We start from the raw sequence: 55,722 nt of genomic DNA on the forward strand, positions 1-55,722 counted from the left end.
GGGCATCGCGGGCATGGCGGGTGTCGCGCTCTCGCAGATCGACAACGTCTCGCCGAACCTCGGCCAGAGCTACATTATCGACAGTTTCATGGTCGTGGTGTTCGGCGGTGTGGGCAATCTCTGGGGGACGCTCGTCGGGGCCTTCTCGCTCGGCATCCTCAACAAGTTCCTCGAGCCCTATGCGGGGGCGGTGCTCGGCAAGATCCTCGTCCTCGTTCTCATCATCCTCTTTATTCAGAAACGTCCGCGCGGGCTCTTCGCCCTCAAGGGAAGGGCGGTGGAAGCATGATCACGGCCTTTCTTCTTCGCTCGCTCGACCGCCGTATCAGCATCGCGATCGCGATCCTGCTTGCCGTCGCCGTGCTCGTGCCGCTGTCGAACCTGCTGTTGCCCGAAACGAGCGCACTACATGTGCCGACCTATCTGATGTCGTTGTTCGGCAAATATCTGACCTATGCACTGCTCGCCTTGGCGCTCGATCTGGTGTGGGGTTATTGCGGCATTCTCTCGCTCGGCCATGGCGCCTTCTTCGCGCTCGGCGGCTATGCGATGGGCATGTATCTGATGCGGCAGATCGGTTCGCGCGGCACCTACGGCAATCCGATCCTGCCCGACTTCATGGTCTTCCTGAATTGGAAGGAGCTGCCGTGGTTCTGGTATGGCTTCGATCAGTTCTGGTTCGCCATGCTGATGGTCCTCGTCGCGCCCGGCTTGCTTGCCTTCGTCTTCGGCTGGTTTGCCTTCCGCTCGCGCGTCAACGGCGTCTATCTGTCGATCATTACGCAGGCGATGACCTATGCGCTGCTGCTTGCCTTCTTCCGCAACGACATGGGCTTCGGCGGCAATAATGGTCTGACCGATTTCAAGGATATTATCGGCTTCAACATCCAGGCCGATGGCACGCGTGCCGTGCTGTTCGCCATCACGGCCGTGTTCCTGGCGCTGGCATTGATGCTGTCTTCGGCCATCGTCCGCTCGAAGTTCGGTAAGGTGCTTGTGGGCGTGCGCGACGCCGAAAGCCGCACGCGCTTTCTCGGCTATCGCGTCGAGCATATGAAGCTCTTCGTTTTCGTCGTATCGGCCATGATGGCCGGTATTGCCGGCGCGCTCTACGTGCCGCAGATCGGCATCATCAATCCCGGCGAGTTTGCGCCGGCCAATTCGATCGAAGTCGTCATCTGGACGGCCGTCGGCGGGAGAGCGACCCTGATCGGCCCGATCATCGGCGCCGTGCTGGTCAATGGCGGCAAGACCATCTTTACCGGGCTGTTTCCCGAGTTCTGGCTGTTTGCGCTTGGCGGCCTGTTCGTCGCGGTGACGTTGTTCCTGCCAAAGGGCATCGTCGGCACCATCGCGCAGTATCTCGGAAGGAAACATACGCCGGCAAGCCCACCGCCCAAGGCTGCGAAGGATGAAGCCCAACAGTCCGTGCAGGCTGCGGAGTAGGACCATGATCCCCGATATCAAACCCAACAGTATGCTCTATCTCAACAACGTCTCCGTTTCCTTCGATGGCTTCAAGGCTTTGAACTCGCTGTCGATCGTCATCGAGCCTGGCGAACTTCGCGCCATCATCGGACCGAACGGTGCCGGCAAGACGACGATGATGGACATCATCACCGGCAAGACGCGACCGGACGAGGGAGAAGTATTCTTCAATGGCCAGATCGACCTGACGAAGAAGGACGAGGCCGATATTGCCCAGCTCGGCATCGGCCGGAAATTCCAGAAGCCGACCGTCTTCGAAAGCCATACCGTCTGGGACAATCTCGAACTGGCACTCAACCGCAATCGCGGCGTCTTCGCGACGCTGTTCTACCGGCTGACGCCCGCCGATCGCGAGCGTATCGAGGAAATCCTGGAGACGGTGCGGCTTTCGCATCGGCGCGACGAGCTGGCGGCCAACCTTTCGCATGGCCAGAAGCAGTGGCTGGAGATCGGCATGCTGCTGGCGCAGGAGCCGAAGCTCCTGCTGGTCGACGAACCGGTGGCGGGAATGACGGATGCCGAGACGGCGGAAACCGCTGTGCTTTTGAAGGAAATCGCCAAGACGCGTTCGGTCGTCGTGGTCGAGCACGACATGGGCTTCATCCGCGATCTCGGCGTCAAGGTCACGTGTCTCGCCGAAGGATCTGTTCTGGCGGAAGGATCGATCGATTTCGTCAGCAGTGATCCGAGGGTAATCGAGAACTATCTGGGGCGGTAGGTGGTTTTGGGATGAGGGGGCGTGAGGGAAAAGGAAGAGAATTGAGATGCTGACAGTCGAAAACGCAAATCTGCATTATGGTGCCGCTCAGGCGCTGCGCGGCATCTCCATCAAGGCCGAGATGGGCAAGATCACCTGCGTCCTTGGGCGCAATGGCGTCGGCAAAAGCTCGCTCTTGCGTGCGGTCACCGGACAGCATGCCTTGTCGGCCGGCACGGTTGCGTTCAATGGTGTGACACTGAACGGCATGGCACCATTCGCGCGCGCCAAGCAGGGGATCGGTTATGTGCCGCAAGGCCGCGAGATCTTTCCGCTGCTGACGGTGAAGGAAAATCTCGAGACCGGTTATGCGCCGCTTTCCCGACGCGACCGCAGCATTCCTGATGATATCTACAGCCTGTTCCCGGTGCTGAAGTCCATGCTCTCGCGCCGCGGCGGCGATCTCTCCGGCGGCCAGCAGCAGCAGCTGGCGATCGGCCGCGCGATGGTGACGCGGCCGAAGATCCTGGTGCTGGATGAGCCGACCGAGGGCATCCAGCCGTCGATCATCAAGGATATCGGCCGCGCGATCCGCTATCTCAGGGATTCCACCGGCATGGCGATCCTGCTCGTCGAGCAATATCTCGATTTCTGCCGCGAGCTCGCCGATTACGTCTACATCATGGATCGTGGCGAGATCGTGCATGAAGGCCTGGCGGAGACACTGGATACGCCGGAGGCCCGGCGTCATCTGACCGTCTGAGGCGATTGCCTTTCTTTTTGGCTTTTGATGAAAAATGTGGCTGACATGGCTGATAATGGGCCGATATCGCGTGGCATCGCATAAGGCACAGAAATTGCTTGCGTTTGTTCTTTGCCGGGTTTCAATGGCTGCAGGGCTGGGCGTCAATCATGACGCGCAAAGGTCGTTGTAGCACTTTTAATCTGCTGCATAATTTTACCCTTAAATCGATGCCGATTTAGGGAATTATGCAGGGGCTTTGGCATGATGTGATGTGTGGAGAGGCAGATGGCAATGACGGCGGCAGGCACGAGACCGCAGAGGGCGCGTGGTCGCGGCCATCTTGCGGCCAAGTCGCTTGGCGGCCGCACGCGCCTTGCCGAGCTCTTTCAGGAGGGTGCGGCAAAGATCAGACTGCCGGAAACCTTCGACCATTCCATGGAAGCCGTCATTATCAACACCGCCGGCGGCCTGACCGGCGGCGACCGGATGGATTGGAGCGTCGTCGCCGGGCCGGGTACGCGCATTGATGTGACGACGCAGGCCTGTGAGAAGATCTACAAGGCTTCGGCGGGTACGGCCGAGGTGCTGACATCCATAAAGATTGGCGCCGGTGCGCGGGTCGATTGGCTGCCGCAGGAGACCATCCTCTTCGATCGTGCTTCGCTTTCGCGCGCGTTGACTGTAGAGCTTGACGGCACGGCCGAATTCCTTGCCGTCGAGGCGATCCTGCTTGGGCGGAAAGCCATGGGCGAGGCCATGGAGCAGGGATTGTTTCGCGATCGCTGGCGCATCCGCCGCGGCGAACGGCTGGTTCATGCCGAGGAGCTGCGCCTGGACGGCGATGTAGCCGCATTAACGGCCAAGGCGGCTGTCCTGAGCGGCCAGGTTGCCTTCGCGACCCTGCTTTATGTCGGTCCGCAGGCGGAAGCCTATCTCGGCCGTATCCGGCCGCTCCTCGAAACGCATATGGGAGGCGCCAGCCACTGGGGCGAGAAGCTCGTCGTGCGCCTTGCCGCCGCCGATGGTTTCGCGCTCAGAAAAATCCTCATCCCGATCATTTCCACCTTGCGCAATGGAGCGCCTGTGCCGAAAGTCTGGAACCTGTAAATTGAGCAAACAGCAATCACATAGGTAGGCGATGAACCTCACTCCGAGAGAAAAAGACAAGCTGCTGATTTCGATGGCGGCGATGGTGGCGCGGCGGCGGCTGGAGCGCGGCGTCAAGCTCAATCATCCCGAAGCCATCGCGCTGATCACGGACTTCGTAGTGGAAGGCGCCCGCGACGGCCGCGCCGTCGCCGAGCTCATGGAGGCCGGCGCCCATGTCATTACCCGCGATCAGGTGATGGAAGGTGTCGCCGAGATGATCCATGACGTTCAGGTCGAAGCGACGTTCCCCGACGGCACCAAGCTCGTGACCGTCCACGAGCCTATCCGGTGAGGTTGAAATGCTGGAACTGAGACCCAACTGCGAATGCTGCGACAAGAATTTACCGCCGGACAGCGAGGAGGCAATGATCTGCACGTTCGAGTGCACCTTCTGCGCCGATTGTGTCAATGCGGTGCTGGACGGCGTCTGCCCGAACTGCGGCGGTGATTTCGCGCGGCGTCCCATCCGCCCGGTGGCGCTGCTTGCCAAATATCCCGCTTCGACCAAGCGTGTTCTAAAAGCTGAGGGATGTGCGCCCATCCAGGCCGCATGAGGAGAGAACCATGATCCCAGGTGAAATCATCGCCGCGAGCGGCGACATCGAACTCAATGCCGGAGCGCCGACCGTGACGCTTGAGGTTTCCAATACCGGCGATCGGCCGGTGCAGGTCGGAAGCCACTATCACTTTGCCGAGACCAATGCCGGGCTTTCCTTCGACCGCGACAAGGCGAAGGGCATGCGGCTCGATATTCCCGCCGGAACCGCCGTGCGCTTCGAACCGGGACAGACACGCTCGGTGACGCTGATCCCACTGTCGGGCAAGCGCGAAGTCTACGGTTTCCGCCAGCTGGTCATGGGCAAGCTTTAGGGTAGGAGAAGCTCCATGCCGATGAAATCGCTTGCACCGGTTGCGGCCCTTGTCGCAGTCCTGACCTGCGGCCCAGTCTCTGCACAGCAGACCATGCACGAACCGAAGGTCGATTGTGCCAAGGCAGAGACACAGACGGACTTGAACGTTTGTGCTGTGCTCGAATTCGGTGAGGCCGACAAGGCACTGAACGCACAATATAAGAAGACGCGCGCAGCTATGGTCGCCATCGATGCGGATCTCGACAATAACATGAAGGGTGCCGAAAAGGCGCTCATCAAAGCGCAGCGCGCCTGGGTGGATTATCGCGACGGCGAGTGCGAGGCGCAGGGATTTCAGGCGCGGGGCGGCTCCATGGAGCCCATGCTTGTTTCCGGTTGCAAAGCTGATTTGACCAAGAAGCGAACCAAGGAATTGAAGGATCTCGCCGCTGGGCCGGAGGGCAATCAGTGAGCCTGAGGCGCGCAGTGATGATCGTCGGTAATGGTGAGATCGCGGCAGGCGCGGCGGATGTCATCGATGCTGCAGATCTCGTGATCCGCTTCAACGATTGTCGCTCGATGGGAGCAGGCGGCAGCCGCACCGATGTCGTCGCGGTCTGCAATACGGGCCAGCCGGCACGCGCCATGCTCGGCTCGGCCGAGTGGCGCAGGAGCCCCGCCGTTGCCTCCTCGTCTGAAGTCTGGAGCGTGCGCGATCCAAGAAAATTCGCCGCACTGCGCGCACCGCTGGCAATTTCGCATCCGGAACTCGACGATTTCTGCGACGATTATACCGATCAGTTCGCTGCCTTTTGCCAGGCGACCGGCAAGCGGCATGTCGTGATCGATCAATCCGTTCACGAAGGCGTGGACGCGGCGCTGGCGGGTTACGATCCAGGCTCCTATGTGGTGCCGAGCAGCGGCATAATCGTGATTGCCGATGTGCTGTTGCGCCATCCCGACGATGATATCGCCATTACCGGTTTCAGCCACACGGGCTGGGAAGAACATCCCTTTGCCGCCGAAAAACGGCTGGCGGAGGCTTACATATCCCTCGGCCGCCTGCGGCGCCTTGCCGACACGAACCTCATCTCTGCCTCCCAAGGAGACTGACCCATGCCCTACAAGATTTCCCGCGCCGCCTATGCCAGCATGTTCGGACCGACCGTCGGCGACAAGGTTCGGCTGGCCGATACCGAATTGTTCATCGAGGTGGAGAAGGATTTCACCACCTATGGCGAGGAAGTGAAGTTCGGCGGCGGCAAGGTCATTCGCGATGGCATGGGCCAGAGCCAGGTGACGCGCGCCAACGGGGCCGTCGATACCGTCATCACCAATGCGCTGATCTTGGACCACTGGGGCATCGTGAAAGCGGATATCGGCTTGAAGGAGGGCCGCATCGTCGCGATCGGCAAGGCCGGTAATCCGGATATGCAGCCCGATGTCAACATCATCGTCGGACCGGGCACGGAAGCGATCGCGGGCGAGGGCAAGATCGTCACCGCCGGCGGCATGGACAGTCATATCCATTTCATCTGCCCGCAGCAGATCGATGAAGCCCTGATGTCTGGTATCACCACCATGCTCGGCGGCGGTACCGGCCCGGCCCATGGAACGCTGGCAACGACCTGCACGCCCGGCCCCTGGCATCTGGCGCGCATGATCGAAGCCTTCGACGCTTTCCCGATGAATATCGGCCTCTCGGCCAAGGGCAATGCGTCTTTGCCCGCCGCCTTGGAGGAGATGGTGCTCGGCGGCGCCTGCTCACTCAAATTGCATGAGGACTGGGGCACGACGCCGGCGGCGATCGACTGCTGCCTCAGCGTTGCCGATGAATACGACGTTCAGGTGATGATCCACACGGATACCTTGAACGAAAGCGGCTTCGTCGAGGATACGATCGGCGCCATCAAGGGTCGCACGATCCATGCATTCCATACCGAGGGCGCAGGCGGCGGGCACGCGCCCGATATCATCAAAATCTGCGGCCAGTCGAACGTCATCCCGTCTTCGACCAATCCGACGCGTCCCTATACGGTTAACACGATCGCCGAGCATCTGGACATGCTGATGGTCTGCCATCACCTGTCGCCGTCGATCCCGGAGGATATCGCCTTCGCCGAAAGCCGAATCCGCAAGGAGACGATCGCTGCGGAGGATATTCTCCACGATATCGGCGCCTTCTCGATCATTTCATCCGACAGCCAGGCCATGGGCCGTGTCGGCGAAGTGGCGATCCGCACCTGGCAGACCGCCGACAAGATGAAGCGCCAGCGCGGCCGTCTGGCGCAGGAGATTGGCGACAACGACAATTTCCGGGTGAAGCGCTACATCGCCAAATATACGATCAATCCGGCGATTGCGCATGGCGTCAGCCATGAGGTCGGTTCGATCGAAGTCGGCAAGCGCGCCGATCTGGTATTTTGGAATCCGGCCTTTTTCGGCGTGAAGCCGGAGATGGTGTTGCTCGGCGGGTCCATTGCCGCGGCGCCCATGGGTGATCCGAATGCCTCGATCCCGACGCCGCAGCCGATGCATTACCGGCCGATGTTCGGCGCGTATGGCAAGAATCGGACGAACTCCTCCGTGACCTTCGTTTCGCAGGCTGCTTTCGATGCCGGGCTTGCCGGCAAGCTCGGCATCGCCAAGGCGCTGCTGCCCGTCAGAAACACGCGCGGCGGCATCTCCAAGGCATCGATGATCCATAACAGCCTAACGCCGCATATCGAGGTGGATCCGGAAACCTATGAAGTGCGCGCCGATGGCAAGCTGCTGACCTGCGAGCCGGCGACGGTGCTGCCGATGGCGCAGCGCTATTTCCTGTTCTGAGGACATTTCCAAGCTTGATTGCCGGCGAGTGTGAGAAAGCCCCGGTTTCGGGGTTTTTCCGATGCTGCGCGCCGAATGCGGTTTTGCCGAAAGCGTGGTGTGGCGGTGCCGGCGCCTCGCATTTCCATCGGCAACCCTGATTTTGCAGATCAGCGCTCTTGGTTGTTCACAACTTGGGAAATGCAACGCATTTTAATCATTACATTAAAGACCTGGAAGCGCCTTCACCCCTATCTCACATGATCGAAACGGTAGGCTGAGGAAGGTGAATCGCATGAAACGATGGATTTCGCTGCAGGCCGAGCTCGGTAACTTTCAGCAGCGACGTGCGATTTTTATTTTCGCGCTTAAGATGAGTTTTGTCGCCGTCATCATGTCGCTTGCCATCATCCTGGCGATGCTTTTCCTGCTGCAATGGTTCGATCTTCTGCCGTTGCCGATTCTGGAGGCAATGCGCTTCGGCGTTCTTCTGGCATGGATTATCGGCGGCACAGTTTCCGGCGCTGTGGCAGTGCTGGCGGGCTTTTCGATTCACAGGCTTGCGGTCTCCCGCGCCGAGTTCGAACGGCTGAGCCGTACCGACATGCTGTCCGGCCTCCTCAACCGCCGCGCTTTCACCGAGGCGCTGGATACGGCTGCAGACGGCGCTTCGCTTGTTATCTTCGATCTCGACCGGTTCAAGGCAATCAACGATCGCTTCGGACACGCATCCGGCGACGCCGTAATCGTTGCGGTGTCGCAGATACTTTCCGACGCCTTTACGGGAGATGACGTGATCGCCCGGCTCGGCGGCGAAGAATTCGGCGCGATCATTTATGGTGGCGACACTGCCGCGCGCATTGCGCGCATCGAAGAAATCAAGGAACGGATTGCCGAACACCCAATCGTCGTCGACGGCGGCTCGGTGAAGATCACCATGTCCGCCGGGATTGCCGACATCACCAGGGATCGCAAGACGGAGACCGTCTATGCCGCGGCCGACAAGGCCCTTTATCTTGCCAAAACGCTCGGCCGCAATCGTGTCATGCACGAGCGCGAGCGACTGTCGCAGGTCTGGCATCGCTGCGCGACCGAGCACGAGCAGGAAGCGACGACCGATCCCCGGGAGCTGCAGCGCTACGTGCAGCGGATGTAGCACATAGGCGTGTCATTGATGCTTGCACAGCGGATGACTATTTTGCATGGTCTGACAAACTCATAATTTGGAACCGACATGCAACGCGTCACCTCCTATCTGCCGGCCGGCACTCCTTCTTCCAATCCGATCGATCGTGTCGTCCTGCCGCATGATCTCAGGCATCTTCGCCGCAAGCTGCTGCATCTCGAAAATGGCGACATGGTCATGCTCGACCTCAAGGAGCCGGTGCTGTTTGCGAGCGGCGATCTGCTGGTGCGCGAGGATGGCGAGCTGATCGAAATCGTCGCGGCGGACGAAAAGCTTTTCGAGATTCGCCCGCGCGACCGCAGGCATCTGATCGAGCTCGCCTGGCATCTCGGTAACCGGCATCTGTCCGCGCAGATCGAGGAAGAGCGCATCCTGATCCTGCGCGATCATGTGATCCGCTCCATGCTCGAAGGATTGGGCGCAGTTGTGACCGAGGTGAGCGAGCCTTTCCAGCCTGCCCGCGGCGCCTATCACTCCCATGGCGGCCATTCGCACGGGCACGGGCACAATCACGATCATGGGCATGATCATCATGATCACGCGCACGATTGAACGTCGATGGACATTGCGGTGACGGATGATCGCGACGATCTGCAGGCGCTCCTGCGGCTGATGGCCTGGCTATCGCCGGCGTTTCCGGTGGGGTCCTTCGCCTATTCCGGTGGTCTCGAGCGTGCCGTACACGACGGTCTGGTGGCAGACAGTGCCGGGCTCGGAGACTGGATTTCCACGCTCATGCAGAATGGTTCGGTGTGGAATGACGTGGTCCTGCTGGTCGAGGCGCATCGGGCGGGCGCGGATGCGCAGCGGCTCGCAGCAGTCGCGGAGCTGGCCGAAGCGCTGGCAGGCTCGAAGGAGCGGCACGATGAGACCCTGTTGCTTGGAAATGCCTTTCTTTCTGCCGCTGCCGCCTGGCCGCAGGAGATTTTTTCCATGCTTCCAGCAAGGATCGCTTACCCTGTTGCGGTCGGTGCAATCGCGGGTGCTCATGGCATCCCGGCAGAAAAGGCCGCCGCCGCTTTCCTGCATGCGCTGGCCTCGCAGATGGTGTCGGCCGGCATCCGGCTCGGTGTCGGCGGGCAGAAGGATGGCGTTGCCATCCTTGCGCGGCTGGAGGGTTTCTTTGCCGCTATGGCGCGACGGGTGGCGCAATCCAGCCTCGATGATCTCGGCTCAGCGAGCGTGCAGGCTGACATAGCGAGCTTGCGTCATGAAACCCAGGGCACGCGGCTCTTCCGTTCATGATGCGCTGTTGGGGAAATATCATGATCCTGGCGTCACTACGTCATTCGCCGCTGTGCGGCGGCCGAACGCTTCGTTATGCTAGAGCAATTCCAGGAAAAGTGCGCCGCGGTTTTCCGTCCGGAATTGCGAGAAAACATAGAAATAGAGCGGTTCACAGATTCCTTGAAAAGCTGAACCGCTCTAGCGCCTTATCGGAGTTGCGAGCATGAAATCGAGACATGGACCCTTGCGCGTCGGCATCGGCGGCCCCGTCGGATCCGGCAAGACGGCGCTGACCGAGAAGCTGTGCAAGGCGATGCGTGACGACTATTCCGTCGCCGTCGTGACAAACGACATCTATACGACGGAGGATGCCGAGGCGCTGGTGCGGATGCAGGCACTGACCTCGGACCGCATTGTCGGAGTCGAGACCGGTGGCTGTCCGCACACCGCGATCCGTGAGGACGCGACGATCAATCTGCAAGCCATTGCCGGCCTGAACGAGCGGCTTCCCGATCTCGACGTGGTCTTCATCGAATCCGGCGGCGACAATCTGGCGGCGACCTTCTCGCCCGACCTCGCCGACATTACCATCTATGTGATCTCGGTGTGCCAGGGTGAGGAAATCCCGCGCAAGGGTGGCCCCGGCATCACCAAATCGGACCTTCTCGTCATCAACAAGAAGGATCTGGCGCCTTTCGTCGACGTGGATCTCGAGGTGATGGATCGCGATGCCACCCGCATGCGCCAGGCTCGGCCCTTTGTGTTTTCCGACATGAAGCGGGGCGATGGCGTCAGCACGATCGTCAGCTTCCTCAAAGAACAGGGCGGTCTTTAATCCGCCCTGTCATTATCCACACATCTGCCGAGCCTGTTCTATTCAGCCGCGAAGGGCGGCAGTTTCAGCACATTCGTGCCCACCGACCTGTTTCTTCCATCCTTGTTTTCGATGGCCTCCAGCCGCTCTTCTAGATTGGTGAGCGACTGGCGGTTTTCGTTGACAGCGACGGCCAGACCTTCCTTGGTCACGACTTCGTCGTCCGCATCCTTGCTTCCGACAAGCCTGCCGAAGAGGTAGCCGAGCAGGCGCGACAGGTCGTCCATAATCAGGAAGAACGACGGCACGACCACCAGGCTGAGTACCGTCGACACGATGATGCCGCCGATCACCGCAATCGCCATTGGCGCGCGGAAGGAGCCGCCTTCGCCGACACCGAGGGCCGATGGCAGCATGCCGGCCGACATGGCGATCGAGGTCATGATGATCGGGCGGGCTCGCTTACGGCCGGCTTCGACGACGGCCTCCAGCCTCGGCATGCCCTGATGCATCATCTCGATGGCGAAATCGACCAGCAGGATGGCGTTCTTCGTCACGATACCCATCAGCATCAGAATGCCGATCATAACGGGCATCGAAAGCGCGTTGCCGGTCATGATCAAGGCCAGCGCCACGCCGCCGATCGCCAAAGGCAACGACAGCAGAATGGTGAAGGGCTGGATCACATCCTTGAACAGCAGGATCAGCACGGTCAGGACGAGGAGAAGGCCGAGCAGCATGGCATTGCCGAAGCTCTGCTGCATTTCCTTCTGGACCTTGGTGTCACCGCTTTCCGCCAGATGAACGGTTGCCGGTATCTGGGCGCTGTTGACGATATTGAGGAAGTGTTCCGACGCCGTATCCAGCGCCACGCCCTGCGGCAGGTCGGCGCCGATGGCGACGACGCGGTAGCGGTTGTTGCGCTTGATGGAGGAGAGGCCCTCCGAATAGTCGACGTCGGCGACACTCGACAGCGGCACCGTCGTACCGGACGCGGTCTTGATGCGCAGCGCCCGGATCGCCGCCAGGTCGCGACGCATGCCGAGCGAGGCCTGCACGCGGATCGGAATCTGGCGGTCGTCGAGCGAGATCTTCGCAAGCGAAGCGTCGATATCGCCGATGGTTGCGACGCGGATCGTGTCTGAAATCGTCTGCGGCGTGATGCCGAGGCGCGCCGCCTCATCCTTGCGCGGATAGATCTGCAGCTCCGGGCGGGGCAGGGCGCCGTCGGCGCTGACGTTAGCGAGCGCCGGATCGGTGCGCAGCTTGGCCTCCAGAATGCCCACAGCCTGGTTCAGATCCTTCTCGCTGCGGGAGAGGAAGTTATAGGTCAGGTCGCGGTCGCCACGGTCGTTCAGCTTGGTGATGCGGACGTCGGGGATCGAGCGAAGCTTCGCAAAGACTTCCTTTTCCACGTCCCACTGCGGGCGCACACGGCCGTGCACGGCGACCTTCGGCAGATATGGACCGATGCCGGGTATGGAGCCAAGAACGTCGTTCACCAGCTTCTTCATCAGCGACTGGTCGAGCTTGCCGAGCGTCAGCGTCACGGTGGCGCGGCGCAGTTCCAGGTCGCCCTTCGGCGAAGCGCCACCCAGAACGAAGACGTTTTCAACGCCATCGATGTCCTTGACGCGCCGGTAGATCTCGTTGGTCGCCTGTTCCGTATCGTCCAGCCGTGCGTTCGGCGGCAGTTCGGCCGAGAGAACGATGCGCGAGGAATCGTCAGGGGGAATGAAGCTGCCGGGGACGAACATCACCAGCGCCACGACGGAGGCGATTGAGAAGGCGAAGGCGGCAAGCAGCGTCGGATAGCGCGTGTACCAGCGCTTCGTCGTCTGCCGCACCAGCCAGCTGTAGCCGCGCATGAAACGGCCGTCATTGTCATGATGATCGTCGACACCGTCTTCGGCGCGCATCAGATAGGCGGCCATCATCGGCGTAATCAGGCGCGCCACCAGCAGCGAGAAGAACACCGAGAAGGCGACCGTCAGGCCGAACTGGATGAAATACTGGCCGGGGATACCCGGCATGAAGGAGACCGGCACGAAGACCGCGATGATGGTAAAGGTCGTCGCGATGACGGCAAGGCCGATTTCATCGGCGGCATCGATGGCGGCGCGGTAAGGCGTCTTGCCCATCTTGATGTGGCGGGCGATGTTTTCGATCTCGACGATGGCGTCATCGACGAGAATACCGGTTGCCAGCGTCAATGCCAGGAAGCTTACGAGGTTCAGCGAGAAGCCGATCTGGTGCATGATCCAGAAGGTCGGGATCGCAGACAGCGGCAGCGCCACCGCCGAAATCAGCGTCGCGCGCCAGTTCCGCAGGAACAGGAAAACGACGATGACGGCCAGTACCGCACCCTCGATCAGCGTGTGCATCGCCGATTCGTAGTTGCCATAGGTATAGTAGACGGCGTCGTCGATCATCTCGATCGAAACGTTCGGGTTTTCGGCCCGCACCTTGTCGAGCGTGTCGCCCACCGTCTTGGCGACCGTCACTTCGCTGGCGCCCTTGGCGCGGAAGACGCCGAAGGTGACGACGGGCGTGCTGTTGAAGCGGGAGAAGGATTTCGGTTCCTGATAGGTATCCTTGATCGCGCCGAGATCGGAAAGCTTGACGAAGCGGCCGTTGGTGAGCGCGATCGTCGTATCTGCGAGCTGGGCGACATTGCGGGCATCGCCGAGCACGCGGATCGCCTGCTCGCTGCCGGCCACCTGGCCGCGGCCGGAGCCGAGGTCGATATTGGTGCTGCGCAGCTGCTGGCTCACGGAAAGCGCCGTTATGCCGTAGGCATTCAGCTTGTTCGGATCGAGCTCGATGCGCACTTCACGGTCGGCGCCGCCGTAACGGTCGACACGGCCGATACCCGCCTGACCCTGCAGGGCACGCTTGACCGTGTCATCCACGAACCAGGACAGCTCTTCCAGCGTCATGTTCGGAGAAGAAACAGCAAAGCTCTGGATCGCCTGTCCTTCGACATCGACCTTGGAGACGATGGGCTCATCGATCGTCGAGGGCAGGTTGCCGCGGATGCGGTCGATGGCGTCCTTGGTATCCTGAACCGCCTGCTGCGTCGGCACTTCCAGGCGGAAGATGACGACGGTCTGCGATTGACCGTCCGTGACGGTCGACTGGATCTCGTCGATGCCGTTGATGCTGGCGACGGCGTCTTCGATCTCCTTCGTCACCTGCATTTCGAGTTCGGCCGGGGAGGCGCCGCTCTGCGTCACGGTGACGTTGACGACAGGCACGTCGATATTCGGGAACCGGGTGATGGGCAGATTGAAGAAGGCGTGCGCGCCCACCACCATCAGCAGGAAGAAGCCGAGGAGCGGGGCGACCGGATTTCGGATTGACCAGGCGGAGAAGTTCATCTTGCCGTTCTCGCTCAGTTGGAGGCTTGCGACGCATCACGCACGGGCGTGATATGGTCGCCGTCGCGAACATAGGCACCGGCCTTGGCGACGACCTCGTCGCCGGCCTTGAGGCCCTTGAGGATCTCGACATAGCCTGCGTCCTGAATGCCGGTTTCGACAGTCACGAACTTGACCACGCCGTTCTCGACCTTGCGGGCGGAGGAGCCGTTTTCCTCGCTGTTGACTGCCGTCAGCGGCAGAGCGACGCCATCCTCCTGGCGAATGATGATCTCGGCGCTGCCATACATGCCGGCCCGCGCCTTCTCGCCATCGTCGATCGAGATATGGACCGCGCCGAGGCGGGTGACGGAATCCACGATCGGGGCGACGAGGCGGACGGTTCCGGTAAGCTTCTCGCGGCTGCCGGAGAGGGCGATGAAAGCCTTCTGGCCGATAACGATCTTGGTGATATCGCTTTCGGACACATCGACGACCAGTTCGAGCCGGCTGTCGCGGATGATGGTGAAGAGCGGGTCGCCGCTGCCATTGGCGATGGCACCGATGCGGGCGTTGCGCGAGGCGACGGTGCCGGCGACGGGCGTCTTGATGCCAGTGCGGGCAAGCTTCAGGTCGGTGTCGGCGATCTGGCTGTCGGTGACCTTAAGATCGGCTTCGGCAACGGCGATTGCCTGTTCGGCCGAGACCACGCGCGCCTTGTTGGCGGCAGCGGCGGCGTTGGCCTGCTCGACCGAGGAGGTCGACATTGTGCCCTTGGCTCCCATGGTGACGGCGCGGACGCGCTGCAATTCCGCCTCTTCGGCATTGGCGCGCGCCTCGGTCAATTGCGCGCGCAGCTGCGCAAGGCTCGCCTCGCCCTTTGCCCTTGTCGCCTGCATCTGGCTCTTCTGAAGGACCAATGCATCGTCGTTCAGCGTAGCAAGCGTGCTGTCCGCCTCGACTTTGTCGCCGACATCGGCATTGAGCGAGCGGATCGAGAGGCCATCCACCTGCGGCTGAATGTAAACATCCTCGACGGCCTTCACCGTGCCGGTCGCAACGACCTTGTCGGTCAGGTGGCGCATCGTGGCTGTGGTGATGACGATCGCCGGCAGGTTCTGCTTCGGCGTCGTGACGGCGGATTGCTCGGCCAGCGCGGCCGGCGCCGCCAGCAGGGAAAGCAGGATGGCGGTCGTGCTCAGAAGTCTAAACGGCGTGAGAGCCATGCGTCCAGTTCCAGTTCAGCGTTTGGTAAATGGATTTCGCTGTTTCCGTCGCGAATACGGGGATCGATGCATGCGTGCCGGCTTCTCCGGCGGATTACTGCATAATTCCTTGAATCGAATCGATTTAAGGAACAGCGGCCTTGCGCATCATATTTGACGTGCGGCGCTGTAATATCCGTCTGTCATGCCTTGCAGGCCCCTCATCCTAAAATCGCTCCTCTAGATGGGAGCGGTTTTCAATTTACGCAAGATCACGAGAAAATGATTTCGCGGGTATTTCTATCCTTTGCAACCCTGCAAAGCAATCACGGCATTGTGATGTCAGCATTCGAATAGTTGATAGTCGAGGGCTTTTCCGCCAAGTTTTGCGAGAAAGCCAGCCTTTTGTTGCTGCTGTTACAAAATGAAAAAAACGCGCGGAGCCTGAAACCCCGCGCGTTCAAGTCTTTACGAGTACTCCGAACTTATTTCAGAGCAGCGTCCGTGATCTCGTGCGTGAAGGCGCCTGACGGCTTCTTGTTGATGATCTTCTGGTCAAGCAGTGCTTCGACCGTGCGGTCGTAAAGCTTCATGTCGAGCTTGCCATTGCCGATCAGCTTGGCGACTTCGCCGGCCATGCGCTTTTGATGGTTTTCATCCTGGCCGCCATTGTCCATGACGATTTCGGCGGCTTCGTCCGGATGCTCGACGGCATATTTCCAGCCCTTCATCGAAGCGCGGACGAATTTCACCATGTCAGCCTTGAACTTTGCATCCTTCAGCTTGTCTTCCTTGACATAGAGGCCGTCTTCCAAGAGGTCGTTGCCGAGCTTGCTATAGTTGAAGACGGTCAGGTCTTCGGCCTTGAAGCCGGCATCGATCGCCTGCCAGTATTCGTTATAGGTCATGACGGAGATGCAGTCGGCCTGCTTCTGGACGAGCGGCTGAACGTCGAAGCTCTGCTTAAGCACGTTGACGCCGTCCTTGCCGCCGTCGGTCTTCAGGCCGAGCTTATGCATCCAGGCGAAGAAGGGATATTCGTTGCCGTAAAACCAGACGCCGAGCGTATGACCCTTGAAGTCCTTTTCCGTCTTGACCGGGCCATCCTTGGGGCAGATCAATTCCAGGCCTGATTTGTCGAAGGGCTGGGCGATGTTCACGAGCGGCACACCCTTCTCGCGGGCAACCAGCGCTCCACCCATCCAGTCGACGATGATATCGGCGCCGCCGCCGGCGATGACCTGTTCCGGTGCGATATCAGGGCCGCCCGGCTTGATGTCGACGTCGAGGCCTTCCTCCTTGTAGAAGCCCTTGTCCTTGGCGACGAAATAGCCTGCGAACTGACCCTGAGCCACCCATTTCAGCTGCAAGGTCAGCTTGTCGGCGGCCATCGCGGCCTGCGTGGCAGCCAGCGTCATCGTGCCTGCCATCAATGCGAACATCAGTTTTTTCATGTTCTTTACCCTTTTCCCTCTGAAGTTATGCCTTGATCCCCTGGAAGGGACCCCGGATTACGTCTGCCCACCGCGGATAGACGGATGCCAGAACGTCACCATTCTCTCGACAATGGCGACGATACCGTAGAAAACGGAGCCTGCAACCGCGGCAATCGCGATCTCGGCCCAGACCATGTCGAGGTTCAGCCGACCGTTTTCGGTCGAGATGCGGAAGCCCATGCCCGACATAGGGGTGCCGAAGAACTCCGCCACGATGGCACCGATCAGGGCCAAGGTCGAGTTGATCTTCAGCGCATTGAAAATAAAGGGAGCGGCGGCCGGCAGGCGTAGCTTGAGCAGCGTCTGCCAGTAGCTCGATGCATAGGTGCGCATCAAGTCGCGCTCCATGTTGCCGGCAGCGGCAAGGCCCGCCACCGTGTTCACCAGCATCGGGAAGAACGTCATGACGACGACGACGGCGGCCTTCGATTGCCAATCGAAGCCGAACCACATGACCATGATCGGAGCAATGCCGATGATCGGCAGAGCGGAGACGAGGTTGCCGATCGGCAGCAGGCCGCGCCGCAGGAAGGCGAAGCGGTCGGCGAGGATGGCGACGACGAAGCCGCTGGAGCACCCGATGATATAGCCGATCAGAACCGATCGGAAGATCGTCTGCTGAACATCCGTCCAGAGGATCGAGATGGAGCCGGCAATACGGGCGCCGATGGCGCTTGGCGGCGGCAGCAGGATGAAAGGAATACCGGCCCCGCGCGTCACCGCTTCCCAGATGATGATGATCCAGACGCCGAAGATCACGGGGATCAGCAACCGTAATGTATAGCTGTCGGCGGTCGATTTCACCCGGATGGCCGACAGGATGGAAACGCAACGCCAGGCGAGCAGCCACGCCGCGGCGAGGAGGATAAAGAATGATGCAGCCGCGCTGCCCTCATTGCCCGATATTCCAGCCAGCAACAGCCAGGCGACCGCGTGCGCGGCGAAGAAGAGGATCGCCGCGCAGAGGGCTGCAGATAGGTTCATGAAGGAAATGGCGGCTGCGGCGGCGATGAGAATGAAAATGACGAAGGTGGTGCCGCTGCTGAAGGGCGTGGCGGCATCGGCTGCGAGCGGCGGCAGCACAGGGAGGGCCGCAAGGCAGAGAAGGAGGGAGAGCGTACCCTGCCACGACGAATGAAAATTCCTCATGCCGCGCGGCCCCCCATGGCACGATCGACGATACGCGCCGCGATGCTGACGGCAGCAATCAATCCGGCCGCCAGGATCGAGCCGGCGACGAGCGTCGCCCATATATCGATTGTCAGGCTTTGATACGAGCCTGCGAGGAGCTTGGCGCCAATGCCAGCGACCGCACCCGTCGGCAGTTCGCCAACGATCGTGCCGGTGAGGCTCGCGGCGATCGCGACCTTCATCGAGGTGAAGAGGAAGGGGATCGATGCGGGCACGCGCAATTTCCAGAAGGTCTGCATGGCGCTGGCATTATAGGTGCGCATCAGGTCGAGATGCATGACCTCCGGCGATCGCAATCCCTTGACCATGCCGACGGCGACGGGGAAGAAGGAGAGATAGGTCGAGACCAGCGCCTTGGGAATAAGGCCGGTAACGCCGATCGAACCCAGCACGACAACGACCATAGGCGCGATCGCAAGGATCGGTATGGTCTGCGAAGCGATGATCCACGGCATCAGGCTTCGGTCCAGGGCGACCACATGCACGATGCCGACTGCGATCAGGATGCCGAGAACGGTACCGAAGGCGAAGCCGACAGCCGTCGAAGACAGGGTGACCCAGGCATTGTAGACGAGGCTGCGGCTGCTCGTGGGAGCGCGAAGGAAGGTGTTGTCGAAGACATTCTGCGCCACCTGATGTGGCGCGGGCAGGATCGGCTTCGGCTGCGACAGCGTCTTGCCGATGAATTCCGTCGTCGTCGGGGTGACGTTGCCGCGCCGGTCGAGATCGCGCTGGAACGGTGCGTTGAGGATGACCGCGAAGACATACCACAGGACCAGGATCGCCAGGACGATGGTCGTAATCGGCAGGAACTTGTGCTTGAAGAACCGTTCCCTTTCCATGGTCATGCCCTTCCTTGCGCGGGAAGCAGCATGAGGATCATGGCGACGATGCCAAGACCCACGCCGGCAAGCTGCTGCAGGCTCAGCCGTTCGCCGAAGACGATGAAGGCGATAACATTGACGACGACGAGCTGGGCGATGGAGGAGGCGGAGATCGCCAGGCCAAGCCCACCTTCACGCATCAGCCGCACCATCATCAGATTGCCGACGCAATAGAGCGCGAGCGACAGGATCAAGACCAACATGTTGTTGTTGGCGATATAGGCGCGCGAAGCTGTGGCAGCACCGATGAAGATCGCCATTGCGCCGACAAGCCAGAGGAGGAATTGTGCGTTCATGATCTGATCCTATTCCTCGTAGCTATGTCCGGCCCGCAAGCCTTCCCGGACGCGGTGGGCGATTTCGAGGAATTCCGGCGTTTCGCGAATGTCGAGCGGCCGCTCCGTCGGTAGCGTCGATTCGATGACATCGGTCACGCGACCCGGACGCGGCGACATGACCACGATCTTCGTCGAGAGATAGACTGCTTCCGGTATGGAGTGGGTGACAAAGCAAATTGTCTTGTTCGTCTGCTTCCAGAGTTTCAGAAGCTGTTCGTTCAGATGATCGCGGACAATTTCGTCCAGTGCGCCGAAGGGTTCGTCCATCAGCAGCAGATCGGCGTCGAAGGCGAGCGCTCGGGCGATCGAAGCGCGCTGCTGCATGCCGCCGGACAGCTGCCAGGGAAACTTATGTTCGAAGCCTTTGAGGTTCACCAGTTCCAGCGTTCGGGCGATGCGCTTGGCCTGCTCTTGCCCGTCATAACCCATGATTTCGAGCGGTAGAGCGATGTTCTTTTCGATCGTGCGCCAGGGATAGAGTGCCGCGGCCTGGAAGACATAGCCATAGGCGCGGGTCTTGCGTGCTTCCTCCGGCGACATGCCGTTGACGCTGATATCGCCTGAACTCTTTCGCTCGAGATCGGCAATCACCCGCAGGAAGGTGGTCTTTCCACAGCCGGAGGGGCCGATGAAGGAGACGAAATCACCCTTGCGGACGTCGAGATCGACATTGCTCAGCGCATGCACCGGCCCGTCATTCGTATCGTAGGTGAGACAGAGATTCCGCGCGGAGACGACGGAGGAAGCGGATGACGTCATTAACACCTACCAGTCCTGATTTCGCCGCATGGTTGGGGCGGATTGCGTGTTATCCTGCTTGGCATTGCTGCAGCTTTGAGAGGCGAGGACGCCTTGCTGCTGGATCCAGGGGAGCAATGCCATGAGTCTGTCATCGAAGCCCACCTGCCATATCGTGCGGCCCGGCAACACCTATGCCGGAAAACAGGGCCTCAACTATTTCGAAGGGATTGCCGCCGAGACAGTGGGCTCGACGGGGATCTGCATGCATCTCCTGACGATACCGCCGGGCGCCCGCGCCAAGGCGCATCTTCATGCCTCGCACGAGACGGCGATTTACGCCATTTCCGGCGAGACGCATTGCTGGTTCGGCGACGAGCTGGAAGAGCATGTCGTCGTGCGTGAGGGAGAGATGTTCTATATTCCGGCCGGCGTCCCGCATCTTCCCGCGAACTTGAGCGATCGGCCGGCAACAGCGGTCATCGCCCGCACCGATCCGAACGAGCAGGAAAGCGTCGTCCTGCTGCCGGATCTGGAGCGGTATGTGCCGCGGTAGAGCCATTTTGCTTTTCTTCGAATAGCGAAAACGCTCCATCTTTTTGTTTTTGCGCAATTCCGGACGGAAAACCGCTACGCACTTTTCCTGGAATTGCTCTAGGTGGCCGATGAGCCGAAGCGCCGTGCCCAAGCCTTATACCCCGCTGGCGGGGATGCCGCTGCGCTGCACCTTGCGCGGCGCGGTGACCTCTTTCCAGGTCGAAAGTGCCCGGTTGACGGCAGTGAAGGGATCGCGCCTGACGAACTCGCCATGGCCCTCCTTCGTCTTCACCGTGCCTTCCTCGATGGCGACGACGCCTCGCGTCAGAGTATAGCGCGGCAGGCCGGTGACTTCCTTGCCCTCGAAGACGTTGTAGTCGATCGCCGACTGCTGCGTCTTGGCGGTGATGGTCTTCGAGCGCTTCGGATCCCAGACGACGATATCGGCATCGGCACCGACGAGGATCGCGCCCTTCTTCGGATAGACGTTAAGGATCTTGGCGATGTTGGTGGAGGTGACGGCGACGAATTCGTTCATCGTCAGGCGGCCGGTGCTGACGCCATGGGTCCAGAGCATCGGCATGCGGTCTTCGAGTCCCCCGGTCCCGTTCGGGATCTTGGTGAAGTCGTTGAGACCGAAGCGCTTCTGCTCGGTCGTGAACGCACAGTGGTCAGTCGCGACCACCTGCAGCGAGCCGGAGGCGAGGCCGGCCCAGAGGCTGTCCTGATGCTGCTTGTTGCGGAAGGGGGGCGACATGACGCGGCGGGCGGCATGATCCCAATCCGCATTGGCATATTCGCTTTCGTCGAGAGTCAGGTGCTGGATCAGCGGCTCGCCATAGACGCGCATGCCCTTCTGGCGGGCGCGGCGGATGGCTTCATGCGCCTGTTCGCAGGAGGTATGGACGATATAGACGGGCGAGCCCGCCATGTCGGCGATCATGATGGCACGGTTCGTTGCCTCGCCTTCGACCTCCGCAGGGCGGGAATAGGCATGCGCTTCCGGGCCGTTATTGCCTTCGGCCAGCAGTTTTGCCTGCATCTGCGCGACCACGTCGCCGTTTTCGGCGTGAACGAGCGGCAATGCGCCGAGCTCGGCGCAGCGCTGGAAGGAGGAGAACATCTCGTCGTCATCCACCATCAGCGCGCCCTTATAGGCCATGAAGTGCTTGAAGGTGTTGATGCCCTTGTCGCGGACGATAGCCTCCATCTCGTTGAAGACCTGCTCGCCCCACCAGGTGATCGCCATGTGGAAGGAATAGTCGCAATTCGCGCGGGTGGACTTGTTGTCCCACATGGTCAGCGCTTCGAGCAGCGACTGGCCGGGCGAGGGGAGCGCAAAATCCACCACCATCGTCGTGCCGCCGGCAAGGGCCGCACGCGTGCCGCTTTCGAAATCGTCGGAGGAATAGGTGCCCATGAACGGCATTTCGAGATGCGTGTGCGGATCGATGCCGCCGGGCATGACATAGCAGCCGGAAGCATCGAGCACTTCATTGCCCGAAAGATTCTGCCCGATTTCGACGATCTTGCCGCCTTCGATCTTCACATCCGCCTTATAGGTCAGGTCGGCCGTGACGATGGTTCCACCCTTGATGACTGTGCTCATGGTGTATGCTCCAGATGTGTTAGGTTCCGATGCTGGAATCGTGGCGGTCACGCCACGATTTCGGCCGTCTCGACGACTGCGTGGAACAGCACATCCGCGCCGGCGGTCGCCCATTCCTTTGAGATTTCTTCGGCCTCGTTGTGCGAGAGGCCGCCGACGCAGGGGCACATGACCATCGTGGCGGGGGCGACCTTGGCGGCCCAGCAGGCATCGTGACCGGCGCCGGAGATGATGTTCATGTGGCTGTAGCCGAGTTTTTCAGCCGCATTGCGCACCGAGGTGACGAGCTTGGGGTCGAAGGTCACCGGCTCGAAATGGCCAATGGCTTCCACAGAGCAGCCGACGCCGAGGGTGTCGCAGATCTCTTTCGCTTCCGCTTCGATCCTGGCGCGCATGCGATCGAGCTTTTCCTTGTCGGGCGTGCGGATGTCGACGGTAAAGACCACTTTGCCGGGCAGAACGTTGCGCGAGTTCGGCGAGAAGAAGACCTGGCCGACGCCGCCGACGGCGCCAGGCTGATTTTCCATTGCCACATTCTGCACCATCTCGACGATCCGGGACATGGCAAGACCGGCATTGACGCGGAGATTCATCGGCGTCGACCCGGTATGGGCTTCCTTGCCGGTCAGCGTGAATTCCAGCCACCACAAGCCCTGACAGTGCGTGACGACGCCGATGGTCTTGTCCTCGGCTTCGAGGATCGGGCCTTGCTCGATGTGATATTCGAAATAGGCATGCATCTTGCGGGCGCCGACCTCTTCATCGCCGAGCCAGCCGATGCGCTTCAGTTCCTCGCCGTAGGTCTTGCCGTCCGGATCCTTGCGGCCATAGGCGAATTCCAGCGAATGCACGCCGGCAAAGACGCCGGAGGCAAGCATTGCGGGCGCGAAGCGCGCGCCTTCCTCGTTGGCCCAATTGGTGACCACGATCGGATGCTTGGTCTTGATGCCGAGGTCGTTCATCGTACGCACGACCTCAAGCGCGGCGAGCACGCCGAGGACGCCGTCATATTTGCCGCCGGTCGGCTGGGTATCAAGATGCGAGCCGACATAGACGGGCAGCGCATTCGGATCTGTGCCGGCGCGGGTGGCGAACATCGTGCCCATCTTGTCGACGCCGACGGTCATGCCGGCCTTGTCACACCAGGTCTTGAAAAGGCTGCGGCCCTCGGCATCGGCATCCGTTAGGGTTTGGCGATTATTGCCGCCGGCGATACCGGGGCCGATCTTCGCCATGTCCATCAGCGTATCCCAAAGGCGGTCGCCATTGATACGCATGTTTTCTCCTGGCGCTGCCACCATGATGCAATCCTCACCTGTTTGTCCCGGCGCACGCAAGGCGCATGCCCGATTGTTCCCATTGGTCTATCCGGAGCGTTCTCTTGTTTTTCTCGCCCGGAAAATCCCCAGTTGCCTTTAAGAAACATCTGACGGATAATTTGACCGATTGGTAAACATTACAACTTCCGTGGCGCGGCTCAAGACGAAAAGCACGAAAATTTCCGATAAAATTTCAGGTGATTGCCTAAATCCGATGCATCTGCAGGGTGGATAAGGGCACGGCCGAAAGGCTTGGATTTCAAGGAGAAACAGAGCACACATGGCCATCCCCAGAGCCGCCAAGACGCAGCGCCGCACCCGTATCCAGGAAGAGAAAGAGGAAATCATACTGGAAGCCGCGCTGGACGTATTTTCCGTCAGCGGTTTTCGTGGCTCGACTATCGATCAGATCGCCGAAGTCGCCGGCATGTCGAAGCCCAATCTGCTTTACTATTTCCGCACCAAGGAGGCCATGCATCGGGCCCTGATCGACCGGGTGCTGTTTACCTGGCTGGAGCCGCTGCGCGCCTTCGATGCCAACGGCGATCCAGAAAGCGAGATCCGCTCCTATATCCGCCGCAAGCTCGAAATGGCCCGCGATTTTCCACGCGAAAGCCGACTCTTCGCCAATGAGATGTTGCAGGGCGCGCCGCATGTGGAGGACGAGCTGCGCGGGCCGCTGAAGGACCTTGTAGACGAGAAGGCCGAGGTCATCCGGGCCTGGGCAAAGGCTGGCAAAATCGCCAAGTGCGATCCCTACCACCTGATCTTTTCGATCTGGTCGACCACGCAGCATTATGCGGATTTCGACGTGCAGGTGCGTGCGGTCTTGGGGCCGGAGCATTCGGGCGAGGGGCGCTTCGAGGATGCCGCGCGCTATCTGGAACAGCTTTTTGTCGACGGGCTTCGGATTCGAGGACCCCGCGCTTAGAGCACCACATATTCACACGGATCCTCATTTTATTGAATTTTTCGAATCCTCTGAGCTTTCTCCCGTTAAGGGTGTGGTATCGATTCGCGCTCTCTCTGGTTGATAAGCGCTATGGTATAGATATTGATTTTGGTCGGTCATTGGCCTATGAAAAAGATATGGATGAAGAAGGACGTTGCCTTTCATTTTGTGAATGAAATCACATATCATCCTGTATGTACGGTTGAAATTCATACGCCGGACGGTGTGATCTCGGTGATGGCTGAGCCTCAGATGATCGGGAGCGCACTCTATCTTCGCGGTTTCCATATCCAGGGCGAGGACATTTCAATGAACGACCTTGGAGCACATCGGCTCAGGAATCTGGCGGAGATCGCCATGGAGGAAATGGAGTGCCATGAACTCGTCGTTGAAGGAGCGGTTCGAACGACTGGGGCCGGTCGAGGACGTAAGCCGCGGCCAGTCCGGTTCACCCGTCGCGATATCCCTGCATTTTGACCAGCCCGTAAAGGGGTTTCGGTCTATTTCTGCGGTCCGTGCCTTGGTGAAAGGCGGGATGTCCATGCTAGCGGCGAAGAAGGCTATCGAACGAGCGATGGAAAAGGGGCAGGCAACCATGCTCGTCCCGCATGTCGAAAGCCAGGGCGATCTCGCACGCGAACTGGAGGAGACCGGGCTCGTTGTCAAGGCCATCGCCGTCCGTCCGGTCGACGTCAGGGAAATTCGCCAGAAACTCGGCCTTACTCAGGAGCAGTTCGCGCTCCGCTTTGGCATCGATCTGGAAACGCTCCGCAATTGGGAGCAGGGCAAACGTTCGCCGGACAAAACAGCACAAAGCTATCTGCGCGCCATAGAGCGGATGCCGGAAGAGATCCAGGCGGCTCAGGAAGACCCTATCCTCAAGTTTTAATGGAGAAAATACCCGCCCGGATTACCGGGCGGGTGCTCATATCTACAGCTACTATTCCGCCGCCTGACGAGCCATTGGATTGTTCGGATGGGTCGTCCAGTTGGCGTAGTTGGGGTCGACGATCTTGCCGGTGCGCTTGTCGAGAGCGCCTGCCGGCAGTTCTTCCATGGTGATGCAGTTCTCGACCGGGCAGACGTTGACGCAGAGATTGCAGCCGACGCATTCTTCTTCCATCACCTCGAAGCGCCTGACGCCATCGACGAAGTTGGTGATCGCCTGATGCGAGGTGTCCTCGCAGGCGATGTGACAGCGGCCGCACTTGATGCAGGCATCCTGGTCGATCTTCGCCTTGGCGATATAGTTGAGGTTCAGATACTGCCAGTCGGAGACATTCGGCACGGCGCGGGCGATGATATCGTCCAGGCTGCGATGTCCCTTCTCGTCCATCCAGTCGGAAAGGCCGGTGATCATCTCCTCGACGATCTTGAAGCCATAAGTCATAGCCGCCGTGCAGACCTGCACGTTGCCGGCGCCGAGCGCCAGGAATTCGGCCGCGTCGCGCCAGGTGGTGATGCCGCCGATACCGGAGATCGGCAGACCGTAGGTTTCCGGATCGCGGGCGATCTCGGCGACCATGTTCAGCGCGATCGGCTTCACCGCCGGGCCGCAATAGCCGCCATGGCTGCCCTTGCCGCCGACGGTCGGGTTCGGAGCGAAATTGTCGAGGTCGACCGAGACGATCGAATTGATCGTGTTGATCAGCGACACGGCATCGGTGCCGCCGGCCTTGGCGGCGCGGGCGGGCTTGCGGATGTCGGTGATATTGGGTGTCAGCTTGGTGATGACGGGCATGCGCGTGTACTGCTTGCACCAGCGCACGACCATTTCGATATATTCCGGCACCTGTCCGACCGCAGAGCCCATGCCGCGCTCGGACATGCCGTGGGGACAGCCGAAGTTGAGTTCGATACCGTCGGCTTCCGTTTCCTCGACCAGCGGCAGGATCGCCTTCCAGGCATCCTCGACGCAGGGGACCATGATCGAGGCGATCAGCGCGCGATCCGGCCAGTTCTTCTTCACCTGCTTCATTTCGCGCAGGTTGGTGTAGAGGTCGCGGTCGGTGATCAGTTCGATATTGTTGAGACCGAGCAGGCGGCGGTCGGCACCCCAGATCGCGCCATAGCGCGGGCCGTTGACGTTGACGACTGGCGGTCCTTCTTCGCCGAGCGTCTTCCAGACGACACCGCCCCAGCCCGCCTTGAAGGCGCGCTCGACATTGTAGGCTTTGTCGGTCGGCGGCGCGGACGCCAGCCAGAACGGGTTCGGGGATTTGATGCCAACGAAATTATTGCGGAGATCAGCCATGTCGGTTCTCCTTTCAGGCGACTGCAGCGGCCGGCGTGGCGGCAGCGAGCGCACGGTTGATGGATTCGGCCGCGTCGCGGCCCTGTGCCACGGCCGAGACCGTCAGGTCATCGCCGCCAAGCACGCAGTCGCCGCCGGCCCACACGCCTTCGAGCGAGGTGCGGCCTTCGCCATCGATGGCGATGCGGCCGGATTCCATGCGCAGCGCGCCGAGGCCTGAAGCCTCGAACGTCTGGCCGATCGCCTTGAAGATCTGGTCGGCGGCGATGACGCCGACATCGCCGGTACCAACGAGCTTGCCGTCACGCAACTCGGTATATTCGACCTCGATCCCGGCGACCTTGCCATCCTTGTCGAGGATACGCTTCGGGGCGAGCCAATGGCGGATGATGACGCCCTTGGAGGCGGCCAGATTCTGCTCGAATTCCGAGGCGTTCATGTGTTCCTTGCCGCGGCGATAGCAGATCGTCACCTCTTCGGCGCCGAGCAGTTTTGCCTGCACGGCTGCGTCGATCGCGGTCATGCCGCCGCCGAGAACGACGACGCGGCGGCCGATGGCGATATCGGCCTTGTTACCGGCCTGACGCAGTTCGGCGATGTATGCAACAGCATCGGCGACGCCCTCGAGATCCTCGCCTTCGGCGCGGAGCGCGTTGACGCCGGCAAGGCCGAGGCCGAGGAAGACGGCGTCGTATTGCTGGGAGAGGTCCGAGAGGCTGAAATCGCGGCCAAGCGCCTGACCGTTCTTCACCTCGATACCGCCGATCGCGAGGACGTAATCGACTTCCTTCTGAGCGAAATCGTCGACCGCCTTGTAAGTGGCGATGCCGTATTCGTTCAGACCGCCGGCCTTTTCGCGGGCATCGAAGATGGTAACGTCATGCCCATTGACGGCGAGACGGTGCGCGCAGGCAAGGCCGGCTGGGCCAGCGCCGATGACGGCGATCTTCTTGCCAGTGGATTCGGCACGAGAATAGAACTGCTTGTTCTCCGCCATCGCCACGTCGGTTGCATAGCGCTGCAGGCGCCCGATCTCGACCGGGCGCTCTTCGGCAGTGTTGCGCACGCAAGCCTGCTCGCAGAGCTGTTCGGTGGGACAGACTCGGGCGCACATGCCGCCGAGGATGTTCTGATCGAAGATCGTCTTGGCCGAGCCGATGGGATTGCCCGTCGAGATCTGGCGGATGAACATCGGAATGTCGATGGAGGTGGGACAGGCCGTCATGCACGGCGCGTCGTAGCAGAAATAGCATCGGTCGGATGCGACCAGCGCCTCGTGTTTGGTGAGGCGCGGGTGAAGATCGGAAAAGTTCGCATCATATTCGGCGGGCGTGAGCCTGCCTTTATGAATCCCAGTTTCCAGTCGTCCCATTGAAGTTCCCTCTTATAGTAAACGGCTAGTACTGGAACGGTAACTCAGCTTAAAAAATTTATCAAACGGTAAAATTTTGTCCTTGCGTGGGTCGCCGAACGTGCGGCGAACCGTGTGAGGAAACATGCGGCTTCGATCGATCGTGATCGTTCAACCCATGCTTTCGCTGGCTTTATTTGGCTGACGGTGAAAAGAATTCCGAAGAGGTGGCCATCTCGCTCTCCCAGCGGGACGGCGATCGAAGCGCTATCCGCGCCTTGGCGTTGGGAAGAATATGAAGAATAGGTGAATTTTTTCTTGGGTGGCATGGAACCAAGGGTCCCCAGCGTCGTTATGACGGTATCCTGACGATGATCGCATCTCCTGATGCACGCCCAATAACATCTCAGGATTATACTCACGGTCCCCTCCCGATGAGTGCAAAGCAGCCAGTGCGCCGCCCTCGCACTGGCTGTTTTCCTTTGTCTCCTGCATAATTTCAAAGTGTTACAGCTTGGCGCGTCTTGAAGGCGGGCGGCGCCTCAGCGGCGCCTCAGGATCTCGTACTCAGTCTCGGGAATGGTAAGGCGATAGCCGATGCTGCCGTCCGTGATGGCGAAATCGGCGCGGCCGTTCATCGAGGTCGGCACGACGCGCTCGAGCACCGTACGGCTGAAGCTGTTATCCTCGAATTCGTGATCGGAAGGCGCATAGAAGCGCTCCGACCAGGCTACCTCGATTGCCTTCTTGCCGTCGAGTTCGGCCTCCTTGCAATTCAGCGTGATGCTGGTGGCGCCCGTCGAAATCGCGCCGTGTGAGGCGGAATTGACGATCAGTTCGTGCAGCGCCAGCCCCAGATGCACGGCTGCATTGGGCGTCAGATGCGCATTGATTCCATAAATCGGCATCGGCACGCCGGCATCTGGCCAGTAGGGAGCGAACTGCTTTTCCGCAAGTTCGAACAGATACGCACCGCGCCAGCTCGAATCCGTGATGAGATCCTGCGAATTCGAGAGAGATTGCAGGCGACCACGGAACTTGATGAGGAAATTGTCGACGGAAAGCGTGTGGCGCGCGGTCTGCGTGGCAATACCCTGTATGATCGCCAGCAGGTTCTTGGAACGATGCGACAGTTCGCGCAGCAGCGATTTCAGAACTTTTTCGCGATGGCGGCTCTCGGTGATTTCGGAAATGACCGACAGCACACCTTGCGCCTTTCGCCCCCCGATGCGCTCCATCTTCAGCTCATAGACGCGAACGCCGTCGCCGCTTGCCATCTCAACCTCGGCGGTTGCGGACTTGCCGCTTTCGAGCACGCCCTGCTTCAGGCGCAAGAGATGCTCGCCATCCTTTTCGCCGAACAGATGCGAGTCGTTGCCTCCGATGACAAGGGATGGCCGCAGCTGGTCCGGCAGGTTGTCGGCGAAACGGATCGCTAAATTTACATCCTGAAACAGGATGGACACGTTGGCGCTCGCAAGCGCCCGCTCCATCAGAGCCGCTTTGCCTTCCAAGCTCAAAGGCGCACCGGGTAATGGTTCAGACGTATTCACCGGCTTGCCTTTCACTCGCATTTTGAGAAGCCCGCCGATAGGGCATTCTCATTTCCAAGAACTCGAACCGACCTATTAAATCGCGCTGCATAACAGTCGGTAAACCGGCCGGTCTGAACGGCAACGTCCGGCCGTTATCTTTGTTCCGCTGCGGAGGGGGCACTTCGATCAGGCAGCCACCTTTGTGGTTTCGTTGAAGAAAAGGGCCTGGCTGATCAGGGCCTTCACCATGTCGGGATTGAATGGCTTGGTTACAAGGAAGGTCGGCTCCGGCCGTTCGCCCGTCAGCAGCCGCTCCGGGAAGGCGGTGATGAAGATCACCGGTATGCTGGCGGTCTTGAGAATGTCGTTGACGGCGTCGATACCCGAACTGCCGTCCGCGAGCTGGATGTCGGCAAGCACCATGTTGGGCTTTGTCGCATTATAGAGAGCGACGGCTTCGGCATGCGTGCGGGCGATGCCGGTGACGCGATGTCCCAGGCTTTCCACCATCTGCTCGATATCCATCGCGATCAGCGGCTCATCCTCGATGATCATGATATCCGTCGCCACCTGGCGCGAGATTTCCTGGGAGGCCGTATCGAGAAGATGCATGGCCTCGCTTTCAGAGACGTCCAGGATATCGGCGATCTCGCCGAGACGGAAACTTTCGACGGAGGCAAGCAGGAATGCCTGGCGGGCAAGCGGAGACACCTTGGAAAGGTTCACCGAGGCGCGCTGTTCCCAGGCAAAGGGCGACATCGGCTCGGGAATCTGAAGAGTCACGGAACCGAACAGCTTCGTGAACAGTTTATAGAGTGCAACACGGTCGCTGTCCGTGTCCGGAAAGATGGAGATGTCAGCGATGATGGCTTCCAAAACCGCAGCAACATAGGCGTCTCCCGACGTCTGCGTTCCGGTCAAAGCACGTGAATAACGCCGCAAATAGGGAAGATGCGGCGCAATGCGTGTCGAAAGTGTCATCAATGGCTCCCGCCTTTTATCAAATTCTAATTAAATACAGCGCGGACGCTGCAATGACTAACAAACGTCAATTGAGTAAAAAAGTTCCTCTTTGGCGGAACTTTTTTTAGGCAGTCGCATTACAATGCTTACAATCGGCAGATCTCATCCTTTACGATTCGTTAGGCAATATGTTTGGATGAGGTCAATCTGTCTCCTGACGGGAGGCAAAGGGTGCGCTTATCCATGAACGCGAGACAATTAAGAAGCGAGCGGGCTATAATGACTATCCAAAATCACGAGGACGCAGACAAGAAGACATCAGACCTGCGCGCGGTGGATATCCTCGACCCCAACAACCAAATCGGCAACCGGCTGCGTTCGTTTTATGCCGCCATGCAGGACGAAGCCATTCCCGATCGCTTTCTCGATCTGCTCGAGAAGCTTGATCAGGCCGAGCGCCTGGCTTCCGCAAAGGTCTCCGAATAGGAGGTGGGCGTGATGGAAACGCAATCAAGCTTCAAGCGCGAACTCCTTGCGGCCCTTCCGAGCCTGCGAGCATTCGCCATTTCCCTGACCGGCCGCCACGATCGCGCCGATGATCTTGTCCAGGACACGATCATGAAGGCATGGGCCAAGCAGGATCATTTCGAGATGGGCACGAATATGAAAGCCTGGCTCTTTACCATCCTGCGAAACGAACTCTACAGCCAGATGCGCAAAAGCGGCCGCGAGGTACAGGACAGCGACGGCGTGTTTACCGAATCCATGGCAACTCATCCCTCTCAATATGGGGCGGTCGATCTGCAGGATTTTCGCAAAGCGCTGGATCAGCTGCCGCCGGATCAGCGCGAAGCCATCATCTTGGTAGGCGCTTCAGGATTCTCCTATGAGGAAGCCGCCGAAATTTGCGGATGCGCCGTCGGCACCATCAAGAGCCGCGTCAACCGCGCCCGCCAGCGCCTGCAGGAACTGCTGGATATTTCCGGCGAGGCGGATTTCGGTCCGGATGCCACGTCAGCGCCGCTGACCTCCAAGGCGTTCGCCTTCTAACAGAAAACCCAGTCTCTCGACCGGGTCTTCTCTTCCACTGGATCATTTCATTCGTGGCATTGTGCCTGCTTGGCGCGCTCCGATGTATTGCCCGCGATTTTCTTCAACGCCCAGCAGGCGTTGAAGGCTGGCGGGTCAATCGTCATCGTCGCTCGTGGCGAAGAGGTTGCCGAATACGAGGGCCGCTGCAACGGCTGCGGTCATCAGCGGCTGCTTGCGCACAAGGCCAAGAGCTGCCGCTGCCATCGACTCCATTGCCAGCCGGCGTTCGCGGGCGCGGCGCTGTTCCTGCTGGTTGATGATCGCCATGATGACAAGGACGATCAGTCCGAGCAGCAATGCGCCTGCCGCAATCAGCAGGGCCGAGATGGCCGCGCCGTAGATCGTCGCGAGCCAGATGGCCGCCGAGATCAGCGCGAAGGCATAGGCCGTCAGCAGGAGAAGAGCCGCAATGGCGATGAAAATACCGTTGCGCTTGGTCCGCGCAACGGTGCGGTTGAACATGCCTGACAGAAGCAGGCCAAGGATCGGGGCGATCATCCCGCCACCCTAGCGGCGAGATAGAAGCAGGGCGATGGCAAGGCCGAAAGCAGCCGCCGCCCCGACGGTAGCGACGGGATGCTGCCGGACGGTCCTGCGCATTTCGCGCGAGCCCCTTGCATAGCCGCGCTGGAGCTCCCGCAGCAGCTCCTCGCCGCGAACCGCCAGATCATCGAAACCGGACTCGGCGCTGGCGCGTAGCTTCCTGCTTTGCTTGGCGCTGTTTTCACCGATCAGCTTGGCGAAAGCTGCAACTTCCTCGCGCAGCGATTCGATCTGCTCCTCAATGCTTGCCTCGACATCATGCAGGCTGCTGCCATTGCGCTTGCCGCGCACCGAATGGAGAATGGATGTAGCCATGTTCAGCTCCCTTTCGCTTTGCTTCGGCGCCCCTGGGGACACCCTGTTGGTCGCGATGATCGGAAATTATCCAACGCACCAGACAATCAAGCGTTCGAAACATCGATTTCGATCACATGGTTTCAACGCGCGGGTGCAGCAAAAAGTTCCGGAAAGGCCGGTGGAAGCAGGGTCAGTCGATCAGCGCACTGTGAGCTAGAACGAAGGGGGCACCGTCGGCAGGAATGCGGTTGACCCTTAGATTGCAGCCGAAGACCTCCTGGAGATGCCGGTCCGTCAACACGTCTTTGACGGCGCCCTTGGCCCGCAGCCGGCCGTCCTTGAGCAGGATCATTCGGTCGGCGAAGAGTGCGGTCAGGTTGAGATCGTGCATCACGGCGATGACGCCGCCGCCCCGCCGGCAGAACTGCCGGGCAAGCGTCATGATGGTGATCTGGTGACTGATATCGAGGCTGGAGACCGGCTCGTCGAGAAGCATCCAGCAGGGCTTGCCGTCGACGACGGGTTCAGGAATCTGGCAGAGCACGCGGGCAAGCTGCACGCGCTGCTGTTCGCCGCCGGAAAGCTCCTGGTAGAAACGTCCTTCAAAGCCGCCAAGATCGACGGCGGCGAGGGCCTCCGCAGCCGTGCGATCCGCTTGTTCGGGGTGACGGTTGCGCCCCCTTGTCAGACCCATGCGAACGATCTCACGGACAGTGAAGGGAAAGGAGATGGAGCTTGCCTGCGGCAGGACCCCGCGCGTTTCGGCGAGCTGCCAGGCTTCCAGCCTGCCGATCTCCGCGCCGTTCACCTGCGCGGAGCCGCGATAGGCCAGTTCGCCGGAGATCGCTTTCATCGTAGTGGTCTTGCCGGAGCCGTTCGGCCCGCAGATCGCAGTCAGCGTTCCGGCCTCGGCCGTGAAGGATATATCCTGCACGACCGCCTTGCCGGAAAGCCGGACGCTCAGATTGGAGACTTCGATCATCGCAGGTTCACAGGCTGAGGCGCGAGCGCTGCCGCAGCAGCATCCACAGAAAGAAGGGGCCGCCGACACCGGCCGTCAGGATGCCGATCGGCAATTCCGCCGGAGACACGATGGTGCGGGCAACGACATCGGCCACGATCAGCAACGAGCCGCCGAGCAGCGCGGACGCCGGCAGCAGGAAGCGGTGGTCGGGTCCGATGACCATACGCAGAATATGCGGCACCACAATACCGACGAAGCCGATGCCGCCGCTGACGGCGACGGAGGCGCCGACTGCAGCCGCCACGCTGACTACAGCGATATTCTTCAGCCGCTGCACTGATATCCCCATATGGAAGGCAGCAGCCTCGCCGAGCGTCAGTGCATTCAAGCCGCGTGCCATGAAGGGAAGCGGCAGAAGGGAAAGGACGATGATAGGGCCGGCACCGCTGACCTTGCTCCAGGTCGAGCCCGCCAGCGATCCCATGCTCCAAAAGGTGAGATCGCGCAATTGCCGGTCGTCGGCCATGTAGATGAGGATTCCTGTTGCCGCGAGAGCGAGAGACCCGAGGGCGATGCCCGCAAGCAGCATGGTCGCGATGGATGTCTGTCCCTGCCTGGTTGCTATCCTGTAGAGCAGAATGGTCGTTACCAGGCCGCCGATAAAAGCTGCGAGCGGCAGCGCGAAGATGCCGAAAAGATGCGCGACCGGAGCAAGCACGCCACCGCCGAGGACGATCATGGACACGGCGCCGAGGCTGGAGCCGGCGGACACGCCAATCAGACCCGGATCGGCCAGCGGGTTGCGGAACAGGCCCTGCATGACCGCACCCGATACCGCCAATCCACCGCCGATCAGGAAGCCAAGCATGGCGCGGGGCAGGCGGATGTCGAAAATGACGATACGGTCGCGGTTGCTGAGTGCGCTTTCCACGCTGCCGCCCAGCATGCCTGTCATCACGTCGAACACCGAAGCATTCGAGGCGCCTGTCATGATGGAGAAGAAAAATGCAGCGGCGGAAACCAGAGCGAGACCGGCGATGACGAGGATGGCACGTGCGGTGCGATCCCCCGCGCGGCGGCGTGCCGTGGTTTGCGACATCTGCTTCAATCCCGCCACAGCATCGTTGAATGCCACGTCAGCCTCCGTAAATCGCGGCGTTCAACTCGCGAATGGCGCTGGCCGTGCGTGGTCCGAAGCCGAGCAGGTACAGGCCGTCCATGCGAACGATCGCTTTGCGGCCGGCGGCCGGCGTCAGTGAAATGGCCGGCTGCTTCAGCAGGTCCTCATCCGATATCGACAGAGGCCCTTCGCGATCCATGATGAGGATGACGTCGGGCTTGGCTTCGATGATCGCTTCGTCCGTCACCGACTTGTAACCGGAAAAGCCGCTGATCGCATTGACGGCGCCGGTGAGTTTGATGATGCCATCGGCGGCCGTGTTGCTACCGGATGCGAGGATCTTGCCATTCTGATTGCTGAGCACGAAGAGCACGCGCTTGCGCTCGTCCTCCGGACGCTTGGCGGAGTCAGCGATTGCCGCATCGAGATCGGCCGCAACCTTGTCTTCCAGTGCCTTCGCCTTTTCCGGTACGCCGAGCAGTGCGCCGACGGTCTCTATCTTCTTCAGAATGCCGTCACGGTCATAGTGCTGCGGCACGGTTTCGAAGGGCAGGCTGGCATTGCGCAGCACGGCCAGGGCTTCCGGCGGGCCGGAACCCTCGACGGCGATGATGGCGGTCGGATTGACGGCGAGGATGCCTTCTGGAGACAGGGCACGCATATAGCCGACATCGGGAAGCTTGGTCGCTTCTTTCGGATAGAGGCTGGTGGAATCGCGGGCGATGAGCCGCTTTTCCTCGCCGAGCGCATAGACGATCTCCGTGATATCACCGCCGATGGAAACGAGGCGCGACGTATCCGGCTTGGGCGTTTCGGCCGCATGCGCCTGGCGCACCAGGCTGCCGAAGCTGGAGATCGGATTGGCCGGCACGAGCGGCAGGGCCATCACCACCATGGTGAGTGCGACCTCCCACAGCCTGATGCGCTTCAAGTTCTTAAACATCGTCATGGACCATCTCTCACGCGGCAACGCTGGTGCCTGATCTCGTCAGGCTCTCCAGGATGGCGCGCCAATCGGGGCGCTCATCGAAGCCTTCTTTCCGCTTGCCGAAGAACTGGATAATCATCTCGCCTTGGGCGTTGTAGGCCTCGAGCGAGGTGACATGGCCGTCCTTGGTCGGCTTGCGCACCACCCATGCCTCGGCGATGTGATCCAGCCGCAGGTGCAGATGGAAGGTCGGGTCCATGACGTTGATCCAGGGACCCATGGTCTGCACGTTGAAGATCGGGCCGGAATGGATCTGCACAGTGCCCTCGTTGGCCACGAAGCACATGATCGGCAGCCCCTCGCGCACGCAGGCGTGCATCATCTCGGCGACAGCGCCGGTATCCAGCTTCCATGCATAATCGTCGCCGACGGTGCGGATTGCGTCCTGACGGCCGATCTTCAGCTTCTTCAGCATGCCGAAGAATTCGTGCGTGTCGGTCATCCGGCTCCAGTGGTCGCGCAGTTCGTCGCGGGTGACATCGCCATCCGTCGCGCCGCTGTCATAGCCCGAGCGGTCTTCAATGAATTCCTGCGACTGGTCCTCGATGCGCAGTTCGGCGACCATGGTGTGATAGGCTTCAACATTCGAGGCGGGGCGCAGATGCACCTTGTGGACGGCATCGCCGGCCTTGTCGAAGAACTGCAGGCTCAGTTTTTTCTGATCGCCATCGGTCTTGGTGACGGCAAAACCATGCACCCAGCGCTTCGGGAAGATGCGCAGGTCGATATTTTCCCCAAGCACGATGGCCGCCTGCGCGCCGAATTTCATGTTTTCATAGACGCCGATTTTCTCATGCACGGCGCTTTCATTGCGCGACAGCGCCATGATCTCGCCGAGCGAGGCGATCCGCTCCAAAAAGCGATCGACATTGGCGTCGATGCGGATGGCGGAAATGCCGACTTCCGCTGCAACCAGAGCAGCTTCGGAAATATCGAGGCGGGCAGCGATGTCGCGCTCGCGCATCTTCGGGTTTTCGGCGCGGAAGGCCCGGATTTCGGCAGGGGTCGGTCGGGTCGTATCAGTCATCTGTCATGCCTATTTGTTGAGTATGAGTTTGCCTTGGCGCGTAATCTTCATGCGGTAGATGACGCCCTCGTGCCTGATCATGATTTCGGTCTGGCCCCGGAAAATATCCGTGCTCTCGACAATTCTTACCTGCGGTGCGGCCATGCACTGCACCGGCGGCGTAGGGGGCTTCTCAGCAATCATCCTGTTTAGTTTTGCCTGAAAATTCATCGGGGGCCGAACCGTCGTGCGACCAAATTTATCTTGACTCTCATACTCATGGTTTCATAAACACGCAATAGGAGACTGACAAAGTCAAGTTTAAAAATTTCGACGCTACACGCGAGGGCCGTCGGCCCGGAGGTAAGCGTCAAAACATATTCAGGAGGCATGCCGATGCTGACGAAAACGATCCTGGCGCTCGCTATCTCGGGGCTGTTTGCCGCGGCATCCTCCATTCCCGCATCCGCCCAGGATGCGAATGCGGCAGCGGCGCCTGCATCGGCAGCTCCGGCCGCCGCACACAAGCTCGACGTCGAGCTCAATGCACTGGCGCCTTCGCAGAAGGGGTGCATGATGACCTTCGTCGCCGAAAACGACATGGCGACGCCAATCAGCAAGATTTCCTTCGAACTCGCCTTCTTCAACGACAAGAACGCGGTCGATCGCGTTACCGTTCTCGATTTTCGCGACCTGCCGCTCGGCAAGAAGCGAGTACGGCAATTCGATATGCCCGGCGTGAAGTGCGAGACCGTATCGCGCATCATCATCAATGATACGCCGGTCTGTGATGGCCCGGCAGCCGGCGAATGCAAGGCGGCGCTGACCACCCGTTCCCAGACATCAGTTCCCTTCGAGGGCTGAAGCCATGGCGACACGCTCGGCCAGGGTTTCCATGGAACGCCGCGGCAACGGCGGCTTGAATGACAACCATCCGAGTATGCTGCCGGGCCACGAGCTGACCGGCCTTGAGGGCACGCCGCGACCGCCGGCCGGCGAAGCAGTGGCGCATTACAGTCGATTTAGTGAGATCAGTTCCTTTCCGGATCATCCAGGCGAAGCCGCGCCCGTCGAGACGGCGGAGCACCTGCCGATGGACGCGCTGCCCGAAAGGCCGCGCGACGTTGTTGCCGGGCATAGGACGTCACTGCTTTTCTCCGGTATGGGGTCCTGCCTGTTTCATGCCGCGATCGTTGCCGTGGTGTTGCTGACCTTCGTGGCGGCGCCGGAAGAGGCGCAGGAGGAAGCCGGCGACACTGTCAGCGTCATCATGATCGGCAATTCCGATACCGATCAGATGGCCGCCGGCGAGGAGACGCCGCAGAGCGAACCGGAACAGGTGACGGCCGAGGCCGTGCAGCCGCAAACGGTTCAGCCAAGCGAGGTAGCGCCGGAAGAGACTCAGCCACCGCAGCCGGACGTCGTTCAGCCACAGGAAGTCGAGACGCAGCAGGTGCAAAGTGTTGAACCTGTCGAGCAGGCTCAACCAATGACAGTCGTGCCGGAGCAGCCGCAGATATTGGCGACGCAGGCACCGGCCGAGACGACGGTGGTTCAGCCCGCCGAACCGGTGCAGCCCATGGAGACTGAGGTCGTCGAAGCCCAGCCGGTAGAGCCGCCCACGGCAGTGGCAACGCCTGTAGAAAAACCGAAGCCAATCGAGAAGCCGAAGGAAATCAAGAGGCCGGTTGCAAAGGTCGCCAAGGCAAAGTCGGGGTCACGAGGGGAGAGCCGGGAGGATACCAAGCGAGGCTCTGCCGATGGTGTCGAGACCGCACAGTCCGACGCAAGTTCGCAAGTAAATGCTCGCCGCACGGGTTCGGGTGATGCCGCTGTCGCAAACTATAAAGGCAAAGTGCAATCTCGTATTCGGCGCTATGTTCAACGGGTCTCCTCGAAATATGAAAAGGGCCTGACACTCGTTATAAACTTGACGATTGGTTCCGGTGGCGAGCTTCGTTCTCTTTCCGTGGCACGTAGCTCCGGAGACTCCGGATTGGATCAGGCCGTGATGGAGCAGATCCGGAATGCGGCGCCATTTCCACCGTTGCCTTCGGAGTGGGGCAGGCCGACCTGGCCGTTCATGCAAGCGGTTCAGGTCGGCGGGCGCTAGCCCTTGCGCCGGCACTGCTTTAAAATATGATGAAAATTCTCAACTTTATACTTTACTGCAAAAATCAAGTTTAATATGGTCGCCATCGCGCTCGATGGAGTCGAGGGCATAAGAGCAACCAGCAAGCGGGTGATGCATGGCGCGTAAGGGGAAGAAGGATTCTGGCCGCGAGAGCCGTGAGGCGCAGACAACGGCACCGGTTTCCGGAAAATCCACTCTCGATGGACGCAGCTTCCTCTATGTGGGTGGGCGCGATTGCCAGGTGGCGCATCTGCGAGAGATCGCCAGCAGCTTCGGCGCCGAGCTGATCCATCATGATGGCGGCCTGCGCGAAGCGGTATCGCGGATCGATACCGTGCTGCCATCGGTCGACTGTGTGTTCTGCCCGATCGATTGCATCAGCCACGACGCCTGCCTGCGGGTGAAGACGGGCTGCAAGAAATTCGGCAAGGCGTTTATCCCTTTGCGCAATGGCAGCAAGTCGAGCCTCGAGCGAGCGCTGCAGACCATGAACGAACGAGATGCTTCCCGATGATCGATCATGGCCCTGACGGGTTTCTGCTGATCGGCCTGCACAAGCTGGCCGCACAGAACGGCGATGGCCTGGTGCCCGAACTCTATGAATTGCTGATGCGCCGCGCCGAGGAACAACGGCGGGCCGCCAATGTCGCGACATTTCCAGCCTGGAGGACGCGGCCGCCGGGAGAGGCGCCGGAGCAGCCGCTCGATGAAGCAAGCCGCAATGGCGCAAATGTCGTTGCCTTTGCGCCTGCCGTAGATAAGACTGTAGGCCATCGCAAGAAGGTCTGATCGTCGAACGAGGTTGCCATGTATATCGCCATGAACCGCTTCAAGGTCGTCATCGGTTTGGAGGGCGAATTCGAAGAGGTTTGGAGAGGCCGCGATTCACGATTATCGGAAGTCCCAGGTTTTCTCGAATTCCGCCTATTGCGCGGAAAATCGAGCGTGGAGGAGGGCTATACGTTGTTTTCCTCGCACACGACCTGGCACAGCGAAGAGGCGTTTCTGAATTGGACGAAATCCGAGCATTTTCGCATGGCCCACCGCAACGCGGCCGATAACAAGCGGCTCTATTGGGGGCCGCCGCAATTCGAAGGTTTTGCTGTCGTGCCGGGGATTTGAGGCAGCGTCACCTACCTCGGCAAGATAGGTCTCTCTCAGGCCTTGGTCGCACCGGTTCTGAAGAAAGCGCCGAGCGCTACCGCCGCCCATCCGGCGATCATACCCATTCCACCTGTCGGTGCAGCCATCGGAAAGAGCGAGCCACCGCCGAAATGCCTGTTGACGAGATCACCGGCGAAAACCAGCGTTCCCAACCCTAGCAGGATAGCTGCCGCCGGCGCCGTGCGGATACGATCATAGCCGGCATAGAGCGCCAGAAGGGCAGGGGCGTGGGCAAGGCTCATGGTGGAAGCCGCGCCGAGGAAATGCGTGTCGCCACCATGGGTCGCGGCTGCGGCAAGCGCCACACCGCCGCCGCCGAGAATGCCGGCGATAAACAGGGTGACCGGACGGATTATGGCGCCGATTCTCATGTTTTCCTCATTCCCTGTTCTGCATGTGGAAAGCCAGACGCTCAACCGGTTCCCAGATGATAGCCCGCAGCTTTTCATTCTCGATGGTTTCATCCATAGCCCGGCGGAAGCATAGCAGCCATTCATCGCGCTCCTTCGGGCCGATGGCGGCAACGAAGTGGCGACTGCGCAGGCGAGGATGGCCGCGCTTCTCGATATAGAGCTGCGGCCCGCCGAGATAGCCGGTCAGATATTCGTAGAATTTTTCCTGCGAGCCTTCGAGGCTCGGCGGATGCACGGCACGGCAATTGGCCGCCTCCGGCAGCGTATCCATCAGTTCGTAAAAGCGCGCAGTCAGCGCCCGTACGGTTCGGTCGCCGCCGATCGCTTCGTAAAGTGTGATGGTTTCTTCGCTCAAGCCCAGGCCCCTGTTTGCGATGTCTACATGGCAATTGACGGGCGAAGTCGCAACCTCGGAATGGCTGTGCGGCGTTTCGGCGCTGCCTTATCTTTCGGTCGTCAGATGAAATGCATCGCTTTCCCCGGGGATGAGCTCGAGCGGCCACACCGTTTGGCGTGTCTTCCTGGGGTATTCCTGACTATAGGCGGGCATGCTGGAAAGCAGGATTTCCGCCAGTTCGACGCCAAGATCGTGCACGGACGTGCGAAAGCAGGTCAGCGCCGGCTGCAGGAATTTGGCGCGCGGCGCCTCACGGAAGCTGACGACCGCAATATCGCGCCCAGGGATGATGCCGGCTTCCATCACGCGCCGATAGAAGCCGATCGCCATCAATTCGTAGATCAGGATCACGGCGGTCGGCCTGTCTTGCAGCTCCAGCAGTTCGTCGCCAACCTGGTAACCACCCTGTTCGCTCGATTTGGCGCGAAGGACCAGAGCAGGATCATAAGGGATGCCGTGCCGCTCCAGCGCCCGGCGATAGCCTTCCACGAAGATGAAACCGAGATTGATATCGCTTGCCGGCGCGCTGATGGCAATGCGGCGATGTCCGTGTGCGACGAGCCGGTCGACGGCCGCATTGGCGACGCCGGCAAAATCGAGGTCGGCCCAGGCATGCTGCGCGCCGGAAAGACTGCGGCCAAGCGCTGCAAACGGGATCTTTGCCTTGGCGAGCAGATCGAAGCGCTTGTCGACGCGCTGCGTTTCCGAAATGATCATCGCATCGGCAATACGCCGCGCCACCATACGCTTCAGATATTCATAAGGGTCTTCGTCATGTGGACACGGGAGCATGATCAAATCGAGGTTATGCCGCGAGAAAACGCTCTGCAGCCCGCCCGTCACGGTCAGGAAGAAGTTGTCGCTGTTTTCAACCGTTTCCCGGCTTGACTGGATCATCAGGCCGATGACGTTCGTCGTACCCTGCCGCAGGCTGCGTCCGGATTGGTTGGCGACATAGCCGAGCTGCTCGGCGGCGGCGAGAACGCGCTTGCGGGTCTCCTCGTTGACATCGGGCTTGCCGTTCAATGCGCGTGATACCGTGCCGATCGAGATATCGAGATGCTCGGCAAGCTGACGAATTCCCTTCATCGGCCGCAGTTTTCCTCCATGCGCCACTTTCCAGAGTCCTCCTCTATTGACACAGGAAAATCTTTTCGCATAGTATCGTAAACGTTTACGGAGCGCGTGTCATGAGGGGTAATGCACGGCCCGCAGGAGGACATCGTGAAATTTAATGCCATTTTGTGCGGGTGCGGAGCTATGTCCAAGGGCTGGCTCAGGGCCATCACCTCGACACCGGCGCTTGCCGAATCCATTCAGATCGTCGGTCTGGTCGATCTCAATCGAGCGACCGCTGAAAATCTTGCGAAAGAATTCTCTCTCGATCATGCCGTCATCGGCTCCGATCTCGCCGAGGTCATTGCAGCGACCAAGGCGGACTTGGTCTTCGACGTCGTTATTCCGGCCGCTCGTTTCGGCGTGGTTTCGACGGCGCTGAAGGCCGGCTGTCACGTCTTGAGCGAAAAGCCGATGGCTACGTCGCTCGCCGAGGGCGCAGCGCTGATCGATCTCGCCGCTGAGGCCGGCAAGGTTCATGCCATCATTCAGAATCGTCGCTTTATCTCCGGAATCCGTCGCCTGCGACGCTTTGTGGAGGAGGGGGCGATCGGCGAGCTGACGGGCGTTCATTGCGATTTCTTCCTGGGTCCGCATTTCGGTGGCTTCCGCGAGGAAATGGACAATGTGCTGCTGCTCGATATGGCGATCCATACCTTCGATGCCGCTCGCTTCGTGTCCGGCAAGGTGCCGCTCTCGGTCTATTGCCTTGAAAAGAACCCGGTAGGCTCCTGGTACAAGCATGGCGCATCGGCGCATGCGCTCTTCGATTTTTCCGACGACGTCGTCTTCAGCTATCGCGGCTCCTGGTGTGCCGAGGGCCGGCGCACGAGCTGGGAAAGTGAGTGGCGGCTCACCGGCAGCAAGGGCATGCTGACCTGGGATGGCGAGGAGAATTTCGAGGCCGCTGTCGCCGGCAACGAGCCGGGCCTGCTGCATGGATTCACTCCGATCGAGGTTCCCGGACCTAGGCACGAGGAGGAGACGCACGGCCATGCCAGCGTCATCGCCTCCTTCATCCAAGCGATCAAGACCGGCAAGCCGCCTGAGACCGCAAGCCATGACAACATTCGCAGCCTCGCCATGGTTTTGGGCGCCATCGAGAGCGCCAAGACCGGCCGGCGCGTCGACATTTCAGCACAAGGATAATGACATCATGACAAATCCGGCAAAGGCCATCCGCATCGGCACGATGATCAGGGCGACGAACGAGGATGCCGCCCAAAACATCGCCAAGATCGCCGATCTGGGCTTCGAAAGTTTCGAGCCGTTCTTCTGGCAGAGCACCAACGGCCAGAACCTTGCGGAACTCGGCAAGCGTTGCCGCGAGGCCATCGGCGACCGCGACATCACGATCTCGACTCTCGGCATGTTCGGCAATCCGCTCGAAGAGCGTGAGATGGACCTGCAGACGCTGCAGGGCTGGAAGGACTGCATCGACAACGCCCATCATTTCGGCGCGACCTGCGTCGCCGGCTTCACCGGCCGTATCCGCAACCAGCCGCTCACAGACAGCCTGCCGCGCTACAAGCAGGTCTGGAGCGAGCTTGCCAAGCGTGCGGCCGACAAGGGCATCAAGATCGCCTTCGAAAATTGCGCCATGGACGGCAACTGGGCGACCGGCGATTGGAACATCGCGCATAATCCGGATGCCTGGGAGCTGATGTTCAACGAGACCCCGGACGACAATCTCGGCCTGGAGTGGGAGCCGTGCCATCAGATGGTCTATCTGATCGAGCCGCTGCCGCAGATCCGCAAGTGGGCGAAAAAGATTTTCCACGTTCACGGCAAGGATGCGACCATCCGCTGGGATGTCATCAAGGAGCACGGCATCTTCGGCAAGGAGAAGTTCGTCTTCATGCGCACGCCGGGCTTTGGCGACAGCAACTGGACCGACATCATTTCCGAGCTGCGTCTCGCCGGCTGGTCCGGTTCGATCGACATCGAAGGCTGGCATGATCCCGTCTATCGCGATGCGCTGGAAATGACTGGCCAGGTTCATGGCCTGAACTATCTCAAGGCAAGCCGGGGTGGGGACTTCGTCGAGTAATGCATGCATTTGCAAAACTGCATCGATTTAAGAGGCAAGTTGTGCGTTAATGAAATGTCCTGAGTGATCGACGCTTAGGGCATGACGGGATACCCCAACGGAGGAACTGTCGAGCGTCCGCACCTTGTCCCTTGGGATAGGCGGGCGCTTGGTGCAGGCGAGAGGAAAACGCCGATGGCAGCGCGGGCCATGTCATCGGATAGATACCGTCACGGTTCGCATGGTGGAGGAGAATGTATGAATATTTTTTCGAAGCTGGCGATCTCCGCCGGCATGTCGCTTCTGCTTGCCGCCGGTGTGGCGCAGGCCCAGAGCAAGACATTTAACGTCTGGTGGTTCGAACTGCCGGATACTTCGCAGGCCAAGGCATGGACCAAGGCGCTCGAAGAGCTGAAAGCCAAGCATCCCGACGTTACGATCAATTTCGAACAGAAGACTTTCGAGCAATTGCAGAAGGCAGGCAGCCTCATTCTCAATTCGGATCAGGCGCCTGATATCCTGGAATACAACAAGGGCAATGCCACGGCTGGCCTCGTCGCCTCGCAGGGCCTGCTGACGCCGCTCGACGATCAATTCAAATCGCGCGGATGGGACAAGATCCTCAACGAAACCAATAGCCAGCTCAGCAAATATGATGGCAACGGCATCTACGGCTCCGGTCCGATTGTCGGCATCCCGGTCTATGGCGAATTCGTTTCGGTTTTCTACAATATCGACATGTTCCAGGCCAACGGCGTGAAAGTGCCGACCACGCTGGACGAGTTCGAAGCCGCGCTGGACACTTTCAAGAAGAAGGGCATTACGCCGCTTGCCTATGGTACGGTGGATTCCAACGCGCAGCATCTGGTCTATACGCTGGCCCTGACGCAAGCCGACGACACCTGGGTCAAGAATTATCAGGGGCTCAAGGCACCGCTCGATACCAAACCCTTCCTGTTTGCCGCTCAGAAGATCGCCGACTGGGTGAGCAAGGGTTATATTTCGAAGGACTCGACCGGCCTGAAGGGTACCGGCGGCGCCGACAATCTCTTCTCGTCCGGCACAGCTCCGATGTTCGTCAGCGGCACCTGGAACAACGGCAATTTCGCAAGTTCGATCAAGAACTTCAAGTGGAGCCAGTTCATCTTCCCGACCCCGAAGTACAGCGTGGGTTCGACCGGCAACCTGTTCATGGTGCCGAAGAGCGCCAAGAACAAGGATCTCTCCTACGAGTTCATCGATCTCGTCCTGAGCAAGGAAAACCAGAACCTGCAGGCCAATCTCGGTGGCGTTGCCATTGCCGCCGATCCGGCCTCGGTCACCGATGAGGTCGGCAAGCGTAATGTCGAGCTCTTCAACCAGATCTCCAGCAAGGGCGGCCTCGGCTTCTATCCGGACTGGCCGGTACCTGGCTACTACGAACTGCTGATCCAGGCGACCACGGGTCTGGTCAACGGTTCGACCACGCCGGATCAGTTCGCGGAGCGTCTGAAGAAGGCCTATGACGACGTGCAGGCGGCGCAGTAACACCATCGGCGACAATCACAACGGCAAGACGGCTTTCATGCCGCCTTGCCGTATCGGACTGGAGGATTTCGATGGATAAGTCGAAGAGCGCCGGCAGGGCGGGGTACTATTTCTATATGATCCCCGGCGTGCTGGGGTTTGTTCTTGTCGTGCTCGTTCCGCTGATTGCCAATTTCGCCATCAGCTTCACGACATGGAAGGGCGGCGTCATTCCGCCGCGATATGTTGGCTTTGAGAATTACCAGCGGCTGCTTCACGATGCGGCTTTCTGGGGTTCCATCCAGCATACGCTGCTGTTCATCATCTCGATGACGATCGTGCCCATCATATTGGGGCTGGTGCTGGCGGCGGTGCTGTTCGATTATATCAGTGCACAATTCAGCCAGACATGGTCGAGCTTCTTTCGCGCAGGCTTCTACCTGCCGCAGATCCTGCCGCTGACCGCAGCCGGCGTATTGTGGGCATGGATTCTCAACCCCATCGGCATCATCAATGCGGTGCTCAAGGCAATCGGCCTCGATTTCATGGCGAAGAACTGGCTGGGAGATGCCACTTATGCGCTGTGGGCGGTTTCGGCCGTCATCGTCTGGGTTCAGGTGGGCTATTGCCTGGTCGTGTTCATGTCCGGATTGGCTCGCGTCGATCCTTCGCTCTACGAGGCCGCCGAGCTCGACAATGCGAGCTGGTTCGCGCGTTTCCGCGCCATCACAATCCCGATGCTGATGCCTGAAATTTTCGTCGTCGCGCTGACGACGCTGATTGCAGCCCTCAAGGTCTTTGCGCCGATCTATGTTCTGACGTCAGGCGGACCGGACAATGCGACAACGGTTCCATCCTATCTGTCATATTACCATTTCTTCACGACGAACCGCGTCGGATATGCGGCAGCCATCGCGACGCTGCAGACAGTCATGACCATCATACTCGGCATCCTCTTCCTGCGTATGCAGTCGAAGCAGGCCGAAGGAGGGCATTGAGATGGCAACGGCATCCTCGATTTCCACACATATCGCTTCGACGGAGCATCGCGTAAGAAGGGGCTTCGGCCGCTGGGTCGTTCTGGGCATTCTGCTGGTTTTCCTTGCTGGCACGCTCTTTCCGTTCTTTCTCGCGGCAGTCAACGCCATCAAGACGCCCTCCGACTATGCCGCCAACGGTCCGCTTGCTCTTCCGCACAGCTTCGATCTGACGGCACTCAAGAACTTCTGGGCGACCGTCGATTTCCCCCGGAAGCTCTTCAACAGTATTCTCATCAGCGGATGCACCGCCATTCTGGCCGTCGTCCTCAGTCTCCTGAATGCCTATGCCATCGGCATAGGACGCGTTAGAGGCGGGCAAGGGCTTCTCGTCCTGCTGCTGATATCCATTATGGCGCCGCAGGAGGCATTGGTCTATCCGCTCTACTATATGTCAAAGCAGGTCGGCCTGTTCGACTCGATGCTCTCGGTTATCCTGATCATCGGCGTGCTGCATACCGCATTCGGAACCTATCTTCTGTCTTCGGTGCTGGCGACCTTCCCGCGCGAGATCATCGAGGCTGCGCAGATCGACAATGCGACGCGGTGGCAGATTCTCTGGATGGTGATCGTGCCGGTGCTGCGCCCGACGCTCGCAGTGCTTGCGACCTTCTTCTTCATCTGGACGTGGAACGAATTCCTGATCCCGCTTGTGTTTCTGGTCTCCAACAACAATCAAACCATCTCGGTTGCCATGGGCGTGCTGACAGGCGCCAATACGCAGGATCCGACCGCGATTGCGGCGGCTTCTCTGCTTGGCATAACGCCGACGATCATCTTCTTCCTTATTTTCCAACGGACGCTGACGCGCGGTGTCGCGGTAGGTGCCGTCAAATAACCAATGCGGAAGCCCCGTTCGGCGAAAGCCGCCGGGCGGGCGCGACGAATGGCAAGTTCGATAAGTTCGATTTTCCGCAGGAGGCGTAAAGTGGCAGGTATCAATATCAAATCCCTCACCAAGCATTTCGGTGCCGTGCAGGTTCTGAACGACATCGATCTGACGATCGAGCGCGGCGAGTTCGTCGTCTTCCTCGGCGGCTCGGGCTGCGGCAAGTCGACCTTGCTGCGCATGATTGCAGGTCTCGAGACGATCACCAGCGGGGAGATCTGGATCGGCGGAAAGCGGGTCGACCAGCTGCCGCCCGGCGAGCGCGGCGTATCGATGGTCTTCCAATCCTATGCGCTCTATCCGCACATGACCGTTCGAGACAACATGTCCTTCGGCTTGAAAAATATCAAAACGCCCAAGCATGAGATCGCAAGACGCATCGAAGAAGCGGCAAAGATCCTGGAAATGCCGCACCTTCTTGATCGCAAGCCCTCGGCACTCTCCGGCGGCCAGCGCCAGCGTGTCGCGATCGGCCGCGCCATCGTGCGCGAGCCTGACGTCTTCCTTTTCGACGAGCCGCTCTCCAACCTCGATGCCGGCCTGCGCACGCGTACGCGCGTCGAGTTGGCGCAGCTGCATGAGCGATTGGGCGCGACCATGGTCTTCGTCACCCATGACCAGGTGGAGGCGATGACGCTTGCCGACCGTATCGTGCTCTTGAACAACAAGAAGATCGAGCAAGTGGCGACTCCGGTCGAGATCTATACGCGCCCGGCGACGCGTTACGTCGCCCAGTTCGTTGGATCGCCGGGTATGAACTTCATCAATATAGCAGAAGTTGGCGAGGCAGGCGGGCTGGCGACTGCGAGGTTGCCGGATGGTTCGATCATCAAGACGGCTGTTGCGCTCAATGGCCTTTCGAATTCCGGACTGACGCTCGGCATCCGTCCGGAGCATCTGGTCGTTACGACGGCGGAGAAGGGCGATATCGGGGGGCAGGTCGAGACCATCGAACGCCTGGGCGACCGTTCGCTCGTTCACGTCCGGCTCAAGGACGGTTCGAAGATCATCGGCACGGATCCTGGCATGACGACGATCACGACCGGCTCGCCGATCGCCTTCACCGTCGATGCCGCAAAGGTAAGCATCTTCGATGAGAATGATGCGGCCCATCATTCCGTAAACTAAGGGAGGGAGGAACACAAACGTTCGATAAGGTTCAGAGGCAATCAAGTCGGCCGTTGACGAAACCGTCCAACTGGTATGTTATATCGCCATGTCCACCGCGCACCACAGAAAGAAGCAGCCCTTGTTCGTTCGCCAGCAGTTGCTGGAGGTCGCGGCGCGTCTTGCCTCCGAAAAGGGGATGACGGCGGTGACGCTGGACGCCGTTTCCGGAGCGTCCGGGGTCAGCAAGGGCGGTTTGCTGCATCATTTTCCCAGCAAGAACATGCTGCTGGAAGCGCTGTTCGACAGCCTGCTGGAGCGGCTGGATGCGGCAATCGAGGAAGCGATGCGCGCCGATCCGTTGCCGCATGGCCGCTTTACCCGCGGCTACCTGCATGCCTGCCTGGCGCTGCGCGATCAGCCCGAAGGTGCGAAGGACTGGGCGCAGGTGACGATGGTGCTGCTGACCGAGCCGCAATTGCGGCAGCGGTGGCACGCATGGGTGCGCGAACGCAGTGAGGAATATATCGGTACGGATTCCTCGGTGGACGCGGCAATCGTCAGACTGGCGGCCGATGGGATCTGGCTCGCCGACCTGCTTGGCAGCCACGACATGGACGAAAGCGCCCGTCAGAAGCTGATCAACCGGCTGATCGAGCTGACCCAGCTCTAACCTTATCGGAGACAATGGAATGGCGAACGCATCCGTGTATGCAATGCTGCTGGTCGCGATCGTGCTGGAGGTGGTCGGCACGACGGCATTGCAGATGTCGCAGCAGTTCACCCGCCTCGGCCCGACGGTGGTTCTGGTGATCTGCTATACGGCCGCCTTCTATTGTCTTTCGGTGACGTTGCGCGTCATCCCGGTTGGCATTGCCTACGCCATATGGAGCGCGCTCGGTATCGTGCTGATTTCGATGGTGGGGGTCGTGCTTTTCCGCCAGAAACTTGACCTTGCCGCTGTCATTGGCCTGGGTCTGATCATTGCCGGCGTACTCGTCGTCAATCTCTTTTCAAAATCCGTGTCGCACTGAAAACACAGGTGTTGTCTATGGTCGTTTTTGTCTTTGTCAAATTCACGGGGAGGCTTTATCTCTTGCCGCGGGCGGGCTGATGGAGGCTTGAAGTACGGCGCTTTCCCAAAGCGCTTTGGATTGCATAAACCCATTCAATTTCTATGGTATAAGAGGAGTGCCGAAATGACTATTCGTGCCGTCGTTTGGGGCGAGAACATTCATGAGCAGACAAACAAGGTCGTTGCCGAGATCTATCCGGAGGGCATGCACAATACCATCGCCAAGGCATTGAACGCCGACGCCGGTATCGAAGCGTCCACTGCAACGCTGCAGGAGCCGGAGCATGGCCTCAGCGAAGCCCGTCTGAAAGATACCGATGTCCTTTTGTGGTGGGGCCACAAGGATCATGGCGCCGTCAAGGACGAAGTCGTCGAGCGTGTGGCAAAGCGGGTGTGGGAGGGCATGGGCCTCATCGTTCTGCATTCCGGCCATTTCTCCAAAGTCTTCAAGCGCCTGATGGGTACGCCCTGCGCGCTGAAGTGGCGCGAAGCCGGTGAGCGTGAGCGCCTCTGGGTCATCAATCCCCGCCACCCGATCGCAGCCGGTCTTGACGAGCATTTCGAGCTTGAGAATGAGGAAATGTACGGCGAACAATTCTCCGTTCCGGAACCGCTGGAAACCGTGTTCATCTCCTGGTTCCAGGGCGGCGAAGTCTTCCGGTCTGGCATGACCTGGCGCCGCGGCGCCGGCAACATCTTCTATTTCCGCCCGGGTCACGAAACCTATCCGACCTATCACAACGGCACGGTTCAGAAAGTCCTGATCAATTCCGTGAAGTGGGCCTACAACCCACTCGGCACCCAGGCCAGCATCCATGATGCGCCGAACGTACCGGTCGAAAAAGCACTGGAGCCGATCGTCGAACGCGGCCCGAAACTGCACCAGGCCGGCGAAGCCGGTTATCGCTGAGGTATCATATGCGTCTCATAGTAGTTGGCACGGGCGGCATGGCGAAGAACCATGTGGAGCATTTCGCCCGTATTCCTGGCGTCGAAATCGTCGGCGCCGTCGATACGGATGCGACGAGGCTCACCGCCTTTTGCGATACGTTCGATATCGAGAAGCGCTTTTTGTCGCTGGACGAGGCGCTTGCCTGGGGCGAATTCGATGCGGCGACCAATGTCACGCCGGATAAGGCTCACCATCCGACGACCCTGCCACTGCTTGCCGCCGGCAAGCATGTTCTCTGCGAGAAGCCGCTCGCGGAGAATTATCAAAAGGCGCTCGAGATGACGGAAGCCGCCGAAAGGGCAGGGGTCATCAACATGGTCAACCTGACCTATCGCAATGTCGCGCAACTGCAAAAAGCCCGAGAGATGGTGATCTCCGGCGAGATCGGCACGGTCAAGCACGTGGAGGCATCCTATCTGCAGAGCTGGCTCGTCTCCAAGGCCTGGGGGGACTGGCGCAGTGAATCCAAATGGCTCTGGCGGCTGTCGACCGGGCATGGCTCGAACGGCGTACTCGGCGATATCGGCATCCATATCCTCGATTTCGCCGCTTATGGCGCCGCGACGGATATCGATCACGTCTTCGCCCGTCTGAAGACCTTCGAGAAAGCGCCCGGTGAACGTATCGGCGAATATACGCTTGATGCGAACGACAGCTTCTCGATGGCGGTCGATTTTGCCAACGGTGCGCTCGGCGTCGTGCATGCGAGCCGCTGGGCGACAGGGCATCTAAATGAGTTGAAGCTGCGCATCTATGGCGAGCGCGGCGGCCTGGAAGTCTCCCATAGCCCGAACGGTTCCGAATTGCGCGGCTGCCTTGGCGATGACACCGAAACGGCCACGTGGAGGGTGCTTGAAGTGCAGCCGGTCCTGACCAATTATCAACGCTTCGCTGAAGCTGTCATGATCGGCAGCAGCCAGGACCCGAGCTTCCGCCATGCGGCCAACTTGCAGCGCGTGCTGGATCTTGCCATGGTGACGGAAGTCGAACGGCGCGAACTGAAGGTCTGATGGCGCTGCAGCAGTTTAATATGCAATAGTCCATCTTCAGGCCAAGCCTTGGGAGTGCGTGCATGTCTACCGAGGAAAAAGTTGCCAGCCACTATACGCATGGATCGCTGGAAACGGCGATCCTGCAAACGCTTGCTGCCGAGGGCAAGGATATCGACAACCTGCGCATCCGCGATCTGACCGATATCGATGAATTCCATCTGGGGCGGCACGCTGCGACAGTTGATTTCGCAAGGGATCTCGAACTTTCCGCCGGCCTGCGACTTGCCGATATCGGATCGGGGCTCGGCGGGCCTGGCCGCCATTTTGCCGATTCCTATGGATGCATCGTCTCGGGAATCGATCTCACCGAAGAATTCGTTCAGGTCGCCAATTCGCTGACGGCCCGCTGCGGTCTCAAGGATCTGGTTTCCTTTCGGCAGGGCAGCGCGTTGGCATTGCCTTTCGAGAGCGGCAGTTTCGACCGGGCGACGCTCATCCATGTCGGCATGAATATCGAGGACAAGGCTCGGCTGTTTTCCGAGATCAGGCGCATTCTCAAGCCCGGTGGCCGTTTCGGGCTTTATGAGATCATGCAGATGCGGGAGGGAACGCTGCCCTATCCGATGCCCTGGGCGATGGAACCGGAAACGAGTTTCGTCCGCAGCCCCGATGTCTATCGCTATCTGCTTGACGAAGCCGGCTTCACGGTCGAGCTCGAGCAGGACCGCAGCGCTCTCGCAATCCGATTGGCACATGAAGCGCGCGCCAGGGCGGCTGCGGCCGGCGGTGTGCGAGACCAGGGTGTCCGTACGCTGATGGGTCCGCGGGCTGGCGAGCGCATGAGCAACGTCAACGTGTCGGTCGAGGGCGGCCTGCTTGCGCCGATCGAGATGATTGCCAAAGCCATTTGAGGCCATTGTGCCGGATGCGGTTCGCCACGGTCCATTGACAGCGGCGGGCCTGTGTCTGTATGGAAAATATAACGGTAATGGATTTCTGCCGGGCCATGGTGGCCGAACCGCTGCTCTGATTTCTCCAGGGAAGCTGATGACTCCTACTCAACGCGCCTGAGAGGCGAAGGAGTAGAGTCGTGCCTGTCTTTCTACCGTTATCCCATTCGTGTCATTTATCCACCGTCCCCGCGGGGCCATCCGCCGGCTTTGCGGGAGGGGCAAACTGATGTCCGCCTCCGCCTATTTTCATCATCGCTTTCAGCAGTTTCGCAGCCTGTTCAAATGGATAGTTCTGGTCGTACCGATGGCGGTCGTCGTCGGCTCGCTTTGCGCTCTGTTTCTCTGGAGCCTGGACAAGGCGACGGCCGCGCGTTTCGACCATCCCTGGCTGATCTTCCTGATGCCGGTTGCCGGCTTCCTGATGGTGCTGGTCTATCAGCACTTCGGCCGCGGATCGGAAGGCGGCAACAATCTGATCGTCGATCAGATCCATGAGCCCGGCGGCGGCGTGCCGCTGCGCATGGCGCCCTTCATCCTGGTTTCGACGGTTCTGACGCATCTGGTCGGCGGTTCGGCGGGACGCGAGGGGACAGCCGTGCAGCTCGGCGGCAGCATTGCCAGCGCCTTTGCGAGGGTTTTCCGGCTCAGTCATGCCGAGATCCGCATCCTCCTCATGGCGGGCATCGCTGCGGGCTTCGGCGCGGTCTTCGGCACGCCGATCGCTGGTGCCGTCTTCGCTCTCGAAGTCCTGACGATCGGGCGAATACAATATGAGGCGCTGATCCCGAGCCTTGCGGCGGCGATCATAGCCGATTGGACCTGCCATGCCTGGGGCATCGAGCACATCCAGTATCAGATCGGCTATCTCGCCGGCACGCCAGCCGGCACCTTCCATCTCGATGCACTGCTGCTCGTCAAGGCCGGCATCGCCGGCGTGATCTTTGGCCTGATGGCGCGCTCGTTCAGCGAGGTCTCGCATCGGGCGTCCGCGGCATTCAAGCGGCTCTGCGCTTACGCGCCGCTCAGGCCTGTCATCGCCAGTGCGATCTTGATCGGTCTCGTCTATCTGCTTGGCACGCGGCAATATCTCGGGCTTGGCGTCTGGTCGCCCAACCCTGACGATGCGACGATCCTCGGCTTCTTCGATCCTGCCCGTGTGGATTACTGGAGCTGGTTCTGGAAGGCGGTCTTCACGATCGTGACACTCAGTGCCGGCTTCAAGGGCGGGGAGGTGACGCCTTTGTTCTTCATCGGTGCCGCGCTCGGTAATGCGCTTGCCGTCATTCTCGGTGCCCCGGCCGATCTCTTTGCCGGGTTGGGCTTTGTTGCCGTTTTTGCCGGTGCCACCAACACGCCGCTTGCCTGCATGATCATGGGCATCGAGCTCTTCGGCGCGACGCATACGGTCTATCTCGCCGTGGCATGCTTCCTTGCCTATATCTGCAGCGGCCATACCAGCATCTATCTGTCGCAGCGGCTCGGCATCGCCAAAGGTGCTTCCGATAACATCCCGGCCGATACACCGCTTCGCCATATTCGCGAGAGCGGCTTGAAGACGCGGCGGGAAAATGCCCATAAGGTCGGAAAGGTTTGACGCAAGGACGGCGGAGGTTGTCGTGCTCTATCTTGTCGTGTTTCTCGGTGCCGGATTGGGCGGCGCGTTCCGCCTTGGTATCAATGAGCTCGTTGCCCGCCTGCTTGGGGTCGAATTTCCATTCGGCACGTTGATCATCAATGTGCTTGGTGCCTTCATCATGGGGCTGCTGACGGAGTATTTCGCTTTTCGCGGCGGTATGTCGCAGGAGATGCGGTTGTTTCTAACAACAGGCCTTCTGGGTGGGTTCACGACGTTTTCGACCTTTGCGCTGGAGAGCGTCATGCTCTGGGAGCGCGGCCAATGGATGCCGGCCATCGCCTATATCGGCCTGTCCGTTTTCCTGTCGATCGGGGCTCTGATGGCAGGACTTGCAATTGTCCGGCTAATAATTCAGGTTCAAACGGCATAGTGATTGGGCGTCGGCAGATTTCGCCGCATTTTTGCCGATTCCGAGGTGAATCCCTCTTGAGAATCGCAGAGGTTCATTCCACGACAAACCACCGTTTGTTGCGAACGGACTCTCTTGCGAAATTCGACTAATCAACTCATATAATCGCCTATTAAGATCACCGCATAACACAAGGAGTCGGGCGTCGATCAGGATAAGCACCGGCAAAGCATTCCCAATGACAAGCCTGTTCTCGCTCCGGGATTCGCATGCGGACTCCCCGGGCAACCTCCTCCCGGACCGCACCGCCCCAAAAGACAGACATGACGGAGAGTCCCTTGAGCGCACCTGCTCCCACTTCCAACCAATCTTCTGCTCCGGAACAGACCTTCGGCACCGCCGGCATCGCGCCGATGGACCGTCCGAGCGCCATGACCCGCTTTTTTATGAGCATCGTTGCCTGGGCCGAAAGCCTCAACCTGAAATATGCCAAGCTCGGCAATCCGCCGGTCTATGACACCGCGACCTTCCCCTGGGCGGCCGAGATCGAGAAGGATTATCCGGCCATCCGCGCAGAGCTCGAAAAGGTGCTGCTGCGCCAGAGCGAGCTGCCGACCTTCCAGGACATCTCCACCGACGTGAAGACCATTTCGACCGATACGCGCTGGAAGACGTTCTTCCTTCTCGGTTTCGGCGTGAAGTCCGAGCAGAACATCAAGGCGTGCCCGAATACCTGGGCGGCCGTGCAGAAGATTCCCGGCCTGACGACGGCGATGTTCTCGATCTTCGAGCCGGGCAAACATCTGCCTGCGCATCGCGGCCCCTATAATGGCGTGCTGCGCCTGCATCTCGGCCTCATCGTGCCGGAGCCGAATGACAAGCTCGCCATTCGCGTCGACAAGCAGGTTTGCCACTGGCAGGAAGGCAAGGCGCTGATCTTCGACGACGCCTATGAGCATGAAGCCTGGAACCATACCGACAAGACCCGCGTGGTGCTCTTCGTCGATTTCGTCAAGCCGCTGAAATTCCCGGCCCGCTTCATCAACTGGGCTCTGATGAACCTGGCGATCTTCACGCCCTTCATCAAGGAAGGTCTCGACAACCACAAGGAATGGGAAAAGAAGTTCTACGCCGAAGCCGAGGCGTTTAGAAACCGCCCGAAACCCTGATTTTATCGACTGTTTAGCTTCATAAACCCCGGTCTCTCTGAGGGAGCCCGGGGTTTTGTTTTATTCAGTCACGCGCAAGCGCTGAAGTGCGGCAAATC

The 55,722-nt window shown here is 60.0% G+C and carries 62 protein-coding genes, 1 pseudogene and 1 riboswitch (1 of these 64 cut by a window edge); of the genes and pseudogenes, 40 read left to right on the forward strand and 23 right to left on the reverse strand.

Annotation, left to right across the window (positions count from 1 at the left end):
• The 15 genes and pseudogenes from urtB to ureG form a co-directional block, all read left to right on the forward strand.
• Positions 1–289, forward strand: partial view of an urea ABC transporter permease subunit UrtB gene (gene urtB, locus PH552_RS14630; protein ID WP_112340444.1) — the end only. 1,337 nt of this gene lie to the left of the window's left edge; only the last 289 of its 1,626 coding nucleotides appear in the window; the start codon falls outside the window, past its left edge; it ends in the stop codon at positions 287–289.
• A pseudogene (gene urtC, locus PH552_RS14635) lies at positions 286–1,366 on the forward strand (urea ABC transporter permease subunit UrtC); the annotation flags it as partial. The gene urtB and the pseudogene urtC, both read left to right, overlap by 4 nt.
• A gap of 84 nt (positions 1,367–1,450) precedes the next feature.
• A complete protein-coding gene (gene urtD, locus PH552_RS14640; RefSeq protein WP_112340442.1) occupies positions 1,451–2,206 on the forward strand; it encodes an urea ABC transporter ATP-binding protein UrtD in 756 nt (251 codons plus the stop codon).
• A gap of 46 nt (positions 2,207–2,252) precedes the next feature.
• Positions 2,253–2,948, forward strand: a complete 696-nt coding sequence (urtE, locus tag PH552_RS14645; RefSeq protein WP_112340441.1) for an urea ABC transporter ATP-binding subunit UrtE — start codon at positions 2,253–2,255, stop codon at positions 2,946–2,948.
• Positions 2,949–3,215: 267 nt separating this feature from the next.
• Positions 3,216–4,037: an urease accessory protein UreD gene (locus PH552_RS14650; RefSeq protein WP_113250541.1), complete on the forward strand. Its 822-nt coding sequence runs from the start codon at positions 3,216–3,218 to the stop codon at positions 4,035–4,037.
• Between the two features lie 31 nt (positions 4,038–4,068).
• A complete protein-coding gene (locus tag PH552_RS14655; RefSeq protein WP_112340439.1) occupies positions 4,069–4,371 on the forward strand; it encodes an urease subunit gamma in 303 nt (100 codons plus the stop codon).
• A 7-nt stretch (positions 4,372–4,378) separates the two neighbouring features.
• A complete protein-coding gene (locus tag PH552_RS14660) occupies positions 4,379–4,633 on the forward strand; it encodes a DUF1272 domain-containing protein (protein WP_112340438.1) in 255 nt (84 codons plus the stop codon).
• Between the two features lie 10 nt (positions 4,634–4,643).
• Positions 4,644–4,949: an urease subunit beta gene (locus PH552_RS14665; RefSeq protein WP_112340437.1), complete on the forward strand. Its 306-nt coding sequence runs from the start codon at positions 4,644–4,646 to the stop codon at positions 4,947–4,949.
• Positions 4,950–4,970: 21 nt separating this feature from the next.
• Complete coding sequence (locus PH552_RS14670; RefSeq protein WP_181592283.1) at positions 4,971–5,402, forward strand: lysozyme inhibitor LprI family protein; 432 nt, start codon at positions 4,971–4,973, stop codon at positions 5,400–5,402.
• Between the two features lie 17 nt (positions 5,403–5,419).
• Complete coding sequence (locus PH552_RS14675) at positions 5,420–6,043, forward strand: Urease operon accessory protein (RefSeq protein WP_112340436.1); 624 nt, start codon at positions 5,420–5,422, stop codon at positions 6,041–6,043.
• Between the two features lie 3 nt (positions 6,044–6,046).
• Complete coding sequence (gene ureC / locus PH552_RS14680) at positions 6,047–7,759, forward strand: urease subunit alpha (protein ID WP_112340435.1); 1,713 nt, start codon at positions 6,047–6,049, stop codon at positions 7,757–7,759.
• A gap of 274 nt (positions 7,760–8,033) precedes the next feature.
• Positions 8,034–8,894, forward strand: coding sequence for a GGDEF domain-containing protein (locus PH552_RS14685; RefSeq protein WP_113250542.1), 861 nt, complete (start codon positions 8,034–8,036; stop codon positions 8,892–8,894).
• 78 nt (positions 8,895–8,972) lie between these two features.
• Positions 8,973–9,476 carry an urease accessory protein UreE gene (ureE, locus tag PH552_RS14690; protein WP_113250543.1) on the forward strand — a complete coding sequence of 168 codons (504 nt, stop codon included), beginning with the start codon at positions 8,973–8,975 and terminating at the stop codon, positions 9,474–9,476.
• A gap of 18 nt (positions 9,477–9,494) precedes the next feature.
• Complete coding sequence (locus PH552_RS14695) at positions 9,495–10,169, forward strand: urease accessory protein UreF (RefSeq protein WP_112340565.1); 675 nt, start codon at positions 9,495–9,497, stop codon at positions 10,167–10,169.
• 205 nt (positions 10,170–10,374) lie between these two features.
• A complete protein-coding gene (gene ureG / locus PH552_RS14700) occupies positions 10,375–10,986 on the forward strand; it encodes an urease accessory protein UreG (protein WP_112340431.1) in 612 nt (203 codons plus the stop codon).
• A gap of 38 nt (positions 10,987–11,024) precedes the next feature.
• Here the strand turns inward: ureG and PH552_RS14705 are convergent, their stop codons facing one another.
• The 7 genes from PH552_RS14705 to PH552_RS14735 form a co-directional block, all read right to left on the reverse strand.
• A complete protein-coding gene (locus tag PH552_RS14705) occupies positions 11,025–14,345 on the reverse strand; it encodes an efflux RND transporter permease subunit (RefSeq protein WP_113250544.1) in 3,321 nt (1,106 codons plus the stop codon).
• A gap of 14 nt (positions 14,346–14,359) precedes the next feature.
• Positions 14,360–15,550, reverse strand: a complete 1,191-nt coding sequence (locus tag PH552_RS14710; protein WP_112340429.1) for an efflux RND transporter periplasmic adaptor subunit — start codon at positions 15,548–15,550, stop codon at positions 14,360–14,362.
• Positions 15,551–16,014: 464 nt separating this feature from the next.
• A complete protein-coding gene (locus PH552_RS14715; RefSeq protein WP_112340428.1) occupies positions 16,015–16,983 on the reverse strand; it encodes an ABC transporter substrate-binding protein in 969 nt (322 codons plus the stop codon).
• 57 nt (positions 16,984–17,040) lie between these two features.
• Positions 17,041–18,174, reverse strand: coding sequence for an ABC transporter permease (locus PH552_RS14720; protein ID WP_112340427.1), 1,134 nt, complete (start codon positions 18,172–18,174; stop codon positions 17,041–17,043).
• Positions 18,171–19,058, reverse strand: a complete 888-nt coding sequence (locus tag PH552_RS14725; RefSeq protein ID WP_112340426.1) for an ABC transporter permease — start codon at positions 19,056–19,058, stop codon at positions 18,171–18,173. Before PH552_RS14725 ends, PH552_RS14720 begins: the two co-directional genes overlap by 4 nt.
• 2 nt (positions 19,059–19,060) lie before the next feature.
• The gene (locus tag PH552_RS14730) at positions 19,061–19,396 is read right to left on the reverse strand and encodes a hypothetical protein (RefSeq protein WP_112340425.1); all 336 of its coding nucleotides are present in this window, start codon (positions 19,394–19,396) and stop codon (positions 19,061–19,063) included.
• 9 nt (positions 19,397–19,405) lie between these two features.
• The gene (locus PH552_RS14735) at positions 19,406–20,197 is read right to left on the reverse strand and encodes an ABC transporter ATP-binding protein (protein ID WP_112340424.1); all 792 of its coding nucleotides are present in this window, start codon (positions 20,195–20,197) and stop codon (positions 19,406–19,408) included.
• 121 nt (positions 20,198–20,318) lie between these two features.
• Between PH552_RS14735 and PH552_RS14740 the strand changes: the two genes are divergently transcribed.
• A complete protein-coding gene (locus PH552_RS14740; protein ID WP_112340423.1) occupies positions 20,319–20,732 on the forward strand; it encodes a cupin domain-containing protein in 414 nt (137 codons plus the stop codon).
• Positions 20,733–20,867: 135 nt separating this feature from the next.
• Here PH552_RS14740 and hydA read toward each other — a convergent pair whose 3' ends face one another.
• Together hydA and PH552_RS14750 are read right to left on the reverse strand one after the other, a co-directional pair.
• Positions 20,868–22,322, reverse strand: coding sequence for a dihydropyrimidinase (gene hydA / locus PH552_RS14745; protein WP_112340422.1), 1,455 nt, complete (start codon positions 22,320–22,322; stop codon positions 20,868–20,870).
• Between the two features lie 47 nt (positions 22,323–22,369).
• A complete protein-coding gene (locus PH552_RS14750; protein ID WP_112340421.1) occupies positions 22,370–23,623 on the reverse strand; it encodes a Zn-dependent hydrolase in 1,254 nt (417 codons plus the stop codon).
• A gap of 298 nt (positions 23,624–23,921) precedes the next feature.
• On the opposite strand from PH552_RS14750, the gene PH552_RS14755 reads away from it, so the two are divergent.
• The 3 genes from PH552_RS14755 to PH552_RS14765 all read left to right on the forward strand — a co-directional run bounded on the left by PH552_RS14755 (position 23,922) and on the right by PH552_RS14765 (position 25,482).
• Positions 23,922–24,572 carry a TetR family transcriptional regulator C-terminal domain-containing protein gene (locus tag PH552_RS14755; RefSeq protein WP_112340420.1) on the forward strand — a complete coding sequence of 217 codons (651 nt, stop codon included), beginning with the start codon at positions 23,922–23,924 and terminating at the stop codon, positions 24,570–24,572.
• A 162-nt stretch (positions 24,573–24,734) separates the two neighbouring features.
• Entirely contained in the window at positions 24,735–25,070 is a 336-nt protein-coding gene (locus PH552_RS14760; protein ID WP_162737020.1) for a hypothetical protein, read from the forward strand.
• Positions 25,071–25,134: 64 nt separating this feature from the next.
• Positions 25,135–25,482: a helix-turn-helix domain-containing protein gene (locus PH552_RS14765; protein ID WP_162737021.1), complete on the forward strand. Its 348-nt coding sequence runs from the start codon at positions 25,135–25,137 to the stop codon at positions 25,480–25,482.
• 51 nt (positions 25,483–25,533) lie between these two features.
• Here PH552_RS14765 and preA read toward each other — a convergent pair whose 3' ends face one another.
• From preA to PH552_RS14785, 4 genes are all read right to left on the reverse strand, one after another.
• Entirely contained in the window at positions 25,534–26,847 is a 1,314-nt protein-coding gene (gene preA, locus PH552_RS14770; RefSeq protein ID WP_112340418.1) for an NAD-dependent dihydropyrimidine dehydrogenase subunit PreA, read from the reverse strand.
• 13 nt (positions 26,848–26,860) lie between these two features.
• Positions 26,861–28,219 carry an NAD(P)-dependent oxidoreductase gene (locus tag PH552_RS14775; protein WP_112340417.1) on the reverse strand — a complete coding sequence of 453 codons (1,359 nt, stop codon included), beginning with the start codon at positions 28,217–28,219 and terminating at the stop codon, positions 26,861–26,863.
• A 521-nt stretch (positions 28,220–28,740) separates the two neighbouring features.
• Positions 28,741–29,772: a sensor histidine kinase gene (locus tag PH552_RS14780; RefSeq protein ID WP_112340416.1), complete on the reverse strand. Its 1,032-nt coding sequence runs from the start codon at positions 29,770–29,772 to the stop codon at positions 28,741–28,743.
• A gap of 147 nt (positions 29,773–29,919) precedes the next feature.
• On the reverse strand, positions 29,920–30,714 hold the full coding sequence (locus PH552_RS14785; protein WP_112340415.1) for a response regulator: 795 nt from the start codon (positions 30,712–30,714) through the stop codon (positions 29,920–29,922).
• Positions 30,715–30,975: 261 nt separating this feature from the next.
• On the opposite strand from PH552_RS14785, the gene PH552_RS14790 reads away from it, so the two are divergent.
• Together PH552_RS14790 and PH552_RS14795 are read left to right on the forward strand one after the other, a co-directional pair.
• Positions 30,976–31,182 carry a NepR family anti-sigma factor gene (locus PH552_RS14790; protein WP_112340414.1) on the forward strand — a complete coding sequence of 69 codons (207 nt, stop codon included), beginning with the start codon at positions 30,976–30,978 and terminating at the stop codon, positions 31,180–31,182.
• A gap of 12 nt (positions 31,183–31,194) precedes the next feature.
• Positions 31,195–31,746: an RNA polymerase sigma factor gene (locus tag PH552_RS14795; RefSeq protein ID WP_112340413.1), complete on the forward strand. Its 552-nt coding sequence runs from the start codon at positions 31,195–31,197 to the stop codon at positions 31,744–31,746.
• Between the two features lie 135 nt (positions 31,747–31,881).
• Here the strand turns inward: PH552_RS14795 and PH552_RS14800 are convergent, their stop codons facing one another.
• The 7 genes from PH552_RS14800 to hemP all read right to left on the reverse strand — a co-directional run bounded on the left by PH552_RS14800 (position 31,882) and on the right by hemP (position 36,910).
• A complete protein-coding gene (locus PH552_RS14800; RefSeq protein ID WP_112340412.1) occupies positions 31,882–32,286 on the reverse strand; it encodes a hypothetical protein in 405 nt (134 codons plus the stop codon).
• 9 nt (positions 32,287–32,295) lie between these two features.
• Complete coding sequence (locus PH552_RS14805; RefSeq protein WP_112340411.1) at positions 32,296–32,646, reverse strand: glycine zipper domain-containing protein; 351 nt, start codon at positions 32,644–32,646, stop codon at positions 32,296–32,298.
• 172 nt (positions 32,647–32,818) lie between these two features.
• Positions 32,819–33,610: a heme ABC transporter ATP-binding protein gene (locus tag PH552_RS14810; protein ID WP_112340410.1), complete on the reverse strand. Its 792-nt coding sequence runs from the start codon at positions 33,608–33,610 to the stop codon at positions 32,819–32,821.
• 7 nt (positions 33,611–33,617) lie between these two features.
• The gene (locus PH552_RS14815) at positions 33,618–34,691 is read right to left on the reverse strand and encodes a FecCD family ABC transporter permease (protein WP_183762953.1); all 1,074 of its coding nucleotides are present in this window, start codon (positions 34,689–34,691) and stop codon (positions 33,618–33,620) included.
• Positions 34,692–34,728: 37 nt separating this feature from the next.
• Positions 34,729–35,661, reverse strand: a complete 933-nt coding sequence (locus PH552_RS14820; RefSeq protein ID WP_112340408.1) for a heme/hemin ABC transporter substrate-binding protein — start codon at positions 35,659–35,661, stop codon at positions 34,729–34,731.
• 10 nt (positions 35,662–35,671) lie between these two features.
• The gene (locus PH552_RS14825; protein ID WP_112340407.1) at positions 35,672–36,727 is read right to left on the reverse strand and encodes a hemin-degrading factor; all 1,056 of its coding nucleotides are present in this window, start codon (positions 36,725–36,727) and stop codon (positions 35,672–35,674) included.
• A 9-nt stretch (positions 36,728–36,736) separates the two neighbouring features.
• Positions 36,737–36,910 (reverse strand): hemin uptake protein HemP, encoded by a 174-nt coding sequence (hemP, locus tag PH552_RS33755; protein WP_112340564.1) that lies wholly within the window; start codon positions 36,908–36,910, stop codon positions 36,737–36,739.
• A gap of 192 nt (positions 36,911–37,102) precedes the next feature.
• Between hemP and PH552_RS14835 the strand changes: the two genes are divergently transcribed.
• From PH552_RS14835 to hmuQ, 5 genes are all read left to right on the forward strand, one after another.
• Positions 37,103–37,570, forward strand: coding sequence for a hypothetical protein (locus tag PH552_RS14835; protein ID WP_112340406.1), 468 nt, complete (start codon positions 37,103–37,105; stop codon positions 37,568–37,570).
• 4 nt (positions 37,571–37,574) lie between these two features.
• Positions 37,575–38,819 carry an energy transducer TonB gene (locus tag PH552_RS14840; protein ID WP_169645321.1) on the forward strand — a complete coding sequence of 415 codons (1,245 nt, stop codon included), beginning with the start codon at positions 37,575–37,577 and terminating at the stop codon, positions 38,817–38,819.
• 136 nt (positions 38,820–38,955) lie between these two features.
• The gene (locus PH552_RS14845) at positions 38,956–39,354 is read left to right on the forward strand and encodes a DUF2325 domain-containing protein (protein WP_112340405.1); all 399 of its coding nucleotides are present in this window, start codon (positions 38,956–38,958) and stop codon (positions 39,352–39,354) included.
• Positions 39,351–39,629 carry a hypothetical protein gene (locus PH552_RS14850; RefSeq protein ID WP_112340404.1) on the forward strand — a complete coding sequence of 93 codons (279 nt, stop codon included), beginning with the start codon at positions 39,351–39,353 and terminating at the stop codon, positions 39,627–39,629. Before PH552_RS14845 ends, PH552_RS14850 begins: the two co-directional genes overlap by 4 nt.
• A gap of 18 nt (positions 39,630–39,647) precedes the next feature.
• Entirely contained in the window at positions 39,648–39,962 is a 315-nt protein-coding gene (gene hmuQ / locus PH552_RS14855) for a heme-degrading protein HmuQ (protein ID WP_112340403.1), read from the forward strand.
• A gap of 35 nt (positions 39,963–39,997) precedes the next feature.
• Here hmuQ and PH552_RS14860 read toward each other — a convergent pair whose 3' ends face one another.
• The 3 genes from PH552_RS14860 to PH552_RS14870 all read right to left on the reverse strand — a co-directional run bounded on the left by PH552_RS14860 (position 39,998) and on the right by PH552_RS14870 (position 41,903).
• On the reverse strand, positions 39,998–40,375 hold the full coding sequence (locus tag PH552_RS14860) for a DUF423 domain-containing protein (protein WP_112340402.1): 378 nt from the start codon (positions 40,373–40,375) through the stop codon (positions 39,998–40,000).
• A 7-nt stretch (positions 40,376–40,382) separates the two neighbouring features.
• Positions 40,383–40,772 (reverse strand): group II truncated hemoglobin, encoded by a 390-nt coding sequence (locus PH552_RS14865; protein ID WP_092711997.1) that lies wholly within the window; start codon positions 40,770–40,772, stop codon positions 40,383–40,385.
• An 87-nt stretch (positions 40,773–40,859) separates the two neighbouring features.
• Complete coding sequence (locus PH552_RS14870) at positions 40,860–41,903, reverse strand: substrate-binding domain-containing protein (RefSeq protein ID WP_112340401.1); 1,044 nt, start codon at positions 41,901–41,903, stop codon at positions 40,860–40,862.
• 135 nt (positions 41,904–42,038) lie between these two features.
• On the opposite strand from PH552_RS14870, the gene PH552_RS14875 reads away from it, so the two are divergent.
• The 14 genes from PH552_RS14875 to olsC all read left to right on the forward strand — a co-directional run bounded on the left by PH552_RS14875 (position 42,039) and on the right by olsC (position 55,624).
• Positions 42,039–43,079: a Gfo/Idh/MocA family protein gene (locus PH552_RS14875; protein ID WP_183762910.1), complete on the forward strand. Its 1,041-nt coding sequence runs from the start codon at positions 42,039–42,041 to the stop codon at positions 43,077–43,079.
• A 7-nt stretch (positions 43,080–43,086) separates the two neighbouring features.
• The gene (locus PH552_RS14880) at positions 43,087–43,980 is read left to right on the forward strand and encodes a sugar phosphate isomerase/epimerase family protein (protein WP_069611663.1); all 894 of its coding nucleotides are present in this window, start codon (positions 43,087–43,089) and stop codon (positions 43,978–43,980) included.
• Positions 43,981–44,217: 237 nt separating this feature from the next.
• The gene (locus tag PH552_RS14885) at positions 44,218–45,486 is read left to right on the forward strand and encodes an ABC transporter substrate-binding protein (RefSeq protein ID WP_183762913.1); all 1,269 of its coding nucleotides are present in this window, start codon (positions 44,218–44,220) and stop codon (positions 45,484–45,486) included.
• 71 nt (positions 45,487–45,557) lie between these two features.
• Positions 45,558–46,463, forward strand: a complete 906-nt coding sequence (locus PH552_RS14890) for a carbohydrate ABC transporter permease (protein WP_183762916.1) — start codon at positions 45,558–45,560, stop codon at positions 46,461–46,463.
• 1 nt (position 46,464) lies between these two features.
• Positions 46,465–47,340: a carbohydrate ABC transporter permease gene (locus PH552_RS14895; protein WP_112340397.1), complete on the forward strand. Its 876-nt coding sequence runs from the start codon at positions 46,465–46,467 to the stop codon at positions 47,338–47,340.
• 90 nt (positions 47,341–47,430) lie between these two features.
• Complete coding sequence (locus PH552_RS14900; protein ID WP_112340396.1) at positions 47,431–48,519, forward strand: ABC transporter ATP-binding protein; 1,089 nt, start codon at positions 47,431–47,433, stop codon at positions 48,517–48,519.
• Positions 48,520–48,607: 88 nt separating this feature from the next.
• Positions 48,608–49,171: a TetR/AcrR family transcriptional regulator gene (locus PH552_RS14905; RefSeq protein ID WP_183762919.1), complete on the forward strand. Its 564-nt coding sequence runs from the start codon at positions 48,608–48,610 to the stop codon at positions 49,169–49,171.
• Positions 49,172–49,190: 19 nt separating this feature from the next.
• Positions 49,191–49,532, forward strand: coding sequence for an SMR family transporter (locus PH552_RS14910; protein ID WP_112340394.1), 342 nt, complete (start codon positions 49,191–49,193; stop codon positions 49,530–49,532).
• Between the two features lie 165 nt (positions 49,533–49,697).
• On the forward strand, positions 49,698–50,483 hold the full coding sequence (locus PH552_RS14915; RefSeq protein WP_183762922.1) for a ThuA domain-containing protein: 786 nt from the start codon (positions 49,698–49,700) through the stop codon (positions 50,481–50,483).
• Between the two features lie 8 nt (positions 50,484–50,491).
• Entirely contained in the window at positions 50,492–51,535 is a 1,044-nt protein-coding gene (locus PH552_RS14920; protein WP_112340392.1) for a Gfo/Idh/MocA family protein, read from the forward strand.
• A 62-nt stretch (positions 51,536–51,597) separates the two neighbouring features.
• Positions 51,598–52,428: a class I SAM-dependent methyltransferase gene (locus tag PH552_RS14925; protein WP_112340391.1), complete on the forward strand. Its 831-nt coding sequence runs from the start codon at positions 51,598–51,600 to the stop codon at positions 52,426–52,428.
• 64 nt (positions 52,429–52,492) lie between these two features.
• Positions 52,493–52,581, forward strand: a riboswitch (Fluoride riboswitch).
• A gap of 115 nt (positions 52,582–52,696) precedes the next feature.
• Entirely contained in the window at positions 52,697–54,064 is a 1,368-nt protein-coding gene (locus tag PH552_RS14930) for a voltage-gated chloride channel family protein (protein WP_112340390.1), read from the forward strand.
• Positions 54,065–54,086: 22 nt separating this feature from the next.
• A complete protein-coding gene (gene crcB / locus PH552_RS14935; protein WP_112340389.1) occupies positions 54,087–54,476 on the forward strand; it encodes a fluoride efflux transporter CrcB in 390 nt (129 codons plus the stop codon).
• Between the two features lie 302 nt (positions 54,477–54,778).
• A complete protein-coding gene (gene olsC / locus PH552_RS14940; protein WP_112340388.1) occupies positions 54,779–55,624 on the forward strand; it encodes an ornithine lipid ester-linked acyl 2-hydroxylase OlsC in 846 nt (281 codons plus the stop codon).
• Positions 55,625–55,722: the final 98 nt, after the last annotated feature.

Origin of the sequence: Rhizobium aureum (assembly GCF_030182495.1) — a bacterium.
Taxonomy (GTDB): Bacteria; Pseudomonadota; Alphaproteobacteria; order Rhizobiales; family Rhizobiaceae; genus Rhizobium; species Rhizobium tropici_C.

Coding starts and splice junctions, on each gene's coding strand:
- preA (WP_112340418.1), bottom strand. CDS start 26,847: ATGGCTGATCTCCGCAATAATTTCGTTGGCATCAAATCCCCGAACCCG.
- PH552_RS14820 (WP_112340408.1), bottom strand. CDS start 35,661: ATGACGATGTTTAAGAACTTGAAGCGCATCAGGCTGTGGGAGGTCGCA.
- PH552_RS14925 (WP_112340391.1), top strand. CDS start 51,598: ATGTCTACCGAGGAAAAAGTTGCCAGCCACTATACGCATGGATCGCTG.
- PH552_RS14800 (WP_112340412.1), bottom strand. CDS start 32,286: ATGATCGCCCCGATCCTTGGCCTGCTTCTGTCAGGCATGTTCAACCGC.
- PH552_RS14675 (WP_112340436.1), top strand. CDS start 5,420: ATGATCGTCGGTAATGGTGAGATCGCGGCAGGCGCGGCGGATGTCATC.
- hemP (WP_112340564.1), bottom strand. CDS start 36,910: ATGATTGCTGAGAAGCCCCCTACGCCGCCGGTGCAGTGCATGGCCGCA.
- PH552_RS14905 (WP_183762919.1), top strand. CDS start 48,608: ATGTCCACCGCGCACCACAGAAAGAAGCAGCCCTTGTTCGTTCGCCAG.
- PH552_RS14845 (WP_112340405.1), top strand. CDS start 38,956: ATGGCGCGTAAGGGGAAGAAGGATTCTGGCCGCGAGAGCCGTGAGGCG.
- PH552_RS14760 (WP_162737020.1), top strand. CDS start 24,735: ATGAAGAAGGACGTTGCCTTTCATTTTGTGAATGAAATCACATATCAT.
- PH552_RS14785 (WP_112340415.1), bottom strand. CDS start 30,714: ATGACACTTTCGACACGCATTGCGCCGCATCTTCCCTATTTGCGGCGT.
- ureG (WP_112340431.1), top strand. CDS start 10,375: ATGAAATCGAGACATGGACCCTTGCGCGTCGGCATCGGCGGCCCCGTC.
- hydA (WP_112340422.1), bottom strand. CDS start 22,322: ATGAGCACAGTCATCAAGGGTGGAACCATCGTCACGGCCGACCTGACC.
- PH552_RS14895 (WP_112340397.1), top strand. CDS start 46,465: ATGGCAACGGCATCCTCGATTTCCACACATATCGCTTCGACGGAGCAT.
- PH552_RS14740 (WP_112340423.1), top strand. CDS start 20,319: ATGAGTCTGTCATCGAAGCCCACCTGCCATATCGTGCGGCCCGGCAAC.
- PH552_RS14725 (WP_112340426.1), bottom strand. CDS start 19,058: ATGGAAAGGGAACGGTTCTTCAAGCACAAGTTCCTGCCGATTACGACC.
- PH552_RS14890 (WP_183762916.1), top strand. CDS start 45,558: ATGGATAAGTCGAAGAGCGCCGGCAGGGCGGGGTACTATTTCTATATG.
- PH552_RS14685 (WP_113250542.1), top strand. CDS start 8,034: ATGAAACGATGGATTTCGCTGCAGGCCGAGCTCGGTAACTTTCAGCAG.
- ureE (WP_113250543.1), top strand. CDS start 8,973: ATGCAACGCGTCACCTCCTATCTGCCGGCCGGCACTCCTTCTTCCAAT.
- PH552_RS14815 (WP_183762953.1), bottom strand. CDS start 34,691: ATGTCGCAAACCACGGCACGCCGCCGCGCGGGGGATCGCACCGCACGT.
- urtD (WP_112340442.1), top strand. CDS start 1,451: ATGATCCCCGATATCAAACCCAACAGTATGCTCTATCTCAACAACGTC.
- hmuQ (WP_112340403.1), top strand. CDS start 39,648: ATGTATATCGCCATGAACCGCTTCAAGGTCGTCATCGGTTTGGAGGGC.
- PH552_RS14850 (WP_112340404.1), top strand. CDS start 39,351: ATGATCGATCATGGCCCTGACGGGTTTCTGCTGATCGGCCTGCACAAG.
- PH552_RS14790 (WP_112340414.1), top strand. CDS start 30,976: ATGACTATCCAAAATCACGAGGACGCAGACAAGAAGACATCAGACCTG.
- PH552_RS14750 (WP_112340421.1), bottom strand. CDS start 23,623: ATGGTGGCAGCGCCAGGAGAAAACATGCGTATCAATGGCGACCGCCTT.
- PH552_RS14765 (WP_162737021.1), top strand. CDS start 25,135: ATGCTAGCGGCGAAGAAGGCTATCGAACGAGCGATGGAAAAGGGGCAG.
- PH552_RS14755 (WP_112340420.1), top strand. CDS start 23,922: ATGGCCATCCCCAGAGCCGCCAAGACGCAGCGCCGCACCCGTATCCAG.
- ureC (WP_112340435.1), top strand. CDS start 6,047: ATGCCCTACAAGATTTCCCGCGCCGCCTATGCCAGCATGTTCGGACCG.
- PH552_RS14930 (WP_112340390.1), top strand. CDS start 52,697: ATGTCCGCCTCCGCCTATTTTCATCATCGCTTTCAGCAGTTTCGCAGC.
- PH552_RS14880 (WP_069611663.1), top strand. CDS start 43,087: ATGACAAATCCGGCAAAGGCCATCCGCATCGGCACGATGATCAGGGCG.
- PH552_RS14735 (WP_112340424.1), bottom strand. CDS start 20,197: ATGACGTCATCCGCTTCCTCCGTCGTCTCCGCGCGGAATCTCTGTCTC.
- PH552_RS14870 (WP_112340401.1), bottom strand. CDS start 41,903: ATGAAGGGAATTCGTCAGCTTGCCGAGCATCTCGATATCTCGATCGGC.
- PH552_RS14720 (WP_112340427.1), bottom strand. CDS start 18,174: ATGAGGAATTTTCATTCGTCGTGGCAGGGTACGCTCTCCCTCCTTCTC.
- PH552_RS14885 (WP_183762913.1), top strand. CDS start 44,218: ATGAATATTTTTTCGAAGCTGGCGATCTCCGCCGGCATGTCGCTTCTG.
- PH552_RS14660 (WP_112340438.1), top strand. CDS start 4,379: ATGCTGGAACTGAGACCCAACTGCGAATGCTGCGACAAGAATTTACCG.
- PH552_RS14665 (WP_112340437.1), top strand. CDS start 4,644: ATGATCCCAGGTGAAATCATCGCCGCGAGCGGCGACATCGAACTCAAT.
- PH552_RS14920 (WP_112340392.1), top strand. CDS start 50,492: ATGCGTCTCATAGTAGTTGGCACGGGCGGCATGGCGAAGAACCATGTG.
- PH552_RS14840 (WP_169645321.1), top strand. CDS start 37,575: ATGGCGACACGCTCGGCCAGGGTTTCCATGGAACGCCGCGGCAACGGC.
- PH552_RS14810 (WP_112340410.1), bottom strand. CDS start 33,610: ATGATCGAAGTCTCCAATCTGAGCGTCCGGCTTTCCGGCAAGGCGGTC.
- olsC (WP_112340388.1), top strand. CDS start 54,779: ATGACGGAGAGTCCCTTGAGCGCACCTGCTCCCACTTCCAACCAATCT.
- PH552_RS14860 (WP_112340402.1), bottom strand. CDS start 40,375: ATGAGAATCGGCGCCATAATCCGTCCGGTCACCCTGTTTATCGCCGGC.
- PH552_RS14715 (WP_112340428.1), bottom strand. CDS start 16,983: ATGAAAAAACTGATGTTCGCATTGATGGCAGGCACGATGACGCTGGCT.
- PH552_RS14835 (WP_112340406.1), top strand. CDS start 37,103: ATGCTGACGAAAACGATCCTGGCGCTCGCTATCTCGGGGCTGTTTGCC.
- PH552_RS14825 (WP_112340407.1), bottom strand. CDS start 36,727: ATGACTGATACGACCCGACCGACCCCTGCCGAAATCCGGGCCTTCCGC.
- PH552_RS14915 (WP_183762922.1), top strand. CDS start 49,698: ATGACTATTCGTGCCGTCGTTTGGGGCGAGAACATTCATGAGCAGACA.
- PH552_RS14780 (WP_112340416.1), bottom strand. CDS start 29,772: ATGCGAGTGAAAGGCAAGCCGGTGAATACGTCTGAACCATTACCCGGT.
- PH552_RS14910 (WP_112340394.1), top strand. CDS start 49,191: ATGGCGAACGCATCCGTGTATGCAATGCTGCTGGTCGCGATCGTGCTG.
- PH552_RS14730 (WP_112340425.1), bottom strand. CDS start 19,396: ATGAACGCACAATTCCTCCTCTGGCTTGTCGGCGCAATGGCGATCTTC.
- PH552_RS14655 (WP_112340439.1), top strand. CDS start 4,069: ATGAACCTCACTCCGAGAGAAAAAGACAAGCTGCTGATTTCGATGGCG.
- PH552_RS14670 (WP_181592283.1), top strand. CDS start 4,971: ATGAAATCGCTTGCACCGGTTGCGGCCCTTGTCGCAGTCCTGACCTGC.
- urtE (WP_112340441.1), top strand. CDS start 2,253: ATGCTGACAGTCGAAAACGCAAATCTGCATTATGGTGCCGCTCAGGCG.
- PH552_RS14705 (WP_113250544.1), bottom strand. CDS start 14,345: ATGAACTTCTCCGCCTGGTCAATCCGAAATCCGGTCGCCCCGCTCCTC.
- PH552_RS14775 (WP_112340417.1), bottom strand. CDS start 28,219: ATGGGACGACTGGAAACTGGGATTCATAAAGGCAGGCTCACGCCCGCC.
- PH552_RS14805 (WP_112340411.1), bottom strand. CDS start 32,646: ATGGCTACATCCATTCTCCATTCGGTGCGCGGCAAGCGCAATGGCAGC.
- PH552_RS14710 (WP_112340429.1), bottom strand. CDS start 15,550: ATGGCTCTCACGCCGTTTAGACTTCTGAGCACGACCGCCATCCTGCTT.
- PH552_RS14795 (WP_112340413.1), top strand. CDS start 31,195: ATGGAAACGCAATCAAGCTTCAAGCGCGAACTCCTTGCGGCCCTTCCG.
- PH552_RS14650 (WP_113250541.1), top strand. CDS start 3,216: ATGGCAATGACGGCGGCAGGCACGAGACCGCAGAGGGCGCGTGGTCGC.